This window comes from Scandinavium sp. UTDF21-P1B (assembly GCF_040750395.1).
Classification (GTDB): Bacteria; Pseudomonadota; Gammaproteobacteria; order Enterobacterales; family Enterobacteriaceae; genus Scandinavium.
Window position 1 is genome coordinate 111,315 of record NZ_JBFLVD010000014.1, and the last position, 57,671, is coordinate 168,985.

At 56.2% G+C, this 57,671-nt stretch carries 52 protein-coding genes and 1 other RNA gene (1 of these 53 only partly in view); 22 read left to right on the top strand and 31 right to left on the bottom strand.

Annotated features, from left to right (window positions below):
* The 3 genes in view from diaA to AB1287_RS11325 are tightly spaced (at most 26 nt apart) and all read right to left on the bottom strand, a layout consistent with a single transcriptional unit that may run on beyond the window.
* On the bottom strand, window positions 1–538 hold the 5' portion of the coding sequence (gene diaA, locus AB1287_RS11315; RefSeq protein ID WP_312625459.1) for a DnaA initiator-associating protein DiaA. Its footprint begins 53 nt before the window's first position; the window shows 538 of its 591 coding nt (coding positions 1–538); it begins with the start codon at window positions 536–538; its stop codon lies off the left edge, out of view.
* Between the two features lie 26 nt (window positions 539–564).
* Window positions 565–954 carry a YraN family protein gene (locus tag AB1287_RS11320; protein WP_312625461.1) on the bottom strand — a complete coding sequence of 130 codons (390 nt, stop codon included), beginning with the start codon at window positions 952–954 and terminating at the stop codon, window positions 565–567.
* Complete coding sequence (locus tag AB1287_RS11325; protein ID WP_435617813.1) at window positions 912–3,083, bottom strand: penicillin-binding protein activator; 2,172 nt, start codon at window positions 3,081–3,083, stop codon at window positions 912–914. The genes AB1287_RS11320 and AB1287_RS11325 overlap by 43 nt, the downstream gene beginning before the upstream one ends.
* A 63-nt stretch (window positions 3,084–3,146) precedes the next feature.
* On the opposite strand from AB1287_RS11325, the gene rsmI reads away from it, so the two are divergent.
* Both rsmI and AB1287_RS11335 read left to right on the top strand, forming a co-directional pair.
* Complete coding sequence (gene rsmI / locus AB1287_RS11330; RefSeq protein WP_312625465.1) at window positions 3,147–4,013, top strand: 16S rRNA (cytidine(1402)-2'-O)-methyltransferase; 867 nt, start codon at window positions 3,147–3,149, stop codon at window positions 4,011–4,013.
* Window positions 4,014–4,017: 4 nt separating this feature from the next.
* Window positions 4,018–4,995, top strand: coding sequence for a Fic family protein (locus AB1287_RS11335; protein WP_435617926.1), 978 nt, complete (start codon window positions 4,018–4,020; stop codon window positions 4,993–4,995).
* Window positions 4,996–5,026: 31 nt separating this feature from the next.
* Here the strand turns inward: AB1287_RS11335 and AB1287_RS11340 are convergent, their stop codons facing one another.
* The 8 genes from AB1287_RS11340 to kbaZ all read right to left on the bottom strand — a co-directional run bounded on the left by AB1287_RS11340 (window position 5,027) and on the right by kbaZ (window position 13,209).
* Complete coding sequence (locus AB1287_RS11340) at window positions 5,027–6,916, bottom strand: enterotoxin (RefSeq protein ID WP_435617814.1); 1,890 nt, start codon at window positions 6,914–6,916, stop codon at window positions 5,027–5,029.
* A 22-nt stretch (window positions 6,917–6,938) separates the two neighbouring features.
* The gene (gene kbaY, locus AB1287_RS11345) at window positions 6,939–7,811 is read right to left on the bottom strand and encodes a tagatose-bisphosphate aldolase subunit KbaY (protein ID WP_312625469.1); all 873 of its coding nucleotides are present in this window, start codon (window positions 7,809–7,811) and stop codon (window positions 6,939–6,941) included.
* 12 nt (window positions 7,812–7,823) lie between these two features.
* Complete coding sequence (locus tag AB1287_RS11350) at window positions 7,824–8,969, bottom strand: SIS domain-containing protein (RefSeq protein ID WP_435617815.1); 1,146 nt, start codon at window positions 8,967–8,969, stop codon at window positions 7,824–7,826.
* Window positions 8,970–9,310: 341 nt separating this feature from the next.
* On the bottom strand, window positions 9,311–9,745 hold the full coding sequence (gene agaF / locus AB1287_RS11355; protein WP_435617816.1) for a PTS galactosamine/N-acetylgalactosamine transporter subunit IIA: 435 nt from the start codon (window positions 9,743–9,745) through the stop codon (window positions 9,311–9,313).
* 17 nt (window positions 9,746–9,762) lie between these two features.
* Window positions 9,763–10,641, bottom strand: a complete 879-nt coding sequence (gene agaE, locus AB1287_RS11360) for a PTS N-acetylgalactosamine transporter subunit IID (protein WP_435617817.1) — start codon at window positions 10,639–10,641, stop codon at window positions 9,763–9,765.
* Window positions 10,631–11,410 (bottom strand): PTS N-acetylgalactosamine transporter subunit IIC, encoded by a 780-nt coding sequence (agaW, locus tag AB1287_RS11365; protein ID WP_435617818.1) that lies wholly within the window; start codon window positions 11,408–11,410, stop codon window positions 10,631–10,633. The genes agaE and agaW overlap by 11 nt, the downstream gene beginning before the upstream one ends.
* Window positions 11,411–11,420: 10 nt before the next feature.
* Window positions 11,421–11,894, bottom strand: a complete 474-nt coding sequence (gene agaV, locus AB1287_RS11370; protein ID WP_435617819.1) for a PTS N-acetylgalactosamine transporter subunit IIB — start codon at window positions 11,892–11,894, stop codon at window positions 11,421–11,423.
* Window positions 11,895–11,913: 19 nt separating this feature from the next.
* Entirely contained in the window at window positions 11,914–13,209 is a 1,296-nt protein-coding gene (kbaZ, locus tag AB1287_RS11375; RefSeq protein ID WP_435617820.1) for a tagatose-bisphosphate aldolase subunit KbaZ, read from the bottom strand.
* 250 nt (window positions 13,210–13,459) lie between these two features.
* Between kbaZ and AB1287_RS11380 the strand changes: the two genes are divergently transcribed.
* Window positions 13,460–14,269: a DeoR family transcriptional regulator gene (locus tag AB1287_RS11380; RefSeq protein ID WP_312625476.1), complete on the top strand. Its 810-nt coding sequence runs from the start codon at window positions 13,460–13,462 to the stop codon at window positions 14,267–14,269.
* 69 nt (window positions 14,270–14,338) lie between these two features.
* Here AB1287_RS11380 and garD read toward each other — a convergent pair whose 3' ends face one another.
* A complete protein-coding gene (gene garD, locus AB1287_RS11385; protein ID WP_435617821.1) occupies window positions 14,339–15,910 on the bottom strand; it encodes a galactarate dehydratase in 1,572 nt (523 codons plus the stop codon).
* A 352-nt stretch (window positions 15,911–16,262) separates the two neighbouring features.
* On the opposite strand from garD, the gene garL reads away from it, so the two are divergent.
* The 4 genes from garL to AB1287_RS11405 all read left to right on the top strand — a co-directional run bounded on the left by garL (window position 16,263) and on the right by AB1287_RS11405 (window position 19,484).
* Window positions 16,263–17,033 (top strand): 2-dehydro-3-deoxyglucarate aldolase, encoded by a 771-nt coding sequence (garL, locus tag AB1287_RS11390; protein WP_435617822.1) that lies wholly within the window; start codon window positions 16,263–16,265, stop codon window positions 17,031–17,033.
* Between the two features lie 29 nt (window positions 17,034–17,062).
* Window positions 17,063–17,953 (top strand): 2-hydroxy-3-oxopropionate reductase, encoded by an 891-nt coding sequence (garR, locus tag AB1287_RS11395; RefSeq protein ID WP_435617823.1) that lies wholly within the window; start codon window positions 17,063–17,065, stop codon window positions 17,951–17,953.
* 78 nt (window positions 17,954–18,031) lie between these two features.
* An RNA gene (rnpB, locus tag AB1287_RS11400) (RNase P RNA component class A) lies at window positions 18,032–18,410 on the top strand.
* A gap of 684 nt (window positions 18,411–19,094) precedes the next feature.
* Window positions 19,095–19,484, top strand: coding sequence for a hypothetical protein (locus tag AB1287_RS11405; RefSeq protein ID WP_435617824.1), 390 nt, complete (start codon window positions 19,095–19,097; stop codon window positions 19,482–19,484).
* A gap of 355 nt (window positions 19,485–19,839) precedes the next feature.
* On the opposite strand, the gene AB1287_RS11410 is transcribed toward AB1287_RS11405, so the two are convergent.
* Window positions 19,840–20,595, bottom strand: a complete 756-nt coding sequence (locus AB1287_RS11410; protein ID WP_435617825.1) for a helix-turn-helix transcriptional regulator — start codon at window positions 20,593–20,595, stop codon at window positions 19,840–19,842.
* Window positions 20,596–20,808: 213 nt separating this feature from the next.
* On the opposite strand from AB1287_RS11410, the gene AB1287_RS11415 reads away from it, so the two are divergent.
* The 11 genes from AB1287_RS11415 (at window position 20,809) to tdcG (ending at window position 36,873) form a co-directional block, all read left to right on the top strand.
* On the top strand, window positions 20,809–22,908 hold the full coding sequence (locus AB1287_RS11415; protein ID WP_435617826.1) for a TonB-dependent siderophore receptor: 2,100 nt from the start codon (window positions 20,809–20,811) through the stop codon (window positions 22,906–22,908).
* A 20-nt stretch (window positions 22,909–22,928) separates the two neighbouring features.
* Window positions 22,929–23,768: an ABC transporter substrate-binding protein gene (locus AB1287_RS11420; RefSeq protein ID WP_435617827.1), complete on the top strand. Its 840-nt coding sequence runs from the start codon at window positions 22,929–22,931 to the stop codon at window positions 23,766–23,768.
* Window positions 23,761–25,746, top strand: a complete 1,986-nt coding sequence (fhuB, locus tag AB1287_RS11425; protein ID WP_435617828.1) for a Fe(3+)-hydroxamate ABC transporter permease FhuB — start codon at window positions 23,761–23,763, stop codon at window positions 25,744–25,746. Before AB1287_RS11420 ends, fhuB begins: the two co-directional genes overlap by 8 nt.
* A gap of 31 nt (window positions 25,747–25,777) precedes the next feature.
* Window positions 25,778–27,370 (top strand): cyclic peptide export ABC transporter, encoded by a 1,593-nt coding sequence (locus AB1287_RS11430; protein WP_435617829.1) that lies wholly within the window; start codon window positions 25,778–25,780, stop codon window positions 27,368–27,370.
* 228 nt (window positions 27,371–27,598) lie between these two features.
* The gene (locus tag AB1287_RS11435; RefSeq protein WP_312625490.1) at window positions 27,599–27,874 is read left to right on the top strand and encodes a DUF1471 domain-containing protein; all 276 of its coding nucleotides are present in this window, start codon (window positions 27,599–27,601) and stop codon (window positions 27,872–27,874) included.
* 550 nt (window positions 27,875–28,424) lie between these two features.
* Window positions 28,425–29,363, top strand: coding sequence for a transcriptional regulator TdcA (tdcA, locus tag AB1287_RS11440; RefSeq protein ID WP_435617830.1), 939 nt, complete (start codon window positions 28,425–28,427; stop codon window positions 29,361–29,363).
* Window positions 29,364–29,457: 94 nt separating this feature from the next.
* Window positions 29,458–30,447 (top strand): bifunctional threonine ammonia-lyase/L-serine ammonia-lyase TdcB, encoded by a 990-nt coding sequence (tdcB, locus tag AB1287_RS11445; protein WP_435617831.1) that lies wholly within the window; start codon window positions 29,458–29,460, stop codon window positions 30,445–30,447.
* A gap of 46 nt (window positions 30,448–30,493) precedes the next feature.
* Window positions 30,494–31,825, top strand: coding sequence for a threonine/serine transporter TdcC (tdcC, locus tag AB1287_RS11450; protein WP_435617832.1), 1,332 nt, complete (start codon window positions 30,494–30,496; stop codon window positions 31,823–31,825).
* A gap of 80 nt (window positions 31,826–31,905) precedes the next feature.
* Window positions 31,906–33,114, top strand: coding sequence for a propionate kinase (tdcD, locus tag AB1287_RS11455; protein ID WP_435617833.1), 1,209 nt, complete (start codon window positions 31,906–31,908; stop codon window positions 33,112–33,114).
* Window positions 33,115–33,134: 20 nt separating this feature from the next.
* Window positions 33,135–35,429 (top strand): formate C-acetyltransferase, encoded by a 2,295-nt coding sequence (gene pflB, locus AB1287_RS11460; RefSeq protein ID WP_435617834.1) that lies wholly within the window; start codon window positions 33,135–33,137, stop codon window positions 35,427–35,429.
* A gap of 79 nt (window positions 35,430–35,508) precedes the next feature.
* A complete protein-coding gene (tdcG, locus tag AB1287_RS11465; RefSeq protein ID WP_435617835.1) occupies window positions 35,509–36,873 on the top strand; it encodes an L-serine ammonia-lyase in 1,365 nt (454 codons plus the stop codon).
* A 155-nt stretch (window positions 36,874–37,028) separates the two neighbouring features.
* On the opposite strand, the gene AB1287_RS11470 is transcribed toward tdcG, so the two are convergent.
* Together AB1287_RS11470 and AB1287_RS11475 are read right to left on the bottom strand one after the other, a co-directional pair.
* On the bottom strand, window positions 37,029–37,211 hold the full coding sequence (locus tag AB1287_RS11470; protein ID WP_312625497.1) for a hypothetical protein: 183 nt from the start codon (window positions 37,209–37,211) through the stop codon (window positions 37,029–37,031).
* Window positions 37,212–37,232: 21 nt separating this feature from the next.
* Window positions 37,233–37,934, bottom strand: a complete 702-nt coding sequence (locus tag AB1287_RS11475) for a pirin family protein (RefSeq protein ID WP_435617836.1) — start codon at window positions 37,932–37,934, stop codon at window positions 37,233–37,235.
* 104 nt (window positions 37,935–38,038) lie between these two features.
* On the opposite strand from AB1287_RS11475, the gene yhaJ reads away from it, so the two are divergent.
* Window positions 38,039–38,938 (top strand): DNA-binding transcriptional regulator YhaJ, encoded by a 900-nt coding sequence (yhaJ, locus tag AB1287_RS11480; protein WP_312625501.1) that lies wholly within the window; start codon window positions 38,039–38,041, stop codon window positions 38,936–38,938.
* Window positions 38,939–38,999: 61 nt separating this feature from the next.
* Here yhaJ and AB1287_RS11485 read toward each other — a convergent pair whose 3' ends face one another.
* The 11 genes from AB1287_RS11485 to AB1287_RS11535 all read right to left on the bottom strand — a co-directional run bounded on the left by AB1287_RS11485 (window position 39,000) and on the right by AB1287_RS11535 (window position 46,360).
* Complete coding sequence (locus AB1287_RS11485) at window positions 39,000–39,386, bottom strand: DUF805 domain-containing protein (protein WP_312625502.1); 387 nt, start codon at window positions 39,384–39,386, stop codon at window positions 39,000–39,002.
* Window positions 39,387–39,492: 106 nt separating this feature from the next.
* The gene (locus tag AB1287_RS11490; RefSeq protein WP_435617837.1) at window positions 39,493–40,479 is read right to left on the bottom strand and encodes a glutathione S-transferase family protein; all 987 of its coding nucleotides are present in this window, start codon (window positions 40,477–40,479) and stop codon (window positions 39,493–39,495) included.
* 71 nt (window positions 40,480–40,550) lie between these two features.
* Complete coding sequence (locus tag AB1287_RS11495) at window positions 40,551–40,943, bottom strand: DoxX family protein (RefSeq protein WP_435617838.1); 393 nt, start codon at window positions 40,941–40,943, stop codon at window positions 40,551–40,553.
* Window positions 40,944–41,244: 301 nt separating this feature from the next.
* Window positions 41,245–41,544, bottom strand: a complete 300-nt coding sequence (locus AB1287_RS11500) for a YqjK-like family protein (RefSeq protein ID WP_312625505.1) — start codon at window positions 41,542–41,544, stop codon at window positions 41,245–41,247.
* The gene (locus AB1287_RS11505) at window positions 41,537–41,938 is read right to left on the bottom strand and encodes a phage holin family protein (protein ID WP_312625507.1); all 402 of its coding nucleotides are present in this window, start codon (window positions 41,936–41,938) and stop codon (window positions 41,537–41,539) included. Before AB1287_RS11505 ends, AB1287_RS11500 begins: the two co-directional genes overlap by 8 nt.
* Window positions 41,939–41,940: 2 nt before the next feature.
* Entirely contained in the window at window positions 41,941–42,246 is a 306-nt protein-coding gene (locus AB1287_RS11510; protein WP_312625510.1) for a DUF883 family protein, read from the bottom strand.
* A gap of 37 nt (window positions 42,247–42,283) precedes the next feature.
* Complete coding sequence (locus AB1287_RS11515) at window positions 42,284–42,652, bottom strand: DUF1090 domain-containing protein (protein WP_312625512.1); 369 nt, start codon at window positions 42,650–42,652, stop codon at window positions 42,284–42,286.
* 149 nt (window positions 42,653–42,801) lie between these two features.
* Complete coding sequence (gene mzrA / locus AB1287_RS11520; protein ID WP_312625513.1) at window positions 42,802–43,188, bottom strand: EnvZ/OmpR regulon moderator MzrA; 387 nt, start codon at window positions 43,186–43,188, stop codon at window positions 42,802–42,804.
* Between the two features lie 2 nt (window positions 43,189–43,190).
* A complete protein-coding gene (gene yqjA, locus AB1287_RS11525; protein WP_312625515.1) occupies window positions 43,191–43,853 on the bottom strand; it encodes a DedA family general envelope maintenance protein YqjA in 663 nt (220 codons plus the stop codon).
* Window positions 43,854–44,167: 314 nt separating this feature from the next.
* Complete coding sequence (gene exuR / locus AB1287_RS11530) at window positions 44,168–44,944, bottom strand: transcriptional regulator ExuR (protein WP_312625516.1); 777 nt, start codon at window positions 44,942–44,944, stop codon at window positions 44,168–44,170.
* A 120-nt stretch (window positions 44,945–45,064) separates the two neighbouring features.
* A complete protein-coding gene (locus AB1287_RS11535) occupies window positions 45,065–46,360 on the bottom strand; it encodes an MFS transporter (protein ID WP_435617839.1) in 1,296 nt (431 codons plus the stop codon).
* Window positions 46,361–46,827: 467 nt separating this feature from the next.
* Here AB1287_RS11535 and uxaC point away from each other — a divergent pair, with 467 nt between their 5' ends.
* Entirely contained in the window at window positions 46,828–48,240 is a 1,413-nt protein-coding gene (gene uxaC, locus AB1287_RS11540) for a glucuronate isomerase (protein WP_435617840.1), read from the top strand.
* 33 nt (window positions 48,241–48,273) lie between these two features.
* Window positions 48,274–49,761 (top strand): UxaA family hydrolase, encoded by a 1,488-nt coding sequence (locus tag AB1287_RS11545; RefSeq protein ID WP_435617841.1) that lies wholly within the window; start codon window positions 48,274–48,276, stop codon window positions 49,759–49,761.
* A gap of 98 nt (window positions 49,762–49,859) precedes the next feature.
* Here the strand turns inward: AB1287_RS11545 and sstT are convergent, their stop codons facing one another.
* From sstT to AB1287_RS11565, 4 genes are all read right to left on the bottom strand, one after another.
* Complete coding sequence (gene sstT, locus AB1287_RS11550; protein ID WP_435617842.1) at window positions 49,860–51,101, bottom strand: serine/threonine transporter SstT; 1,242 nt, start codon at window positions 51,099–51,101, stop codon at window positions 49,860–49,862.
* 253 nt (window positions 51,102–51,354) lie between these two features.
* Window positions 51,355–52,317, bottom strand: coding sequence for a TerC family protein (locus AB1287_RS11555; RefSeq protein ID WP_435617843.1), 963 nt, complete (start codon window positions 52,315–52,317; stop codon window positions 51,355–51,357).
* 266 nt (window positions 52,318–52,583) lie between these two features.
* Window positions 52,584–53,570, bottom strand: coding sequence for a Gfo/Idh/MocA family protein (locus AB1287_RS11560; RefSeq protein WP_435617844.1), 987 nt, complete (start codon window positions 53,568–53,570; stop codon window positions 52,584–52,586).
* Window positions 53,571–53,642: 72 nt separating this feature from the next.
* Window positions 53,643–54,143: a M48 metallopeptidase family protein gene (locus AB1287_RS11565; RefSeq protein ID WP_312625535.1), complete on the bottom strand. Its 501-nt coding sequence runs from the start codon at window positions 54,141–54,143 to the stop codon at window positions 53,643–53,645.
* Between the two features lie 242 nt (window positions 54,144–54,385).
* On the opposite strand from AB1287_RS11565, the gene rlmG reads away from it, so the two are divergent.
* Window positions 54,386–55,522, top strand: coding sequence for a 23S rRNA (guanine(1835)-N(2))-methyltransferase RlmG (rlmG, locus tag AB1287_RS11570; RefSeq protein WP_435617845.1), 1,137 nt, complete (start codon window positions 54,386–54,388; stop codon window positions 55,520–55,522).
* Between the two features lie 82 nt (window positions 55,523–55,604).
* Here the strand turns inward: rlmG and AB1287_RS11575 are convergent, their stop codons facing one another.
* On the bottom strand, window positions 55,605–57,626 hold the full coding sequence (locus tag AB1287_RS11575) for an FAD-dependent oxidoreductase (protein ID WP_435617846.1): 2,022 nt from the start codon (window positions 57,624–57,626) through the stop codon (window positions 55,605–55,607).
* Window positions 57,627–57,671: the final 45 nt, after the last annotated feature.

Sequence of the window (57,671 nt, forward strand, 5' to 3'; positions counted from 1 at the left end):
TTACCGTCAGCATGTGCATCTCCTGAATGCGTGCGCCACGGTGCGAGGGAATGCGGATTTCCACATCCTGAGGGCCGAGCAGCCCGGCGAGCTCACCGCCGTCATAGCCGGTGAGTGCCACAATGGTCATGTCGCGCGTCACGGCAGCCTCCACGGCTTTCACGATGTCGCGGCTGTTGCCTTTGGTGGAAATTGCCAGCAGCACGTCCCCCGCGTGGCCGAGCGCACGAACCTGTTTGGCATACACTTCGTCGTGCAGACGGTCGTTTGCAATCGCCGTTAAGACCACATTATCGGTATTAAGTGCAATCGCAGGTAAACCAGGGCGCTCTGTCTCAAAACGGTTGATCATACAGGCAGCAAAATGCTGTGCGTTGGCGGCGGAGGTGCCATTGCCACAACAGAGGATTTTGTTGCCGTTAAGCAGGGACTGCACCAGCGTCATAGCGGCCCGCGAAATAGCGTCCGGAAGCGCTTCTGCGGCGGCGATTTGGGTCTGAATGCTTTCGGTAAAGCAGGCTTTAATTCTGTCGAGCACGATATCCCTTACATTCTTAATTGATGCTATTCGCCAAAGGCGTTTTTCAACCATTCGATCTGACTGCCGGTGAAGGCTACCACATCGAAACGACAATCCGTAGTTTCAAAACTCCCATTGTGGCGGGCAAGCCACAAGCGAGCGGTCTGTAATAATTTTGATTGTTTGCTGCGTGTCACGCTGGCGGCCGCGCCGCCAAAGCGGGCGGAAGTGCGATAACGGACTTCCACAAATACCGTTACTGCTCCGTCTTTCATTATCAGATCGATCTCGCCGCCGCGCGCATGCACGTTGGCGGCGATAAAGCGCAGTCCTTTGCTTTCCAGATAGCGACGCGCCTGCTGTTCCCACGCCTCGCCGGTCTGTTTACGGCTTAGTTTGCCGGCACCATCTGTCCCTGCTGGTATTTGAGCCATGACAACTTCCTGTTGATCACACAATCCTGATCGGCGGTCAGATCGCCGGTGTTACCGTTGACTTCGAAACCCGGCATCTGGCGCATCTGCGAGAAGTGATTCGCTAACGTCCAGGCGTCTGCGCCCATGGCGTACAGGCGGGCCAGCGAGTAGTCGTTACGTACGGCGCTCAGCGCCTGCTGCATCAGCGCCGGGTTGCTGCCTGCCAGCATCGGAATTTCGCTGAACTGCAGGCCATCCATCTCCAGACGGAAATCCGGGCCAGCGGTGCCCTGTGCGCTGCGGGAGCTGGCATAAAGCGTTGCGCCGCTCTGGCTGCCGTTGCGCATCGCAATCATCGGCTTGATGTAGGCAATTTCTTCCGGCGTGGCCACGATATATACCGCATCCACTTTACCACCGCCGGTGATTTGCGCGTCGCTCGGTGGGGCCGGGATCGTCAGGCCGCCGATGGTTACGCTCTGCTGCTGAGGCAGGCTGGCGCTCACCGGGCTACCGGTCAGGGCGATACCGCCGCCGCCGTTCACGTTGCCGCGCAGTTCATTGGCCGAACCAAATTTCTGCTGCAGGACAACGCCGCCGCCGTTTTTCTGCCACACCTGAGCGAACGCTGTGGCGACACGATCGCCAAAGGCGCTGCGCGGGATCAGGATCAGCGGAGACTGCTTGCCCTGATCGTGGATATGGCGCGCGGCATCGCGGGCTTCATCTTCCGGCGAGAGCGCAAAATAGCAGACGTTCGCTTTATTCTGCACGCTTTCCGGCTGGTTCAGCGCCAGGACGTTCAGGCTGGTATTGCTCTTCACCAACGAGTCAACGTCGGGCTTCAGCAGCGGACCGACCACGAGGGAAACGCCATCCTGTTGAGCCTGATTTAAAATCTGGTCCAGAGGGGCGGTGGTGGTGTCATAGACTTTTAGCTCAGCGGAGGGTGCGGCTGGTGCCGTTGCCACGGCTGGCTGAGCGGTTGGCTCTACGGATGATTGCACCGCAGGCTGCGCGGTGGGCGAAGTATTCATCGGTGCTGCGGGCTGTGCAGCAGGAGTTGCGTTTGCTGGCTGTTGCTCAGGTGCTGTTGTTTGCTGAGGAGCCGGCGCCGCAGAGGTGGGGGCCTGAACGGGATTTGCCTGAGTACCGACGGCTGGCTGGCTAGTGGTCAAATCGGTCACTTCAGCCTGAGAAGGGCTGACTACGGTGTTGTCCTGCACATTAGCCGCCTGAGCCGTTTGTTCCGGCACGGCATTACCGCTTACGGAACCCGCGCTGCCATTTTTTGCTGCTTCAAAACCTTGCCGAATGGTGCGACCGAAGACCGCCGCCTGGCCGTTCAGCGGCAACAGTAGGGCGATTTTTGCGGTGGAAGCCGGTTTGAAGTTCTGGACGTTAACCAGCTGCGTCGGCAGCATTTTCGCGCCAGGGTTATGCGGGTAACGGGTTTTCCAGTCCTGGATGCCAGCTTTCATCATGTCCGGATCGTTGCGGTTATCAAACCAGACGCGCTGGAGGTCGAGCCAGCCCTGCAGCACGTTATCATTGGCGTTGATGACCAGCGAATTGGCCTGATCTTTGGTCATCGATGAGAGCGCCTGCCAGGTGGCATCAATATTTTTCTGCTTATCCTGAGGAGACGTCAGCAGCTGCTCCTGCGCTATGAGTGCCCCCAGCAAAATCAGAGACGGCTGGCCTTGCTGGGCGACAATCACGTCCTGCCAGTAGCGCGTCTGCTGATTTTTTTCCAGGCTGGCGACATCGATTTTTGCCAGCAACGCCTGCGCCCCGGCAAAATCTTTCTGTGCGAGCTTAATCTCCGCGCCAAGCAGCGCCTGCTCACGAGACTGAGTATTGTTCAGTTTCTGCGGCAGCTGGCCGTAAAGCTCCAGCGCCTGCTGGCTCTTGCCCTCTTTCAGCAGTGCACGAATGGCGAGTAATTGCCAGTTGGTCTTGCTATCATCTGAACTTTGCTGCATCTGCTGCAAATAGTAGCCGGAATCAGCCTGTGCGCTGCCTTCAAGGTGCGCGGTGCTCTGATCGGCGCTTTGCTGAGTGCCACAGCCGGCGAAAAGTAACGCTGCCAGCATAACAGGCAGGCAGCGCGCGGCTTTAGAACGAAGAAATGTTGACGGTACCATAAGTATCCAGTGATATTTTTTTAGCTCAATGCTCAATATTAAATCGGCAATACGGACTAAACAATGAAACAACGCGAAACAGCGGACAATTCTCAGGGCAAACTCTACATTGTGCCCACGCCAATCGGTAATCTTGGCGACATCACCCAACGTGCGCTGGACGTGTTGCAGGCTGTTGATCTTATTGCCGCAGAAGACACCCGTCATACCGGTTTACTGCTACAACATTTTGCTATTAACGCCCGCTTATTTGCGCTGCACGATCATAACGAACAGCAAAAGGCAGAAACGCTGCTGGCGAAGCTGAAAGAGGGGCAAAATATCGCCCTCGTCTCTGATGCCGGCACGCCGCTGATCAACGATCCTGGCTACCATCTTGTACGCACCTGCCGTGAAGCCGGGATCCGCGTTGTGCCGCTGCCTGGGCCTTGTGCAGCCATTGCTGCCATGAGCGCTGCCGGGCTGCCTTCCGATAAATTCTGCTACGAAGGTTTTCTGCCCGCTAAATCCAAAGGCCGCCGCGATGCGCTGCGAGCGCTGGAAAACGAGCCGCGTACGATGATTTTCTATGAATCCACGCACCGCCTGCTGGAAAGCCTGGAAGATATCACGGCGGTACTCGGCGAATCCCGTTACGTGGTGCTGGCTCGCGAGCTGACCAAAACCTGGGAAACCATTACTGGCGCACCGGTGGGTGAACTGCTGACCTGGGTGAAGGAAGACGAAAACCGCCGTAAAGGCGAAATGGTGCTGATTATTGAAGGCTTCAAAGTGCAAAGCGACGATGCGTTGCCTGCCGAAGCGCTGCGTACCCTGGCGCTGTTGCAGAAGGAACTCCCGCTGAAGAAAGCTGCGGCTCTCGCTGCCGAAATCCACGGCGTGAAGAAGAATGCGCTTTATAAGCATGCGCTGGAGCAGCAAGGGGAGTGATGCATTGAGCCGCTATCAGCCTCCTTTTACGATAACGCCGATAATGCTCAACAAGATGGTTGAGATCGGTGAGCTTCTGGGGCACTGGGCGGCTCAGTCCGGACGTACTTCACCGTTGCTGCGTAAAGAAAATCGTATTCGAACCATTCAGGCGTCGCTGGCGATAGAGCACAATTCATTAACCACGGAGCAGGTGACGGCGATTATGGACGGTAAACGCGTCCTGGCCCCTGCCAAAGAGATTCAGGAAGTACGTAATGCTATTCAGGCTTACGAGAAAATGACTTCCTGGAAAGCGTGGTCTTTGAAGGATTTGCAGAACGCACATCGGATACTGATGACTGGGCTCGTCGATGTACCCGGGGCGCTGAGAACCGGTGATGTGGGGATCTATCGCGGTAAAAAATTGATCCATATGGCACCGCCTGCTTCACAGTTACCGCGCCTGATTGGCGACCTGCTGGCGTGGCTGAAAACAACCGACCTGCATCCGTTGATCGCCAGCTCTGTTTTCCATTACGAATTTGAATTTATCCATCCTTTCTCCGACGGAAATGGCCGAATGGGTCGGTTATGGCAGACGTTGATCCTTAGTCAGTGGCGTAATGAGCTGGCCTGGTTGCCTGTTGAAACGCTGATTCACTTCCAGCAGACGCGTTATTACCAGATCCTTGGTCAGTGCGATAAAGCCAGTGACTGCACGCTCTTTGTCGAATTTATGTCGGAAAACATGGCAGGTGCGTTGCGTGAGGGGCTCGGTCAGCCGACGATAATGTCGGAAGAAATGCCGCCACCGCTTTCTGAGATGGAACAAAAAATATGGTTTTTGTTAAAAGACAATCCTTCACTGACTACAGTCAGCCTGGCCGTACGGCTGGATGTATCATCAAAAACAATAGAGCGTCACCTTAAATCGTTACAGCTTAAAGAGAGGCTTCGGCGAGTAGGCCCTAATAAAGGGGGCCACTGGCAGGTGGTTTGAAATACGGCCCGGAACGCCGGGCCTTTCTTGTTTATTTCACCGGCGTGGCTTCAAAGACCAGCGTTTCAAACGGTTTAAGCGTGACTACGATTGCATCTTTGTAGTCAGCAGGCACCGTTGTGTTATCACCATATACCGCTTTCAGCGATAATTGTGTCGCCTCACCCCGCGGGATTTCGAAGTCTTTCACCAGATTCAGATAGTAAGTCTGTGGCTTATCGGACGGGTTGCGCAGGCCCAGAATGGCTTTCTGTTTGCTCCACGATGCCCAGCCATAAGCTTCAAGTTTCGTTGGGTCGCCGCCAATCCAGTGGGTATCCACCAACACTTTAGCGTTATCCCTTGACCACCTGGCCGCCTGCGCCAGCGTGTCCCACTTGGTTTTATTCAGCATCGACGGAGTGATGTAAAGCTCCTGGAGCTGCGTACCGGTGGCGAAATAGCTCCAGACCTGATCGGCAAAGTCGCTGTCGGTCTGTACTTTTTCGAGCCCGTAATAGGCATGTTCGGCGCTGACGATGCCGTGATACATCAGTGAGTTAAGCGGGAACAGTGGGCCTTTACGCACGATAGAGCGATACGTTTCCGCATCACGATAGGTCATCCACTGCTGCACGGGTGTTCCCGGGCCATAAAGATTGATGTCATCACCCTGACGCCAGATGGAATCGGCGTACAGCAGCCAGGACGGGCTGGCGTCGGTGCCGGTGGTCAGGTTGATAAACAGATTTGGGTTGGCCTGTCGCATGTTGTGCAGCAGCGCAATGGAGGCATCAAAGTCGGAGGCAAACTTGCTGCCTTTGATGTGCGAATTGGCGTTACCCATGCCGTCGAGCTTGAACGAGGTAATATGCTCGTCCTTAATCAGCTTGATGATTTGCTCGTTGAAGTTGTCAAAATAGCGCGGGCCGGAAAGGGCAAATTTCCCGTCAACGGTTTCGAAACCATACTCTTTTGCGTGCGAGACGCGAATATCCCGCGGCTTGTTATACCCACCCCACGGTGAAAGCCAGAGCCCGACCGAACTGTGCAGGCTGTCTGCTTTTTCCCGCACTTTGCCAAATCCGTGGCTGAACGCTGGGCCAAACAGCCAGCGGCCAGTGCGATCGTCCCATCCGTCATCCAGCAGGAAGGCATCAAGCGGCACGCTGCGCCCGGTGATGAGCGCTTTGTTCCACTCATCCATCCGCCCTAAAACGTCCTGTTCGCTGTAGGTAGTGAAGAAGCCGATATCCATCCAGCTGTTGTAGTGAAGGTAGGGCTTGTAAGGGCGAGGGCGAACGGCCTCAATGAACTCATTCACGCTACGGCGCAGCTGGCTGGTTTCCGGGAAGGTGCCAAAGTAAGTGGTATAGCTGACCGGCGTATCCGTCTGAATCGGCGTTTTCAGCTCGACGCTAAGGTTGGTGGTCGCCTCGTAGGCATAGGTATTAATAATGGGTTTGCCCGGCAGCATAAAGAACGAATCCGCCACGATGGGCGAACTGTTGATCGCGCCGTCAACAAACGGCGCCTGAGCCTGCTTTTTGGTCGGGAAGAAGGTGATTTTTGCCACTTCACGCGCTTTGCCTACGGCAGAAAGCGTGTAATCGAGACTCGCATATTTACCCTTGATCAGATTTACGCTCACGGTGACGTTGAAATCAGGATGCGAGTAATCAATCACAATCGCATTGTCCTGTTTCTCAACGTGTTTCACCTTGAAATCGGCAGTGTGGATAACCGTCTCATCCGGCAGCGTCAGGAAAAACAGCTCCTGCGGTGAAAGCGGGTGGCTGGAATGTACATCTTTCACCACCAGCGCCGAGTTCGCGTCGTCAAAGGAGACGCTGAGGTTGTCATTATTGAGGGTAAATCTTGCGGCAAAAGCGCCGTTTGTAACCAGTAAAGCCAACAGCGAAAGCGTGGATACTTTTTTCATCAGGTATGTCCTTACGGGCAGATCAGGCTTCTGCGGGAAGACGCAGGCGATGGGCGGACCCGCAAACGGCGACTTTTTGTCTGACGATCTCTTTCATGGCGTTCATGCCGACGCGCATGTAATACCTTGGATCGTTGCCTTCCGGGTTCTCGGCAAACCACTCTTTAACCGCGGTGGCAAAGGCGATTTTCAGCTCGGTCGCCACGTTCACTTTGCATACGCCAAGCTCAATGGTGCGGCGTACAAACTCATCCGGTACGTCGCTCGCGCCGTGGAGCACCAACGGAATGTCGACCACTTCACGGATTTCCGCCAGCCGCTGAAAATCGATTTTCGGGCGCTTCGTGTAGAGTCCATGCGCGGTGCCAATCGCCACTGCCAGGCTGTCGACGCCGGTCAGCTCAACAAAGCGCTTCGCCTCCTGTGGGTCGGTCAGGAAAGCGCTTTCTGCATCAACGCTCATATCATCCTCCATGCCACCCAGACGTCCAAGCTCCGCTTCAACGCTGCAATCGTTCTGATGGCAGAAATCGACCACTGATTTCACCAGCTTTACGTTTTGCTCAAACGGGTAATGGCTACCGTCGATCATTGCGCTGCGCACCCCGGCATGGACCTTGCGACGGATATCCTCCAGCGATTCATGGTGATCGAGATGCAGCGCCAGCGGCATGCTGTAGCTGGTGGAGTAGGCACTGCACAGCGCGAAGATCTCTTCGAGGGCGATGTGTTTGAAGGTGCCCGGCGTCCCGGCGAGGATCACTGGCGATTGCAGTTCGCTACACACTTCGAGGATCGCCTGGATCGTCTCGGCGTTGTGAATATTAAAGGCCGGAACCGCGTAGCCGTTGGCCTGCGCGTCCTGAAGCAGATATTTGGTAGAGATGATGCTCATTGTCTTCTCCTCTTATGCCTTCCACGGGTGGATGACAACGCCCTGAACCACACGATTGACCGTGCCGTTGGCGGAAGGCGTATCCGGTGTGTTGCCGATGCTCAGAGACTGCGTCAGGGCAAAAACTTGTGCGTAAATCAGGAAGCAGAACACCTGCTCCATATCGATGAAGGGCCGCGCTGGCGGCAGCAGGATATGCGGGCCTGCTGCTATCAGTTCGTCCGTTTCGGCGGCGACGGCCACTACCCGCATCGCTTCTCCATCGCGGCGCAGCTCTGCCAGAAGATCGAGATCGTACTGGCGGGTATACGGGTGGCTGGAAACAAACACCACCACCAGCGTTTGTGCATTGATCAACGATTTTGGCCCGTGACGGAAACCTGTCGGTGAGTCATAAAACGCCGCCAGCTTACCGGCCGTCAGCTCCAGCACTTTCAGTGCGGATTCACGAGCAGCGCCCTGCAAGCCGCCGCTGCCGAGATAGACGATGCGTTCCCATGGCTCGTAACCGAACACGCCGCTGCGAAAATCGCCAAGAGAATCGAGAATCGCCCGGCAGCGGTCTGCTACATCGCGGAAGGTCTGGCTGTTGATGGTGTCTGGTGCGAAGACGGCAAGGCAGCTCGCCATCATGGTGGTGATACTGCTGGTCATCGCGAAGCCGCGATCGTGCGTTTCGGCGGGCATCAGCAGAGCGAACGCGTTATCGCTGTCCAGAGCGTTCTGGTAAAGGCTGCCGGCTTCGTTGCAGGTAATGGGCAGGTGATAGCACTCCGGCACAAGCTGATTGGCAAGGTTAACGGCGGCCAGGCTTTCCGGGCTGTTGCCTGAGCGGGCGAAAGAGACCAGCAGCAGCGGGTGCGCCGCGTTCAGGTAGTCCATCGGGTTGGTGACCAGGTCCGTGGTTGGCACCGCGCTGATGTTGAGCCCGGTATGGCGTGAGAGCCACGGTGCAATAATATCGCCGATAAACGCCGAGGTGCCCGCGCCGGTCAGAACAATTCGCAGATCTTTTTTGCTGAGCAGCGGGGTAAGAAAACCGTCCAGCGCAGGGCGGAGCTTATCGAGGTTAGTCAGGGAGCGGATCCAGCTGGCGGGCTGTTGGCGGATCTCGGTTTCGGTCCAGGTACCGGTGACGGAGGTGATCGTTTCGGGCATAGCTCATTCCTTAGTCGCGTGAGTTCCACAGTGGACGCGGGTACGTGTCGCTGTCTTTCGTTTCGTTTCACTTGCTTATCTGTTTCGTTAAACAAAATCTATAGAAAAGAAATTGAAACATCAATGAAAGAAAGCGAAATATGATGAAATTTGTGACCGCCAACGGGTGTTCTTGTTTAACTTTATGAAAAGTAAATGATTTATTTAACGAGGTGAAATAGAGAAAGATTTCGTGAAAGGAAAAGAAAGGCCTGCCACTACCTTCATGCAGGCCAATATGATGCAAAATGAAAGGTCTACAGGGGGAGAGCCAGACCTGAATTATTAACCCTGAAGCGAGCTCAGATCCCTTCCTCAACGGGCTTTGCCTCACGGCAGCGCCCCAGTTCATCGACCAGGCTGGTCAGCCCGCGGTGTCCGCATTCCAGCGCCTGTACGCGGAAGGTTTCGCTGTTTAATCCGTCTCGCTCAAGCACCATTTCCAGCAGCAGTTGCAGATTGGTTCCGGCGATCACCTCTCGCCCAGGCTTTTGCATCGCCAGCATAGAGGCTACGCGAAAAGGTGTGCCACCGAGCAAGTCGGTCAGAAAGACTATTTCGTGCTGGGGATCCCACGCATTCACCGCCTGCGTTAGCTGCTCGGTAAGCAGTGCCGTGGTGGAGGTTTCAGGAAAGTCGATGGCGATAAAGTGCGACTGCTCGCCTAAGATTTGCTTCATCGCCTTTTCCATCCCGCTGGCAAACCCGCCGTGGCCGGTCAAAATAATGCCTAACATCGCGTACCTCTTTGTTTTTACAGGAAGTGACAGAATTTACCGACCACGCCGAGCAGCACGGTGATACCAATCAGGCGCAGCGGACTCCAGCCCCGACGCACCAGCCAGAACATGCACAGGGTATAGACCAGCGGCAGGAAGGCGGGCATCAGCTTATCGATCACATCGGTTTGCAGCTTCACTACCGCATCACCGGCGGTAATTTCGAGCGTGGTATTCAGGCGCACGTAGGTCGCGACCAGCGCGCCAATCACCGTCATCCCGACAATCGAGGCGGCATGACCGACTTTTTTCGTATTGGCCTTAATCAGCGGGATTGCCGCCACGCCCATGCGGTAGGTGTAATGCGCCAGCCCAAAACGCAGGCCGAGATGCACCACGTTAAACAGCACCAGGAACACCACAGCGCCGAGAATCGAGCCCTGAAGCGCCAGGCTCGCGCCGATGCCGCCGCAAATGGGTAGCAGCGTCAGCCAGAACATCGCATCACCGATGCCGCCGAGCGGTGCGCCAACCGCAATTTTGGTGCTCTGAATGCTGTTCACATCCTGCTTGGAACGCTCCATCGCGAGAATAATGCCGATGACGAACGTCACCAGGAACGGATGGGTGTTGAAGAAACCCATGTGGCCCTTCATGGCGCGCGCCAGGTCGCGGGGGTTGGTGTGGATCTTTTTCAGCGCGGGCAGCAGGCCATACAGCCACCCCGAAGCCTGCATACGCTCGTAGTTAAAGGAAGCCTGCAACAGCATCGAACGCCAGGCCACGCGGTTAATGTCTTTACGGGTGAGCTCCGCACCGAGCTTCTGATCTTCATAGATATTTTCATTCACGTCTGTCAGCAGCGTCTGCTCACCGTCGACGACGCCCGGCAGGGTGGTATGTTCAGATGCCATCTTCGAATTCCTCTTTCTGTGCTGCCGGGGCAGCCGGTTCTGGAGATTTACGCAGCAGATCGATAAGCGCCATTGCCAGCGCCGCGGCAGCAATCGCCAGCACCGGTAATTTCAACCAGGCGGCGGCGACAAAGCCGATGATGAAATAAGGGATGTAGACGTTTTTCATCATGATTTTCAGCAGTACGGCGAAACCGATGGCGGGCATGATGCCGCCCGCTACGCCAAGACCGTCGATCAGGCGAGCGGGCAGGACGTCGATGGCGGTTTTCGCGTGTTCAGCGCCGAAGTAAATCGGCAGGAAAGCGCAGAGAAAATAGAACACGCCGAGTGCCAGCAGCGCCAGATAGTTCACCCGCTCGATGCCTTTCACATCGGCGTTTGCCGCCATGCGGTCGCAGCGGGACATCACGCCGGACATCACCGAGAAGAGGAACGTAATGCCCATTTGTACCGCCACGGCGAACGGTACAGCCACGCCGACCGCCACTTCAGGTTTGACGCCAGTCGAGATAGCAAACGTGGTACCGACAATGGTGCCGATAATGACGTTCGGTGGCTGCGCTCCGGCCAGCGGCGCCAGGCCCATCCATACCAGCTCCAGCGTTCCGCCGGTCAGGATCCCGGTGTGCAGGTCGCCCAGAATCAGGCCAACCAGCGGCCCCAATACGACCGGCCGGTGCATATGGGTTAACCCGTTGAACATATCGAGGCCAGCAACAAAGGCGAGAAGGCCCAGCGCAACAGCCTGCAACAGACTGATTTCCATTATGAATCCTTCAGAGTAGTTTAAAGAGATCTAAAGCGGGCTCGGTCGGCACGCCCTGCACGAAGCAGGCAACCCCAGCGTCTTTCAGCCCGTTGAATGCGGCAATATCGCTGGCGTCGACAGAAACCGTTTTGGCAATTTGCTGTTTGCCGTTGGCGTAATGCATGTTTCCTACGTTGATGCGCGTCACCGGCACGCCGCCCTCAACCAGCTTCATAAAGTCAGTGGGGGATTTACAAACCAGCAGGATTTTCTGCCGATCCGCCGCCCGGTGAATGCTGTCGATCACCTTTTGCAGCGGCCAGAAACGCACGGCGATCCCTTCCGCCAGCACCATCTCCATCAGGTTTTGCTGAACCGGATCGTCAGCCACTTCATCGTTGGCCACCAGTACCAGATTCGCCCCGGCGAAGCCGACCCACTGCACGCCAACCTGACCGTGGATCAGGCGCTCATCAATCCGACTTAACACAATGTTTGGCATACTGTTTTCCTCTTCGTTGTTATGCGTTAGGGGACGTTTCGCCCTGACAGGCCGCGTGGTACTGGCGAAGTATGTCCTGGATATGGTCGAGGATGAGGTCCCGCGGTGCCGCATTGAGATCGCCCTCGCGGACTTTTACGTACTGCAGCGGCAGGTACTGGCTGATCAGCGGCAGCGGAATGGGGTCGTCGGCCAGATTGCGCACCAGTCGCTCAAACGCATCATCAATTTGGCTGTCCGGCCAGTAGTAGCGCACGCGGTCAGAGTAGCTGTAGCCTCGGGCCAGACGACGGGTATTGCCATCTCCGTGATAGTGGCTTTGCCAGTATTCCGGCCGATCCAGCATGACGGTTTCCAGCACATGGCGCAGGCCGGAACCGGCTTTGGCGGGCAGCAGCTCTTCTTCGATGGCAGCCAGAGAGAACAAAGCTTCGCGCAGCGCAAAGGTGAGCGCCGGGCCGACCTTGAGGATGGCGAAATGATCTTTCACCAGCCGGCGCAGCGCCTGCGGCGTCTGATAATCGGTGGAGTGCGCTTCAAAAACGAGGGTGTCGAACGCGTTGACCATCTCGCTCAGCGCTACGGCTTTCTGCGGCTGATAGTCAATCACGTGGGTATGATCGAATTCGACGCCGGGCTGGACGACCAGCGCAATAATGCGCGGCCAGATAGCATTGAGCCCCTGCTTTTCAAAGGCGTGGCGATGGGCTTCAAGCGTCGCACGGGCCGCATCCGGCGTCGTGACCTCAAGTTCGGTTAGCGCTTCATGTGCACCGCCCGGCACCGGCACTTCTGTGCCAATCACGTACACCAGATCGGCGCTGCCGAAATGCTCACGACAGGTTTGCTCGGCGATGTTTGCAAGCCTTGCGGCGCGTTCAGCCACGATTTCGTCGGTGAGCGGCACCGGGTCGCCCGCGCAGGACATGCTGCAATCGAGGTGGATTTTTTTGAAACCCGCAGCGACATAGCATTCGATTAAGCTGTCGGCGTTAGCCATGGCTTCTTCAGCAGGTAAATTCTGCCAGCGATTTGGGCCCAGATGATCGCCGCCGAAAATGAGGCGTGATTCAGGGAAACTAAGTCTGCCGGCGAGCTGACAAACAAATCGGCGAAAATCAGCAGGGGTCATGCCGGTGTAGCCGCCGAACTGATCGACCTGGTTCGAGGTGGCTTCAATCAGCAGCGGGGTCTGCCGGGCATGGGCATAGCGGAGTGCGGCTTCGAGCACCAGCGGATGTGCGGAACAGACGGCATAAATGCCGTTGCCGTTTCCTTGCTTATGCTGCGCGACGCTATCAATAAGATGTTTCACTTTCCTCTCCGTTTCGGATGGTTATGGCATTAATCTTTCGTTTTGTTTCAATTAATCCTGCATTATGCTGCTTTAAAAATAAAACGAAAGATAATGGTTTTCCGATCTGTTTCACAAAAGAAACATAATGAAAGGTTTCAGCGGAAAGATAAGCGCGTAAGGCGAGGCGGGCAGCGCTTGCATTTCGGCAAAAGAAAGGCGTTAATAGCTAAAACGAAATGAAACGAAAGTTTTTCTTAAAGGAGCTCTTATGAGCAACAGCGAATTGTCCGCAGAAAAGCGCATTAGCGGCACCAGCGAAAGGCGTGAGCAGATTATCCAGCGGTTGCGGCAGCAGGGAAGCGTGCAGGTTAACGATCTTTCTGCCGCCTTTGGCGTCTCCACGGTGACCATCCGCAATGACCTGGCTTTCCTGGAAAAACAGGGGATTGCGGTGCGCGCCTACGGCGGAGCGCTAATTTGCGAGGGCAATACGCCCGTGCACGAGCCGTCGGTGGAGGACAAAAGCGCCCTCAACACCGGGGTGAAGCGCAATATTGCCCGTGCTGCTGCCGACCTTATCAAAGCGGGCCATCGCATCATTCTGGATTCCGGGACCACCACCTGTGAGATTGCCAGAATGCTCCGCCAGCACACGGAGGTCATCGTCATGACCAACGGCATGAACGTCGCCAACGCGCTGCTGGAGGCCGATGGGGTTGAGCTGCTGATGACCGGCGGGCATCTGCGTCGTCAGTCGCAGTCGTTCTATGGCGACCAGGCCGAACAGTCGTTGCAGAACTACCACTTCGACATGCTGTTTCTCGGGGTGGATGCCATCGACACCGATCGCGGCGTCAGCACGCATAATGAAGATGAAGCTCGTCTCAACCGCCGGATGTGCGAGGTGGCCGAGCGCATCATCGTGGTGACCGACTCCAGTAAGTTCAATCGCTCCAGCCTGCATAAAATTATCGATACCCCGCGTATCGACATGATCATCACCGACGAAGGTATTCCGGCAGAAAGCCTGAAAGAGCTGCAGCGTGTGGGGATTGAGGTGTTGCAGGTGAAGGCGTAATTGCGGGATTTGGAAAAGGAAGAGCCGGGTAGCGCTGGCGCATACCCGGCCTGGAAGCCTGCAAGACAATCAGGTCACCGGCGCCGGGTTAAACACCGCCAGCTGATTGTGCAGCCCCCACTGGTCGGAAAACGTCTTTTTGCGCCCGCTCGCTACATCCAGAATAAAGTGGAACAGCCTCCAGCCGACATCCTCAATAGTTTCTTCCCCGGTGGCTATCGTGCCTGCATTGATGTCCATAAGGTCATACCAGCGGTTGGCGAGCGCCGTGCGCGTTGCCATCTTGATGACTGGCACCGCCATCAGGCCGTAAGGCGTGCCTCGCCCGGTGGTAAACACCTGAACCGTTATCCCGGAGGCGACCTGCTGCGTGCCGCAGACGAAGTCGCTGGCGGGCGTGGCGGCGTATATCAGGCCACGCTTCGTCGGGCGCTGCCCCGGAGAGAGCACTTCGACAATCGCGCTTTGCCCGGATTTGGCAATCGATCCCAATGCTTTTTCTACCACGTTCGCCAGCCCGCCTTTTTTATTGCCGGGCGAAGGGTTGGCGCTGCGGTCCGTTTTGCCCATATCGAGATAGTTATCGTACCAGGCCATCTCCTCCAGCAGGCGTTTGCCGACCTCTTCGTTAATGGCGCGCGGCGTGAGCAGGTGAATCGCGTCGCGCACTTCAGTCACCTCCGAGAACATCACCGTGGCGCCACAGCGGACCAACAGATCTGAGGCGTAGCCGACAGCCGGGTTGGCGGTGACGCCGGAGAAGGCATCGCTGCCGCCGCACTGCATGCCGACCACCAGGTCAGATGCCGGGCAGGTTTCGCGCTGGCGCTGGTTGAGCTTAGCCAGATGTCGTTCGGCGACCTGCAAAATATCGTCGACCATTGAGCGAAAACCGACGTGCTGCTCATCCTGCAAACGCACAACGCTGGCGCCGTCCACCGGAATGGCCTGTACATCTTCACTCCCCTGTAGCAGCCGCTCCGGCTGAAGCTTTTCACAGCCAAGCCCGACGACCATCACTTCGCCACCGAAATTAGGGTTCAGGGCGATATTGTGGATGGTGCGAATCGGCACGATGGCGGCGGGCGCATTGATAGCCACGCCGCAGCCGTAGAGGTGATTGAGGCCAACCACGCCGTCGACGTTAGGGTATTTAGGCAGTAAGTCGCGCTCGATAATTTTCACCACAAAATCCACAACGCCCGCCACGCAGTGGACGCTGGTGGAAATACCAAGCAGATTTTTAGTGCCGACGCTGCCGTCTGCATTGCGATAACCTTCGAAGGTATAGCCTTCCAGGGCAGGCAATGGCTCTGGCACCCGCGTGGCTAATGGCAGGGTTGCCAGCGGCGGCGCTTCCGGCAGAGCGACGGTAGATTCATCAATCCAGCTGCCTTGTGCGATATCCCGCACCGCATAGCCAATGACTTCGCCGTAGCGGACAATTTCGCCGTGGCATGGAATAGCCTCCAGCGCGACCTTATGGCCCTGAGGAATATGCTCCACCAGCGTCAGGCCGTCGGCAAAACAGGTTCCTGCCTTTAGCCCATTATCGTTAACAATAATGGCGACGTTATCAGCGGCATGCACTTTGATATAAATTGCCTGCGGTGCCTTATCCCGGATTTCGATATCAGCCATTGTTCCGTTTTCTCCAGTATGAAAAGAGACAGCGAAATAAAGAAAATGAAGAGCCGCCAATATGCCGGGGGAATGCACGGGAAAATGTGATCGCTATCACTCAATAAGCCGCCGGAAACCTAGCCGGGCCAGCAATATCACGTTCTGTGGCGCAGCGCGTATCAGGGTGTGCAGATGCACAGGACAATGAAAGAAACGGGTAAAGATATTGGTTTCCTGCACAATGCGCGACTCTTCAGGGCTGCTTATACTGAACAGGTTTTTATTTCAGAGCCTGCGCATTGGGCGGCAGATAAATAAGAAGGGCGTGGGGTTCACTGACTGACGAATAAAATAACCAAAGGCTGAAATCATGACGAACGGATTATTTCCGAACACCTTCAAGGCTGCGCTGGCGGCACATCAGATTCAGATTGGCTGCTGGTCAGCATTGGCGAACCCAATCAGCACTGAAGTACTGGGGCTGGCTGGCTTCGACTGGCTGGTGCTGGACGGAGAGCATGCCCCCAACGATATCTCGACTTTTATTCCACAGCTGATGGCGCTGAAGGGAAGCTCAAGCGCCCCGGTGGTGAGGGTGCCAACTAACGAACCGGTCATTATTAAGCGCCTGCTGGATATCGGCTTCCATAACTTCCTGATCCCGTTTGTCGAAACGCAAGAAGAAGCCATTCTTGCGGTAGCCTCCACGCGTTATCCGCCTGAAGGGATCCGCGGCGTGTCGGTATCACACCGCGCCAATATGTTTGGCACCGTGCCGGACTATTTCACTCAGTCGAACAACAACATTTCCGTTCTGGTGCAGATCGAAAGCCAGACAGGGGTGGACAACGTCGATGCTATCGCGGCTACTGACGGCGTGGACGGCATATTTGTCGGTCCGAGCGATCTGGCCGCGGCCTTCGGCCATCTTGGCAACGCGTCGCATCCTGAGGTGCAGAAATGCATTCAGCACATCTTCGCGCGCGCCAAAGCGCATGGTAAACCGAGCGGTATTCTGGCGCCCGTTGAGGCCGACGCCCGTCGCTATCTGGAGTGGGGAGCAACCTTCGTTGCCGTCGGCAGCGATCTCGGCGTATTCCGCTCCGCCACGCAAAAGCTGGCTGACGCCTTTAAAAAATAACCACCACCGTAATTGAGAAGGAACAGAAGATGACGATGAAAGTGGGCTTTATTGGCCTGGGCATTATGGGTAAACCGATGAGTAAAAACCTGCTGAAGGCGGGATACTCGCTGGTGGTGTCGGACCGCAATCCTGAAGCGGTGGCTGAAGTGATTGCCGCGGGCGCGGAAGCCGCCAGCACGGCCAAAGATATTGCTGAGCAGTGCGACGTCATTATCACCATGCTGCCGAATTCGCCGCACGTGAAGGAGGTGGCGCTCGGTGAGAACGGCATTATTGACGGCGCGAAGCCGGGCACGGTGCTGATTGATATGAGCTCCATTGCGCCGCTGGCGAGCCGTGAAATCAGCGAGGCGCTGAAGGCCAAAGGCGTGGCGATGCTGGATGCGCCGGTCAGCGGCGGTGAGCCAAAAGCCATCGACGGCACGCTCTCCGTGATGGTGGGCGGCGATAAAGTGATTTTCGACCGCTATTACGATTTGCTGAAATCGATGGCAGGTTCCGTCGTGCATACCGGTGAAATCGGTGCGGGTAACGTCACCAAGCTCGCCAATCAGGTGATTGTGGCGCTGAATATTGCGGCCATGTCGGAGGCGCTGACGCTGGCGACTAAAGCGGGTGTGAATCCGGACTTAGTGTATCAGGCTATTCGCGGTGGTCTGGCGGGAAGCACCGTGCTGGATGCCAAAGCGCCAATGGTGATGGACAGAAACTTCAGGCCGGGCTTCCGAATCGACCTGCACATCAAAGATTTAGCCAATGCGCTGGATACTTCTCACGGCGTGGGCGCACAGCTGCCGCTGACCGCAGCGGTCATGGAGATGATGCAGGCGCTGCGTGCCGACGGGCTGGGAACCGCCGATCATAGCGCGCTGGCCTGCTATTACGAAAAACTGGCGAAGGTGGAAGTCACCCGCTAACAGCGTTGCTGCTGCGCTGCGAGTCGGGATGCAGCCCGAAGGGTGACAAAGCTATGCGAACCCTCTATACTGCGCGCCGAAGCTGACCAGACAGTCGCCGCTTTGTCGTCGTCCTCCTTCGGGGGGAGACGGGCGAAGGGGAGGAAAGTCCGGGCTCCACAGGGCAGGGTGCCAGGTAACGCCTGGGGGGGAAACCCACGACCAGTGCAACAGAGAGCAAACCGCCGATGGCCCGCGTAAGCGGGATCAGGTAAGGGTGAAAGGGTGCGGTAAGAGCGCACCGCGCGGCTGGTAACAGTCCGTGGCACGGTAAACTCCACCCGGAGCAAGGCCAAATAGGGGTTCACATGGTACGGCCCGTACTGAACCCGGGTAGGCTGCTTGAGCCAGTGAGCGATTGCTGGCCTAGATGAATGACTGTCCACGACAGAACCCGGCTTATCGGTCAGCTTCAACTTCTTTCAGAACCCCGCTTCGGCGGGGTTCTTGCTTTATGCGCGAGTGAGATGAATGACTGTCCACGACGCTATGCCCAAAAGAAAGCGGCTTATCGGCCGGCTTCAACTTTTATAAAGACGCCCGCAGATGAAAATCTGTGGGCGTTTTGCTTTGTGGCAGCAAGTGATGAATGGCTGTCCCTTCCTCTGTCTCAATAAAAAGAAAGCGACTTAGTGGTCAGCTTCGCTAACCTTGCTTTGTCTCCTCTTTAATTCTAAATAGCCCTGAATTACTGTGAGTAAAGCACTAAAAGAGTTCGATGCGATAAATATAAGATACATCATCAAGAAGCTATATTTACATAAACTTACATTGTTGTTAAGTGATTCACTATTTAAATAAGTTTTTGCATGTGTAACAGTTAAATGGCGGAAAGCAAGCGACTAACCAATAAAAGGAATCTTTATGACAAAAATAAAAGAATTAAGTTTAGATGAGATGGCGTTAGTCAGCGGCGGTGAGAGCATGATGAGTGCAGCAAATCGTGGAACGACAAAAGGTAGCACTTCCTATGGAGGGCAGGCAAACGGGTTTCAACCGAATTATGCTGCGGCTGGAGGAACGGGAAGTTGTGGCGCAGGTGTTGCTGGAGGTTTGGTTGGTGGTATAACTGCTGCGGCTATTGCTACAGGTGTTATTACCGGTGGAATTGGTTTTGTGGGCACTCTCGCGGCAGGAGCTATTGCGGGGGGATGTTTCTCTGGCGGGGCGAGCAGCGGCAACGGAGGGAAAGTGGGTTCAAATAACTGTTCTGGCGGTGGAGCGGGGGCGACTTGCAGTAGATAATTTTGGAATTAAGGTATTAATAATGATTTTTAATATGAAAAGAGTGATGACAATATTTTTAACTGTATTCACATTGTACTTTGTTTTTACTAATTCACCTATCCTTGAATTGAAAAGGGAAACAATATTACAACAGTTGGCTTTTTTTGTAATAATAACAAGTATTCCGTCAGGGTTGGTTTTTTTATATGAAAAACTTATTGCTATTGCGGAATGGTTTCTGCTAAACATAATAAATGGTAAGTAAAGGCATAAAGCAGGAATTGCGTTTACATAAGCCTGTGTTGTTGTTGGTTAATTCACTATTTCAATGGGTTTTGTTATTTTAAAACATGTTCCGAAAGTGCATGGTAAATAACAAGAGCAACGAAGATTACTATCGCATGAGTGTTGGAGCCGGGTGCGTTTTCATTATGACCTATGGCAGATATGAACTGCTCTGCTCAATTATGACGCCGTGTTTCCTTTGCCGTGCTCCGACATATTTTCACCAGAACAACGAGCTGGCTTTGCACGAGTCCTGGATCGGCTGACTGAACGGTCAGCGTACAGCTATATTCGCTGAAGAGTAAGGATTACGGCCAGCCAATGCCTGTCCGGAGTCAGGCAGCAATATCACCCGCAGTCTGAATATAGCGCAACGGCGAGACGCCGAGCTTCTTGCGGAACATCGCGATAAAGGCGCTGGCGCTGGCATAACCCAATTCATGCGCCAGTTTGCCGATCGCTGCCCCCCGGGCAAGATTACACACTGCTTCCAGCAGGCGAATCTGCTGGCGCCACTCGGAGAAACTGAGGTTGGTCTCCTCGCGAAACAGTCTTGCCAGCGTGCGTTCACTGGCCCCGACCTTTTGCCCCCACCACGACAGGGTAGCCGTATGGTCCAGTTCGCGGCATAACGTATCGCACACCTGCCGCACGCGCCGATCGCGAGGAAGGATCACATGGCAAAGCATGCTGGTTGGTAAACGGGAGAGTTCATCGTTTAATAGCGCGGAAATCAGCGCCTGGCGTTCCGCCGGGATCCCCTCATCCAGGCCAGCCGTAATCAGCGTATGCAGGAGCGGCGTTGCTGCCAGGCCACGACAATGAGAGCCAAACTGGCGCGAAGCCTGAGGCGTTAAGTAGATATTTTGCGTTACCACGTGGTCAATCGCCTGCAGACCATGTGATAAACCTCCGGGCAGCCAGATGGCGCGTCCGGGCGAAAGTAACCAGATATGCTGCGGAGTGACGATTTTTGCCACCCCACGTAACATATAAATCATCTGCCCTTGTTCATGCTGATGAACCGGCTCTTCGCTGCCCGGGGTATATTTCAGCTGACGCAGCCCTTCAATAGCCTGCTGGATTGTCATCTTCACCTGCCTTTGTCCGATTCTCACCATTTATGAGCACTGCTGCGTATAGAGACAACTTTTGTCTTAATGGCGACATCCAGGTGGCCAGTTGCGCCATTCTGCCATGGACGGGCTTCTCTTTTAAAGTTGAATAATTATCATTTCCACCTAACTCTAATAACAGTCGGAAATAATATGAAAGAGATTGGCAAGTTTTTCAGGGATAAGCCGTTGAAAGTACTGGCATGTACGATCATCGCAGGATACAGCGGGCAAGCGTTTACTGCGGATAACGGGCAGGATAGCACAAAAGAACAGACGATGGTGGTCACCGCCGTTGCTGGCTCACAGGGCCAGGAAGACGAAAGTAATATCGTTGCACATAGCGCAACGGCAGGCAGTAAATCGAGCCAGCTTATCAGCCGGACCGCACAAAGTATTGCGGTGGTTACCCAGGCACAAATTGAAGCTCAGGCGGCGAAGACCATTCCGGAAGCATTGCGCTACGTTTCCGGCGTGTCGTCGGAAAGCTCCGGCCCGGATACCCGCTTCGATACCATCATGGTGCGCGGATTCGAGGCCGACGAGTACCTTGACGGCCTGCGTCTGCCGCGAGAAGCCTGGTGGAGTCGACCAGCATGGGACCCGTTCCTGCTGTCCCGTATCGAAGTCGTAAAAGGCCCCGCCTCGGTGCTCTACGGGCAGGCTAACCCCGGCGGGATCGTCAATATGGTGAGCAAAACCCCGCAGGCTGAACCTGGTGGTCAGGTGTATGTGACCACGGGCAATAACAACCTGTTTGGTACCGGCGTTGACGCGACCGGGGCGCTGAACGAGGACAAAACGCTGCTCGGCCGCGTCGCTGGCACCTTTTTCGATACGGAAACCCAGGTCGATCATACCCGCTATCAGCACTATGCTATCGCGCCTTCGTTGACCTGGCAGCCGAGCGATCGCACCAGCCTGACGCTCCTGGCGCAGCTGCGTAAAGACCCGGACAGCGGCTTCTACAACCAGATGCCCCTTTCCGGCACGCTGACCCACAACCCGAACGGGCAGATCTCCACCCACTTCTACGGCGGGCAGCCCGGCTTTGACAAGTACGAACGTGAACAGGGCAGTATCGGCTATCAGTTCCGCCATGACTTTAACGATACGGTAACCTTCCGTCAGAACCTGCGCTATATCAGCAGCACCGGCGACTACCTGATGGTGTATCCGTGGGGCGAACACGCCGACGCGCCGCTGATTGACCGCTATTCGATGAACCTGAAAGAGACGATGGTCAACTTCGCCGTGGATAACCAGGCGGAGTTCCATCTGCAAAGCGGGCCGATCGCCCACACGCTGCTGGTAGGTATCGATCGCATGCACAGCTCGGTGCGCAGCCAGTCAGGCTATGGCGATGCCAGCCCGATCAACTATCGCGATCCTGACTACAGCACGCCGGTCGAAAAACCGCCCTTTGACAGCAGTACTCACTCGACGATGGATCAAACCGGGTTCTATTTACAGGATCAGCTGGAGTGGAACCGGTGGATCATGAACCTCGCCGGGCGCTATGACGCGGCAAAAACCAAAAGCACGGACCTGATCGCCGACACCCGCAGCGAACGTAACGATTACGCCACCACCGGTCGCGCCGGGCTGCTCTACCATTTCGACAGTGGCCTGTCGCCTTATGTCAGCTACTCGACGTCGTTTGTGCCAACCAGCAACACCGACTTCTACGGCCACGCCTTTAAGCCAACGGAAGGTAAGCAGACGGAGATCGGCCTGAAATACGATCCTGTCGGTCTTGATGCGCTGTTTACCCTCGCGCTGTTTAACCTGCGCGAAACCAACGTGGCCACGCCAGATCCGGATCATGCCAACTTCAGCGTGCAGACGGGTGAGATCCGCTCCCGCGGGGTTGAAGTGGACGGCAAAATCAACATCACACCTGCCTGGTCGGTCATGGCTTCCTATGCGTTAACCGATCCGGAAGTCACCAGCGCTAACGACGGCAGCGAAGGCAAGCATCCGGTAGGTATTGCGCGTAACAGCGCCAAACTGTGGACCGAGTACGCACTCAGCGGCCCGCTGGACGGCGTTTCATTGGGCGGCGGCGTGCGTTATGTCGGCAGCAGCTATGCCACGACGGACAACAGCCTGAAAGTGCCTGCTGCAACGGTTTACGATGCGCGGATTGGCTACCAGTGGCGCGAATGGGGCGTGGCGCTTAACGCGGCTAACCTGACCGACAAGACCTATCTCTCCACCTGCCAGGATAACGGCTGCGAATATGCGATGAAACGGCAGCTGGTCGCCACCGTGAACTACAAGTGGTAACCATGCTTTCACGACGCAGGTTGTTAACTGCCGCTCTGCTGGCCCCCGCGTTGTCGTGGGCTGGCAGTACGCCAGTGCCGCAGCGGCTGGCGGTGCTGGACTGGGGGCTGACGGAGATGATCCTTGCCCTCGGCATCACGCCAGCCGGCGTTTCGGCGCCGGACTGGTATCGCAAACTGATCCCCACGCCCGTTCTGCCGCCGACGGTGCAGGATCTGGGTCTGCTGTTTCAGCCCAATCTGGAAACGCTCTTTGCGTTGAAACCTGACGCGATTGTGATCACTCCGCAACACGTTCTGCTAAAAATGGCTCTGGCGCAGGTGGCTCCTCTTCTGACCTTACCTGCCCATGGGCTCAGCGACTTCATCAGCGCTACGCAGCAGCTGGGTGTTGCACTGAACCGTGAAGCACGGGCGGCAGCGCTGCTCGCGCGCTTGCACCAGCAAATCGCTCGCGCCCGCGATCATGCGCGTAGCCTGCACCAGCCGGTGATTATTGCCGCCCCGGTAGACGCCCTGCACCTGCGGTTATACACGGACGGCAGCCTGCCGGGAGATGTGCTGACGGCCTGCGGGATGCGCAACGCCTGGCACGGCGGCGGCGGGGCAGAAGGCAATGTTCTGGTGGAACTGACACGCATCGCGGGCGTTGATGCCCGGTTGATCCTGCTGGTTGCGGCGGATCAACAGGACGCGGTTTCCCACTGGCAGCAAAGTCCACTGTGGCGACGCTTGCCGTTAACCTCTCGCTATCCGATCGCGCGGATTGATCAGCAAATCAGCGATGCCGGAGCGCTGATCACCGCCGGACGTTTTGCCGATATCTTCAGCCAGCTGATGGCGGGGTGGCGCGATGCATGAACCTTTTTCCCGCCGCCTCTCCTGGAGCGTTATCGGCGTACTGTGGCTGGTTTCGCTGCTGCTGGCGGTCAGCGATGTGCTGCACCAGGGCGGGTTTGCCGCGCTGTTCAATGCCCACAACATTCAGCCGATGGCGATTATCCTGCACAGCATGTGGCTGCCGCGGCAGGGGATGGCCATCGTTGGCGGGGCCACGCTCGGGCTGTGCGGCTGGCTGATGCAACGCGCGCTGCGCAACCCGCTGGCGGAGCCGATCACCCTCGGGATGACCTCCGGTGCGACGCTGGCGATGGGGCTGGCTTCGCTATGGCTACCGGCCCTGAGCGGCGGCATGCGGATGGGATTCATCATAGGCGGTGAACTGGCGGCGCTGCTGCTGGTGTTGCTGCTTAGCTGGCGTCAGCGCCTCTCGCCGCTGGTGATGATTCAGGCCGGGATGATGATCAACTTATGGTGCGGCGCGCTGACGATGCTGATCGCCATCATTAACGATCGTTTCCTGCTGACCGTCCTGATGTGGGGCGGCGGTTCGCTGGCCCAGGAAGACGGTCATCTGCTGCTGTCGCTGCTGCCGTGGCTGGCGCTGTGTCTGGGGCTACTGGCGCTAATGTTGCGTCCGCTGGAACTGCTACAGCTGCCGGAAACGATGGTTAACAGCCTCGGTGCTTCAGCGCTGCGGATCCGCACGGCTGCGGTATTGCTGGCGCTGGTGATGAGTGCGCTCATCATAAACGCCGTCGGGGTGATTGGCTTTATCGGTCTCGCCTCGCCGCATCTCGCCCGTTTTGGCGGCGCGCGCACCTCGCGCCAGCTGCTGCTGCACAGCGCCCTGAGCGGCGCGGGTCTGCTGTGGTTTACCGACCTGTGCGTCTCCCGGGTTTCTCTGCTCAACGGCCAGCTACTGCCGACAGGAATGTTGACCGCGCTGATTGGCGGACCGCTGCTGATCCTGCTGGCGCGCCATGCCCGCCAGCACACGCTTGATACGGCGCCACCCCCGCTGGCGGTGGAGCATTCTGCCAGTCGCCGGGTGCCGTGGGCTGTGGCGCTGGCTCTGCTGCTATCGGTCGCGATCTCGCTGTTTTTCGGCCGTGGGCTGAGCCACTGGCACTGGGCCCATTCGGCGGAGCTGGCGCAATTGCTGCCCCTGCGGCTACCGCGGCTACTGGCGGCGATGAGCGCCGGTGCTCTGCTGGCCGGGGCTGGCGTACTGATGCAAAGGGTAAGCGGCAATCCCCTCGCCAGTCCTGAAGTGCTGGGTATTGGCGGCGGCGCGGCGATGGGGGTGACCGTTTATATTCTGCTTTTTCCCACTCACGGCAGCGCTTTTTTACTGCTCAGCAGCCTCTGTGGCGCGCTCATCAGCCTGCTGCTGACGATGTGGAACAGCCGCAGCAGCGCCTTTAATCCGCAGCGGGTGCTGCTCAATGGCGTCGCTCTCAACGCTCTGTGCCAGGCGGCGGTGAGCATTGTCATGCTTAATAACCTCGCTGCCAGCTCGATACTGCTGCCGTTGATGACCGGAAGCACCTATTACATCAGCGCGCCGCTGGCGCAGGCGCTGTTTGTCTCCACCCTGGTTCTGCTGGCGCTGACGCCGCTGCTGCGCCGCTGGCTGACGCTCCTGCCGCTCGGCGGCGTGGCCGGTTCGTTGGGGCTCTCCCTGCCGCGCGCCCGTTTCGGGGTGCTGGCGCTGGCGGCACTGATGACCGGGCTTGCCACGCTGCTGGTCGGCCCGGTGTCGTTTATCGGCCTGCTCGGGCCACATCTGGCTCGTAAAGTCGGCGTCAAAGGTGCGCTGGCGCAGCTTTACACCGCTGCGCTGCTGTCCGCCTGCATCATGACCTTCGCCGACTGGCTGGGGCGTAATGCGCTCTATCCACGTCAGCTGCCGGTCGGGCTGGTGGCGTCACTGATCGGCGTTCCGCTGCTGGTCTGGCCGTTGATGCGCGCGAAGCGCCAGCCCGGCGGCGACTAACAAAGAATAAGCAATGAAAAAGGAATGATGCATGTCGGTTTTGTTGATTTTGTTTCGTATGGTCGGCGGCTGGCTGCTGCTGGCGGTCGTCGCCGGGATAATCAGCGGCTTTAGCAATGCATCGCTGCTGGCGATGATTAACCACAGCCTGACGCTGCCGCAGGCGAAAAGCGGGTTAGGGCCGGGGGTGCAGTTCACGCTGCTGGCCCTGCTGATGCTGGCCACCCGGGTACTATCCCAGACCACCTTTATGTATCTCGGGCAGAAGGTGAAAGCGCGGCTGCGCGGCGAACTGACCCGGCACGTCAGCGAGACCCGCTGGCTCCAGCTGGAGAGCGCCGGCATGGCAAAAACGATCTCGGTACTGACCCAGGATCTCGATACCCTGGTGGTGTTTTTCGTCAGCCTGCCGAATCTGTTTATCTATGGTGCGGTGATCGTCGGTTGCCTGGTTTACCTTTCAACTCTCTCGATCGGCGTCCTTGCGCTGGCGCTGGCCGCCATTATTCTTGGCACCCTCGGCTATCACGCTGCCCACGGCAGGGCCATTGGCCTGCTGCGCCAGTCGCGGCAGCGGGAAGACACCCTGATTCAGCAGTGCAAAAAGCTGTTTGATGGTGGGCGTGAGTACCGGCTGAATGCCTCCCGCCGCCGCCAGTTCGTCTATGGCGAGCTGGCTGACAATATTGAGGCTGTCCGCCGGGAGCGCACCCGCGGCTATGTCCTGTACGGGCTGGCCACCAGCTGGGGCAGCATTCTGTTTTTTGCCTTTATCGGCCTGGTGCTCTTTGGCCTGCGCGAGTCGCTGACGCTCTCACCGGCGGCGATTACCGGCTACGTCATGATCTTTCTCTACATGATTGTGCCGGTAGAAGGGGTGCTGTCGTCGCTGCCGACCATTGCCAGCGCCCGGGTAGCGCTGCAGCGGGTACAGCACCTGCGTGATGAGCTGCCGCCGGAGCAGCCGCAGCGCCCGCTGGCGGCGGAACCTTTTCGCTCCCTGGCGCTCAGCGAGGTGTGCTATCAATATCAGGGGGAAGACGGGGAACGCTTTACTCTCGGGCCGCTGAATCTACAGTTTATCCCGGGAGAGCTGGTGTTTGTGGTCGGCGGCAACGGCAGCGGCAAAACCACCCTTGCCAGTTTGCTGGCAGGGCTTTATCCGCCTGATAGCGGGGCCATTTTGCTTAACGGCCACACCGTCGCGGCCGACCAGCAGGAGGCATATCGCCAGCTGTTCTCGGCGGTATTCAGCGATTTTTTCCTTTTTGACGACGTGGCGTTTGTGCATGAACGCACGCCAGAGCAGGTTGACCGGCTGCTGCAGTTGCTCAAGCTCAGCCATAAAGTACGCTTTCAGGACGGCCGTTTCTCCACGACCGCCCTCTCGCAGGGGCAGCGAAAACGGCTGGCGCTCCTGCAGGCGTGGCTGGAGGAACGGCCGCTGTATCTGTTCGATGAGTGGGCTGCCGATCAGGACCCGGAGTTCAAAGCGGTGTTTTACCTTGAGCTGCTGCCGATGCTGAAGGCTGAGGGTAAAACCATCATCGCCATCACCCACGACGACCGCTATTTTCACCTGGCGGATCGGCTGATTAAGCTGGAGTCGGGGCAGGTCGTGTAGTCTGCAATAACGGTACTAACCCCTCCAGACGGGGTTAGTCGCTGCCATGTCTGCCGCTTCGCTCAATGATGACGAGGTGTTTCCTTCGCCATACCCCGACATGCTTTCTCCACAATCCTGCCACAATGATTAACTGACTTTGCACTTGTCCTGGATTGGCTGACTGAGCGGGCGACATACTTAAACCTGTAAACGCTTCTACATCCACGATTCTGCGAGGGTTTAAAAATGAAAACGACTTCTCTGCTGACAGGTGCAGTTTTTATGCTGATTTCCGGTGCGGCGCTGGCCGCGGGTCCAAAACAGGTTGATGCCGATCGGGCCAGCGGGCTACAGGAAATGGGTACCGTTCAGGTATCCGGGATTGCTGGCTCATCAGATGATGCGGTGCGTGCGCTGAAAGCGAAAGCCGCGCAAGATAATGCGGGCCATTACCAGATTGTTGCGATGGGCAACGGAGGGGACTCCAGCCTGTGGGACGGCACGGCAATTCTCTATAAATAACCGTTTTACCTCCAGTAGCCAGACCCTCGACAAAGCCTCATGTGCCCACATGAGGCTTTTTTGTGAGCAGCGCCCGCTTGTTGTAAAAGTGTGGTAGTTGTTTCTTATTGGTTGCTAAATATTCATCGGGTTGATGATTTAAAGATTGAGAAATGTGCTTCTGTAACAATACGCGTGATCGCTATCGTATTTTATAGCCACCTTTATGGTCCTCTTTAAATTATTTTTATTTATTAAAATAAAGATAGATAATAAAGTGATGAAAATATATACCGAAAATGCGATGAATATAGCCGGTTAAACAAATTGTGAATAATTAGTGTGACGCGATTTATCGCCATAAAATAAAGTTATGCGCTTGATGTTTATTGACTCTGGTCAGGCTATTGTTGAATTGATAATTCATTAACACATTGTATATAAAGAGTAATCCTAAATAATGTGAGCTGATGCAGGCAACCCTTCCGGTGAATTGTGAGTGATCGCACATACGCCGCTATATTTAATTTACTAGAATTCAGCCCGAAGAAAGGAATATGGACTGAGTACTATGGATAATATTCTTCTGCCAAAAACGCAGCACCTTGTCGTGTTTCAGGAAGTGATCCGCTGTGGCTCGATTGGCTCAGCGGCAAAACAGCTCAGGCTCACGCAACCGGCGGTCAGTAAAATTATCAATGACGTTGAGTATTATTTCGGCACTGAATTGATGATTCGAAAAAACACCGGGGTAACGCTAACCAGCGCCGGGCAGGTGCTGCTGGCCTATGCGGAATCCATCACCCGTGAAATGAAGAATATGGTCAGTGAGATCAACAGCCTCAGCGCAGGCGGCGTGGTTGATGTTTCCTTTGGCTTTCCGTCGCTTATCGGCTTTACGTTTTTGCCGGGCATGATGAAAACGTTCAAGGAGCTGTTTCCGACGGCGCAGGTTTCCATGTTCGAAGCGCAGCTTTCCTCCTTCCTGCCCGCGCTGCGCGATGGTCGTCTCGACTTCGCGATTGGCACGCTGGACGATGACATGCAGCTCCAGGACCTGCACGTGGAACCGTTGTTTGAAACGGAATTTGTGGTGGTGGCAAGCCGGTCCCGAACATGCGGGGGAGCGATCCGACTTGATTCGTTGCAGAACGAACAGTGGGTCCTCCCGCACACGGAAATGGGGTACTACAAGCAACTGCTCGCCATTCTTCAGCGACACCACATCAACCCAGACCATATTGTTAAAACCGACTCGGTCGTGACGATTTATAACCTCGTGATGAACGCCGATTTCCTGACCGTCATTCCCTGTGATATGACGACGCCTTTCGGCTCAGAACAGTTTATTACGCTGCCGCTGAAGGATGTGTTACCGATGGCCCGCTACGCCGCCATTTGGTCGAAAAATTACAGTATTAAAAAATCGGCTTCAGTATTAGTGGGGCTGGCAAAGCATTACTCAGAACAAAACTTTACCCGGCGAAGGTCGGTGACAGAAATAAATTAAATAAGCATTAAACCCTATGCGGAGTGCTCAGGTTTGAGCCTCTAATGACCTGATATTGCCTGAAATTCAGATGAGTTTCTGAAAAGAGGATGTTATGCATATTACTTACGATCTTCCGGTTACCCTCGATGATATTCAGCAGGCAAAGCACCGCCTTGCCGGTAAAATATATAAGACAGGCATGCCCCGCTCAAATTATCTGAGTGAACGCTGTAAAGGTGAAATTTACCTGAAGTTTGAAAACATGCAGCGCACCGGCTCATTTAAAATTCGCGGGGCGTTTAATAAGCTGAGTTCGTTAACGATGGAAGAGCGCCGTAAAGGCGTGGTCGCCTGTTCCGCCGGGAACCACGCGCAGGGCGTATCGCTCTCCTGTGCGATGCTCGGGATTGACGGCAAAGTCGTGATGCCGCGCGGTGCGCCGAAATCCAAAGTGGCTGCCACCCAGGATTATTCGGCAGAAGTGATCCTGCACGGCGACAACTTCAACGACACGATTGCCAAAGTGAGTGAAATCGTCGAGATGGAAGGGCGGATTTTCATCCCACCGTACGATGACCGACACGTGATTGCAGGCCAGGGCACCATTGGCCTCGAAATCCTTCAGGACCTCTATGACGTTGACAACGTGATTGTGCCGATTGGCGGCGGCGGCCTGATTGCCGGGATTGCCACGGCGATCAAATCCATTAACCCGACCATTAAAATCATCGGTGTGCAGTCCGAGAACGTGCACGGCATGGCCGCTTCCTGGCGTGCAGGCACTATCACTAATCATCGTCTGAATCCGACGCTTGCCGACGGCTGCGACGTGGCGCGTCCGGGCAATCTGACCTTTGAAATTGTTCGTGAGCTGGTGGATGACATCGTGCTGGTCACCGAAGACGAAATCCGCGACAGCATGATTGCGCTTATCCAGCGCAACAAAGTGATTACCGAAGGCGCCGGTGCCCTGGCTTCCGCCGCGCTGCTCAGCGGTAAGCTGGATGACTACATTCAGCACCGTAAAACCGTCAGCATTATTTCTGGCGGCAATATCGATCTTTCCCGCGTTTCACAAATTACCGGATTAGTTGGGGCATAATGCCCCGCTTTGACAGGTTTCGGAACATTTTCGCTAAGGACACGATATGAGTACCACAGAAACCCTGGTTGCCGGCCAGCAAAAATCCTCGGCATGGCGCAAATCGGATACGACCTGGACGCTCGGCCTGTTCGGCACGGCGATCGGGGCCGGTGTGCTGTTCTTCCCTATCCGTGCCGGTTACGGCGGTCTGATCCCGATTCTGATCATGCTGGTGCTGGCCTATCCCATTGCCTTCTACTGCCACCGCGCGCTGGCGCGCCTGTGCCTGTCCGGGAAAAACCCTTCCGGCAACATCACGGAAACGGTGGAGGAGCACTTCGGCAAGACCGGCGGCGTGGTGATCACCTTCCTTTACTTCTTCGCCATCTGTCCGCTGCTGTGGATTTACGGCGTGACCATCACCAACACCTTTATGACCTTCTGGGAAAATCAGCTTGGCTACGCGGCGCTAAACCGCGGCATGGTCGCGCTGTTCCTGCTGCTGCTGATGGCCTTCGTCATCTGGTTTGGTAAGGATCTGATGGTAAAAGTGATGAGCTGGCTGGTCTTCCCGTTCATCGCAAGCCTGGTGCTGATTTCGCTCTCGCTCATCCCTTACTGGAACTCAGCGGTAATCGATCAGGTAAGCCTCAGCGACATTGCGCTCACCGGCCATGACGGCATTCTGGTCACCGTGTGGCTCGGCATTTCTATCATGGTGTTCTCCTTTAACTTCTCGCCGATTGTCTCTTCGTTTGTGGTATCCAAGCGCGAAGAGTACGAAAAGGATTTCGGCAATCAGTACACCGAGCAGAAATGTTCGCAGATTATCTCTCGCGCCAGCATGCTGATGGTAGCCGTGGTCATGTTCTTCGCCTTCAGCTGCCTGTTCACGCTTTCCCCGCAGAACATGGCGGAAGCGAAAGCGCAGAATATCCCGGTGCTTTCCTACCTGGCGAACCACTTTGCGACCATGACCGGCACCAAATCTACGTTTGCTACCGTGCTTGAATTTGGGGCTTCTATCATCGCGCTGGTGGCGATTTTCAAATCCTTCTTTGGCCACTATCTGGGCACGCTGGAAGGGCTGAATGGCCTGGTGCTGAAGTTTGGCTACAAGGGCGATAAAACCAAAGTCTCGATGGGCAAACTGAACACCATCAGCATGGTGTTCATCATGGGCTCCACCTGGGTTGTGGCTTACGCCAACCCCAACATTCTGGACCTGATTGAAGCAATGGGCGCGCCAATTATTGCCTCGCTGCTGTGCCTGCTGCCGATGTTCGCTATTAGTAGAGTCCCGGCGCTGGCGAAATATAAAGGCAGAACCGAGAATATTTTTGTCACCGTTATTGGCCTGCTGACTATTCTGAATATTGTCTACAAACTGTTTTAATTCCTGATACCCCAATAAACTCAGGCTGCATTCGCAGTCTGAGTCTTTCATCACGAAACAAGGACGAGCGGAGAATTCAAATGATTGAGTTTCCTGTGGTGCTGGTCATTAATTGCGGATCGTCTTCCATTAAATTTTCTGTAATGGATGCTGATTCTCAGGATGTATTACTGACGGGCATTGTCGAAGGCGTTAATACTGACGTTGCCACTTTACGTATTAATGAAAATGACCCTGTTGAATTGAATCACCAGGATTACGAATGTGCGCTGGGTGCGATTACCGACGAATTAGATAAACGTCAATTACTGAACAGAGTCACGTTAATTGGCCATCGGATTGCCCACGGCGGCAGCATATTCAGTGAATCGGTAGTCATTACCGATGAAGTTATTGAACTTATTCGCCAGGTATCGCCGCTGGCTCCGCTGCACAATTTCGCCAACTTAAGCGGCGTGGAGTGTGCCAGACGCCTTTTTCCTGGCGTGCAGCAGGTGGCGGTATTTGACACCAGCTTCCACCAGACGCTGGAGCCGGAAGCTTATCTCTACGGTCTGCCGTGGCGCTATTTCGAAGAGTATGGCGTGCGTCGCTACGGCTTTCACGGCACCTCACACCGCTATGTGTCGCAGCGCGCCTGTGACCTGCTGGGTCTTGAAGAACAAAACTCAGGCCTGGTGATTGCTCACCTGGGTAACGGCGCCTCGATTTGCGCGGTACGCGACGGCAAAAGCGTCGACACCTCGATGGGTATGACGCCGCTCGAAGGGCTGATGATGGGCACCCGCTGCGGCGACGTGGACTTCGGTGCAATGGCCTGGATTGCTGGCCAGACCGGGCAATCCCTGAGCGACCTTGAGCGCGTGGTGAATAAAGAATCCGGCCTGCTTGGCATATCCGGGCTTTCCTCGGATCTACGGGTGCTGGAAAAGGCCTGGCATGACGGCCATTACCACGCGCGCCTGGCGATCAAAACATTCGTCCACCGAATTGCCCGCCACATTGGCGGCCACGCGATGGCGCTTAAGCGCCTCGACGGCCTCATTTTCACCGGCGGAATTGGCGAAAACTCAACGCTCATTCGCCAGCTGGTCGTGGAACATCTGGAGGTGCTGGGCATTCAGCTCGATCCCATGAAAAACCGGCTGTCGGGGAAAGAAGGTGAGCGAATTATCTCGCGGCCAGAATCCCGGGCTGCCTGCGCGGTGATCCCAACCAACGAAGAACAGATGATCGCGATGGATGCGATCGCGCTTGGACATATTCACGCTCCGGCCGAATACGCCTGACGTTAAGAGAGAGCTATTTCATGAAGGTTAATATCGATATCAACGACATGCAGTATGTCGCTGCCTGGCAGGGATTTCACGGCGCCGACTGGAAACTCGGCATCAACGTGCGTGATTTCATTCAGGCGAACTACACCCCTTACAGCGGTGATGAATCTTTTTTAGCGGCGGCAACGCCTGCGACCACCGCGCTGTGGGAAAAGGTAATGGAAGGGATTCGCACGGAGAACGCCACTCATGCACCGGTGGATTTTGACTCCAGTGTCGCCACCACGATCACCGCCCATGCGCCGGGCTACATCGAGCAAAGCCTGGAAACCATCGTTGGCCTGCAAACCGACAAACCCCTGAAGCGCGCGCTGCATCCGTACGGCGGCATCAATATGATCAAGAGCTCATTTGATGCCTACGGGCGCGAAATGGACCCGCAGTTTGAGTACCTGTTTACCCATCTGCGCAAGACCCACAACCAGGGCGTATTCGACGTTTATTCGCCGGACATGCTGCGCTGCCGTAAGTCCGGCGTGCTGACCGGGCTGCCGGACGGCTACGGGCGAGGACGCATTATTGGCGACTACCGCCGCGTGGCGCTGTACGGTATTACGTATCTGGTGCGGGAGCGCGAACAGCAGTTCGCCGAGCTGCAATCCGCGCTTGAGCGCGGCGAGAATCTTGAAGCGACCATTCGCCTGCGTGAAGAGCTGGCCGAGCATCGCCGTGCGCTGCTGGAGATCCAGCAGATGGCTGCGAGCTACGGCTACGATATTTCCCGCCCCGCGCATACCGCACAGGAAGCGATTCAGTGGCTCTATTTTGCTTATCTTGCCGCGGTGAAATCGCAGAACGGCGGGGCGATGTCGCTTGGGCGCACCGCGTCCTTCCTCGATATTTACATTGAACGTGACATGCGTGCGGGCCGCCTGACGGAAACTCAGGCCCAGGAGCTGGTCGATCACTTCATCATGAAGATCCGCATGGTGCGCTTCCTGCGCACGCCGGAGTTTGATTCGCTGTTCTCCGGCGATCCGATTTGGGCGACGGAAGTGATTGGCGGGATGGGGCTGGATGGCCGTACGCTGGTGACCAAAAGCTCATTCCGCTACCTGCATACGCTGCACACGATGGGGCCAGCGCCAGAGCCGAACCTGACGATCCTTTGGTCGGAAGCGCTGCCGATTGCCTTTAAAAAATACGCCGCGCAGATGTCGATCGAGACCTCGTCATTGCAGTACGAAAACGACGATCTGATGCGCACCGATTTCAACAGCGACGATTACGCCATTGCCTGCTGCGTCAGCCCGATGGTGATCGGCAAACAGATGCAGTTCTTCGGCGCCCGCGCCAACCTTGCCAAAACGCTGCTGTATGCGATCAACGGCGGCATGGATGAGAAGCTCAAAATCCAGGTCGGCCCGAAAACCGCGCCGTTGATGGACGAGGTGCTGGATTACGCCACGGTAATGGAGAGCCTCGATCACTTTATGGACTGGCTGGCGGTGCAGTACATCAGCGCGCTGAACCTGATCCACTACATGCATGACAAATACAGCTACGAAGCCTCGCTGATGGCGCTGCACGATCGCGACGTGCATCGCACGATGGCGTGCGGGATTGCCGGGCTGTCGGTGGCGGTGGACTCCCTCTCCGCCATCAAATATGCGCAGGTGAAGCCGGTGCGCGACCACACCGGGCTGGCGGTCGATTTTGTTATCGACGGTGACTACCCGCAGTACGGCAATAACGACGAACGCGTGGACAGCATCGCCTGCGATCTGGTTGAACGCTTTATGCGCAAAATCAGCGCGTTGCCGACTTATCGCAATGCAGTACCGACGCAGTCCATTCTGACCATTACCTCCAACGTGGTTTATGGCCAGAAAACCGGGAACACGCCGGATGGTCGTCGTGCAGGTATGCCGTTTGCGCCAGGGGCAAACCCGATGCATGGCCGCGATCGGAAAGGCGCGGTGGCTTCACTGACGTCGGTTGCGAAGCTGCCGTTTGCCTATGCCAAAGACGGTATTTCCTACACGTTCTCCATCGTGCCAGCGGCGCTCGGTAAAGAGGACGGCACGCGGAAAACGAACCTGGTGGGCCTGCTCGACGGCTACTTCCATCACGAAGAAGCCATTGAGGGCGGGCAGCACCTGAACGTTAACGTGATGAATCGCGACATGCTGCTGGATGCTATTGAGCATCCGGAGCAGTACCCGAATCTGACCATTCGCGTATCAGGCTACGCGGTGCGCTTCAATGCACTGACCCGCGAACAGCAGCAGGACGTGATTTCCCGAACCTTTACGCACGCGCTGTAATTTGCGCTCACGGCGAGGCGTGCTCTTGGCGCCTCGCCCGGCCACCGCTCTTCACCGACAGGTTTTCAGGAGTGTGGATATGATTAGCACCTTCGACATTTTCAAAATTGGCATTGGTCCTTCGAGCTCGCACACCGTCGGGCCGATGAACGCTGGTAAAAGCTTTATCGATCTTCTGGTGGCATCGGGTGCGTTAGCTTCCGTTACCCGGATTAGCATCGATCTCTACGGCTCGCTGTCACTCACCGGCAAAGGCCACGCCACCGACACGGCCATCATCATGGGACTTGCCGGAAACACGCCGCAGAGCGTAGCAATTGATGGCATCCCCGCCTTCATTGAGCGGGTCGCCTCCAACGGGAAACTGCCGGTGGCAGGCGGTGCGCATCAGGTGGCTTTTGCTATGAATGAGGACATTGTTTTTCATGATGAAACGCTGCCGCGGCATGAAAACGGCATGCGGATCGTCGCCTGGCGCGGGCAGGAGCGGCTGCTCAGCAAAACGTACTACTCCATCGGCGGCGGGTTTATCGTTGATGAAGAGCATTTCGGCCAGGCGCATGAGGTGGAAACGCCGGTGCCGTACGCTTTCCGCTCCGCAGGTGAATTGCTGAAGCTGTGCGAGCGCAACGGGCTTTCCGTCTCCGGGCTGATGATGCAGAACGAACTCGCGCTGCGCAGCAAAGAGGAGATTGATACCGGGATCGCTCAGCTGTGGCAGGTGATGCACGACGGCATTGAGCGTGGCATGAATATCGAAGGCGTGCTGCCGGGGCCGCTCAAGGTGCCGCGTCGTGCCGTCGCGCTGCGAAGAATGCTGGTGGCGAGCGACAGCCTGTCGAGCGATCCGATGAACGTGATCGACTGGATCAATATGTTTGCCCTGGCGGTCAGCGAAGAGAACGCGGCGGGTGGGCGCGTGGTGACCGCTCCGACCAACGGCGCCTGCGGCATCATTCCGGCAGTGCTCGCCTATTACGATAAATTCCGACGCCCGGTTAACCCCAACTCCATTGCCCGCTATTTGCTGGCCGCCAGCGCCATTGGCGCGCTGTACAAAATGAATGCGTCGATTTCCGGGGCGGAAGTGGGTTGTCAGGGGGAGATTGGCGTTGCCGCATCGATGGCTGCGGCGGGGCTTACCGAGCTGCTGGGCGGCAGTCCGGCGCAGGTCTGCATCGCCGCCGAAATCGCCATGGAGCATAACCTGGGGCTGACCTGCGATCCGGTTGCCGGACAGGTGCAAATCCCCTGCATCGAGCGTAATGCCATCAATGCGGTGAAGGCGGTTAATGCGGCCCGGATGGCGCTGCGTCGTACGTCCGAACCCCGGGTTTCACTCGATAAGGTGATCGAAACCATGTACGAAACGGGCAAGGACATGAACGACAAATACCGTGAAACCTCACGCGGTGGGCTGGCGATAAAAGTTGTCTGCGCGTAATCCTGCACGCACGAGCAGAAACGGCGCGCGCTGCAACGGCTATTAAGACCAGATGCCCGGTGGCGCTACGCTTACCGGGCCTACAACTTCAGCGTAATGATTTGATTTTGTAGGCCTGATAAGCGAAGCGCCATCAGGCAGAACAGGGAGAATTTCTACGCCAGACGAGCTTCCTGTTCCAGCCTGGTTTCGGCTTCCGAGACAATAGCCTCCAGTTCCCCCAACATTTCATCAAAACCAAACGCTATCGGCGAGGCGTTGACGCTGGCGACCGTTTCCAGGTTTTCTTGCGGAGCGGCCGTCTGAACCGCGCCTTTTTTCTGCTGTTTTTTGCTCACGATGACCGCCAGAATTCAGGGCTATACCGGTAAATCTATCAGCAAAGCGCGCAGCGGCGTATCAGCAACCAGTGTTATGTTAGCCTCGTCACGAATAAAAGCGCCGTCGCCGCAGGTCAGGCCTTCCCGTTCGGCTTTTGGCGTTAGCGCATGAACGGTGCCGTGAATCGACTGTAAGTACGCACGAGGCCCATGAAGCTGGAAGCTGAGCTGCTCGCCTTTCTCTAACTGAATGTGATGGATCCATACCTGCTGACGCAACTGCACGCTCTGCTGGCTGCCGTCCGGAGAGGCAATCAGCTGCTGCGCGGTATTGCTGAGCGCCAGCTTCTGCACCGGCTGGTTTTCCCTTTCCGGGCAGGCATCGAGCCACAGCTGCATGCGGGTCAGTGATTTGTCTTTGCTGAGGTTGTGCTCGCTGTAGCTGATACCCGGTTGGGTGGCAATCAGCAGCGCTTCGCCTGCTTTGGCCTGAACGTGATTCCCTTCACTGTCGCGATACTCGGCTTCCCCTTCCAGAATGAGGTTAAGGATATCGACTTTCGGGTACGTTCTTGGCTGGAATGCGCTGCCTGGGCCGAGCACTTCCTGATTCAGAACGCGCAGCGAGGCGTAGCCCAGCAGTTTTGGGTCGAAGTAGTGTCCAAAGGAGAAAGTGTATCGGGCCTGCAGCCAGCCGAAATCGGCTTGTCCACACTGTTTGGCTGTTCGGGTAGTAATCATATTCTTGACCTCTCTTTACACTAAAACAATGGTAAAGCTATGGACGCTGCATTGTTAGCCAGATATTCTGCCCGGTATGTTCAAATTTCCTGAATGAGAACGCCATGGCTAAAGAGAGAGCATTGACGCTGGAAGCGTTAAGAGTAATGGATGCCATCGACAGGCGGGGCAGTTTTGCCGCCGCTGCCGATGAGCTGGGGCGCGTTCCGTCGGCGCTGAGCTACACCATGCAGAAGCTGGAAGAAGAGCTGGATGTGGTGCTGTTTGACCGATCAGGACATCGTACAAAATTCACCAACGTGGGGCGCATGCTGCTGGAGCGTGGGCGCGTTTTGCTGGAAGCGGCGGACAAGCTCACCACCGATGCCGAAGCGCTGGCTCGCGGCTGGGAAACGCACCTGACGCTGGTCACAGAGGCGCTGGTGCCAACGCCTGAGCTGTTCCCGCTGGTGGAAAAGCTGGCGGTGAAAGCCAACACGCAGCTGTCGATCATTACCGAAGTGCTGGCGGGCGCATGGGAAAGGCTGGAGCAGGGGCGGGCGGATATTGTGATCGCTCCGGATATGCATTTTCGTTCGTCTTCCGAGATTAACTCCCGCAAGCTTTATTCCATTATGAGCGTGTATGTTGCGGCACCGGATCACCCGATCCACCAGGAGCCGGAACCGTTATCCGAAGTGACGCGCGTGAAATACCGTGGCGTGGCGGTGGCTGATACTGCCCGGGAACGGCCAGTGTTAACCGTGCAGCTGCTCGATAAGCAGCCGCGCCTGACCGTCAGCACCATTGAAGATAAGCGTCAGGCGCTGCTTGCCGGGCTTGGCGTGGCGACGATGCCGTATCCGCTGGTAGAGCAGGACATCGCCGAAGGGCGCCTGCGGGTTGTCAGCCCGGAATACACCAACGAAATCGATATCATTATGGCCTGGCGGCGTGACAGCATGGGCGAAGCGAAAGCCTGGTGCCTGCGCGAAATACCAAAGTTGTTTGCACACCATAAATAGCGAACGCAGAAACGAAAACGCTCCTCAGACGGGAGCGTTTTTTGGTTATACGCAGAAGGCGTTATGACACAATCCGCTGCGTTGCATCTGATGCTTTCGGGTCCGGCCCGAAGCGGTTGTCGCCTGGCGTGCCGCTCTGGCAGTTAAAGACCAGGATCACCAGCCAGCCGATCACCGGGATCAGCCAGATAAGCAGCCACCACGCGGAACGATCGGTGTCGTGCAGACGGCGGAACTGTACCGCCAGCCCCGGCAGCAGCACCAGCAGACCATAAATGCTTGCCAGCACACCTTCACCTCCGGCGCGCTCCCAGCCGAGGATCTTATCGATAATGCTTAGTACCCCGGCCAGAACGAAGCTTATCAGCACGAACATCCAGTATTCTTTCCGGCGTGCGCGGCCACCAAATCCGATGTAATTCTTCAGTACTTTTAGATACCAGTCCATTTTCCTTGCCTCGATTATCAGTCAATCACTTGTTTTCTAAGCGATCGAGGTAAGGATAGATGCAAAAGATGAATTAAAAAAGGGCATCCAGAGATGCCCTTGATAATTAGCGGAAGCGGACGTCGCGCCCGTGCGGTTCGTCGAGATCCTGCCAGGGGCCGATGGAGATGATCCCTGTCGGGTTAATGGTTTTGTGGCTGCGGTAATAGTGGTTACGAATGTGGTCAAAATTGACCGTCTCCGCCACGCCCGGCAGCTGATAAATATCGCGCAGGAAAGCGTACAGGTTCGGATAATCGCTGATGCGGTGCTTGTCGCATTTGAAGTGGGTGACGTACACCGGGTCGAAGCGTACCAGCGTTGTCCACAGACGGAGGTCGGCTTCGGTTAGCTGGTTACCCGTCAGATAGCGGTGCTGATTGAGGATCTGTTCGACGCGCGCGAGGGATTCAAAGACTTTATTCACCGCTTCGTCGTAGGCCTCCTGGCTGGTAGCAAACCCGGCCTTGTAGACGCCGTTATTGATGGTGTCGTAGATCCAGCCGTTCAGCTCGTCTATTTTCCCACGCAGCGCTTCCGGGTAGTAGTCTCCCGCGCGTGCGCCGAGGCCGTCAAACGCCGTGTTCAGCATACGGATGATTTCAGCGGATTCGTTGCTGACGATGGTGTGGTTCTTTTTATCCCACAGCACCGGAACGGTGACGCGCCCGCTGTAGTGCGGATCGGCGTGGAGGTAGAGCTGATAGAGAAATTCGTTTTGGTACAGGCTGTCGCCGGTTGCGCCGGGGAAGCTGTCGTCGAAGGTCCAGCCGTTTTCGAACATCAGCGGGTTGACCACCGAGACGTCGATAAACGCTTCCAGGCCTTTCAGCGCGCGCATAATCAGCGTGCGGTGTGCCCACGGGCAGGCGAGGGAAACGTATAAATGATAGCGATCTTTCTCGGCGGCAAACCCGCCTTCTCCGGAGGGGCCGGGCGCGCCATCGGCGGTCAGCCAGTTACGAAACGCCGAAACGGAACGTTTGAAACGCCCCCCGGTTGATTTTGTGTCATACCAGGTGTCATACCAGACGCCGTCAATCAGTTGTCCCATGTTCTCTCTCCTTCAAATGGCAAAAGCGAGGAAGACGCTCCTCGCTTTTTGATGCATTCAGTATAGATGCCTTACCACTTTTTGTTCAGCACGCGGTCCAGACTCAGGGCACCAGGGCCGGTGATAGCCAGTACCAGGAAGCCGCCTGCGATGGTCATGTTCTTCATGAACATCAGGGAGTTCACGCCTTCCGCAAAGTTGCTGTGGAAGATGAACGCGGTCAGCAGCGTAAAGACGGCGGTAATAATCGCGGTGGTACGGGTCAGCAGACCGAACAGAATGGCCAGGCCGCCGCCAAACTCGAGCAGAATGGTCAGAGGCAGCAGCGCACCCGGAACGCCCATGGCTTCCATGTATTGTTGGGTGCCAGCGTAGCCGGTGATCTTGCCCCAGCCTGCGGTGATAAACAGGATTGGCATCAGAATACGTGCTACCAGGAAACCAACATCTTCTAATTTTTTCATTCTACTCTCCATCAAACCTTTTGGGCGTCTGTATTGATTTGTTGTGCAATTTCGCAGAGATACCGCGTGCTTGCTGTCGATGGAAAGGAGTGTAAACGTGACGGTGCGGGATTGTTAGCAAGGAAAACTGTCAGTCTTCTTCAAATATATTGAGTGTGTGCGGGGTTGCCTGATGGCGCGGATTGCCTGGTGGCGGCTAATGCCTTACCTGGCCTACAAATCAGGTCCGGGGAGAGGCAAAGAGAGGGAAAGGAGGCCGGGTAAGCGGTAGCGCCACCCGGCATTCAGCCATTTGGCAACATCAACGGAACTGCTGCTGGCGAAGCGTATTTTTTACCAGGCGGTATGCGCTCCAGGCACCAAAGCCCCGGCGGGCCCAGCGCACCAGGAAGCGGGGATGACGAACGCTCCAGATGGCCATCACGCTGCTGCCAACCAGCGCCCAGGAACGCAGGTTAAGCAGCGTGTTCCAGCCACGATCGTAGACGCCCGTGGCCTCGTGCCAGTCGCGGCGGCTGGCAGAAAGATCCAGCCGCTGCTGCTGAATCTGGCTCAGCAAATACGCTTTGCGTTTTTGCAGCTCCAGTTTGCTCTTACTCACGATCGTCGTCCTCAAGCAGCGCCCGGTCGTTCGCCAGCTCGTTGCGGGTGTGGCGCAGGAAGGTGGAGCGCCGCGCCTTACGCAGCGTCCAGAGGCCGCCAATAAGCGCCAGCGCAAGCAGCACCACGGTGGTGGCAATCATGGCGTTCAGGCGGTACTGCGGATCGATGGCCCAGATAATCAGCACCATCAGGCTCATTAACCCAAAGGCGGCGAACAGCATGGTCAGGCCAAGCATCAGCAACATCTGGAAGAGGTTGGCTTTCTCCTCTTCCAGCTCGACCACCGCCAGTCGCAGACGGGTTTCGACCATCTCGACCATGATGGTGACGATCCGCTGACCGATACCAAAGACGCTTTTGCCCGGCCCGTGTGTGCGATGTGAATCAGCCATAATCAGCGACGCGTCAGCAGCACACCCAGCACCAGCCCGACGGCTGCACCGATACCTACGCCAGTCCATGGGTTATCACGTACGTACTCATCTGCGCGCGCGGCCGCTTCACGGGTTTGTTTGGCAATAACGTCGCTGGTTTCGCCCAGACGATTGCGGCTATCCTTCAGTGCGCGTTCTGCTTTGCTGCGCAGTTTGCCCAACTCTTCTTTTGATTTATCGGTGGAGGAGTTCAGCACCTCTTCCAGGGTATCCGCCAGGGATTTCAGTTCGGCACGAAGATGTTCTGAGGTGTTCTCTTTTGACATGGTGTTCTCCAGTTGACGAGATTAGACTTCCATTGACTCAATAATCACGAGACTCCAGCGCTTTCAGCTGCTCCTGCGCTTCTGCGAGCTTGTGTTCACGTTTACTGATTTTGTCCGCATCACCTTTGGCTTTCGCTTCGTCCAGGTCGTGGCGACGCTCGGTGACTTCCTCTTTTTGTCTGGCAATTTTCTGCTGGTGGTCGGCGCGAAGTTTTGTGTCGCTACAGCTGTTTTTCACTTCGCGTAACGCTTTGTTCAGACCGTCAATCCGGCTCTGGTTGTGGTGCTTTTCGGCGTAGTGAATTTCGCGCTGAATGTCCTGCTCTTTCTCCTGGCACGGCGTGGTGGCAAACGCGGCTGTGCTCAGCGTGACAAGGCCCAAAGTCAGAAAAATGCGGTATTTCATAGGTGAAACCTTCCATTGTGTCGTGGGCAACGCTGGACATTGCCCCACCCAGTCGATGAGATGAGGATGGTGACTTCCGCTTACTCAATGATAGTTAGTAAACGCGAAATCACCAAAGCCTGTGAAAAGATTCAGAATCCTGGAAGGGATTAACCGAAACGGTGTGGGTTATCACGGAAGCGGGAAAGCCAGTGCGGGGTCAGCGAGTCGTCGTCGTCCTGCTGGGCGATGATGTAACCGTGGGGCAGCGTTCTGTCCAGCACCTCTTTGGCGGCGGCGCTCTGATCGCTGGATTCAAATTTGATCACTAAGGCATCTTTCTGTGGGGTGATGCTTTTAAAGGGGATACCGTTGGCATCCAGGTGATGCCAGACGGAGAAGCCGTCCGGCATGCTGACGCTTGCGCTCACCGGGCGAATGGCCAGCGATGATTCCCGCTGTTGCACCGCGCTTCCAAACCAGATGAGGGCGCACAGCATGAGCAGTGCACCGAAACAGAGGCTGAGCCGGCGCAGGGTGACGTTACGCAATTCCATGCTTAACTCCGGTTACCGTATTTTTTCTTCCACAGCACGACCAGCGAACCGATAAGGCCAAATACCAGCAATACCACAGGCAGCAGCATCAGACAGGACATTAACGCATCTTCGTATTTCTGGAATACCGGCGTTTTACCCAGCGCGTAGCCGAGCGTGGTGAGGATAACCACCCACAGCAGGCCGCTCATCCAGTTAAAGAACTGAAAACGGGTGTTGCTCAGGCCGGACAACCCGGCGATGGTCGGGAGCAGGGTACGTACGAAAGCGATAAAGCGGCCAACCAGCAGCGCGGATAAACCATGCTTATGGAACAGATGATGCGCGCGCTGGTGGTAATGTGCAGGCAGATGCGACATCCAGGTTTGTACGAGGCGCGTATTGCCGAGCCAGCGCCCCTGAATGTAGCTGACCCAGGAACCGAGACTTGCGGCAACGGTGAGCAGCAGCAGCGTCTGTGGGAGGCCCATCACGCCTTTGGCAATCAGTACGCCGACCAGGATCAGCAGGCTGTCGCCGGGCAGAAACGCCGCAGGGAGGATCCCATTCTCAAGAAACAGAATCATAAATAATACGAGGTAAAGCATGCCGATGAGGGAAGGATTCGCGAGGGTTTCGAAATCCTGACTCCATAAGGCATCAAGTAATTGGGTTAACAGTTCCATTCACGATTCCTGGTACATCGATTAATGTCACGCCTGAACGCGTTGTCTGCCGGACGTCAGTTGTTATTGATTGATTATGGACGCTGGCGTGGCGTTCCGAACTTATCCATGTTTATACGAAACGGGGCAGCCCGTTTCGCGAACGACAAATTGCATCTAAGTGTAACAAAGCCTCTGGTTCTGCGTCACAGAAATTACAGATTGTTGAGCAGTGATTTTGCTTTCTGAAAGAGGGCGAGGCGAGGGATTTTACACAGGCTGACACTATAGTGGCTTAACTTACCCTCGATAAGGCATCGAGGGTAAAGAAACGCTTATTTTACGCCGTTAGCGGCCGTATCGAGATGAACGACCGGATTCTCCGCAAACAGATAGCGATCGGCGTTGAATTCAAAGTCATCGCTGGTTTCGTTAAACAGCATTTGTTTGGTGTTTTCAAGGTGCTGCCACATTGCCAGCTTCGCCGCATGGGGATCTTTACGGATCAGCGCTTTCAGGATCTGATCGTGATCGTCGCACCAGTTATCAACGGTTCGAGAGTCGATGTGATCGTGCAGTTTTTTCCAGTACGGGTTGTGTACGCGCTGCGTCCACATTTTTTCGACGATGGCCGCAAGCGCGGTATTTTGCGTTGCCATTGCCACCTGCACGTGGAACTGCAAATCCCATTCTGAATCGCGGAAGCACTTCTCTTTGCGCGCCTTTTCCTGAATCTCCATCAGCTTCATGATGTCCTGCTTGGTGACCTGAGTCGCCGCAAATTCAGCAATGTTGCTTTCAATCAGCTGACGAGCCTGAAGCAGCTCAAAGGGGCCATAATTCGCAAACTCAAGGGATTCATCCGGGGTCTGGTAGTGTTTAGCCGTGCTGGAAATAACATGAATACCGGAGCCTTTACGCACTTCAACGTAGCCTTCAACCTCCAGCATAATGATGGCTTCACGGACAACCGTACGGCTGACGTTCTTCTCGTCGGCAATAAAACGTTCTGCAGGCAGCTTGTCGCCCACAAGATAAACGCCTTGCTCGATGCGATCTTTCAGCTCAGCGGCAAGCTGTTGATATAAACGGCGTGATTCCGTGATTTCCATATTCGCTCCAGGCAGGGTACAGCATAATGAATTTGTTATACCACTTTTACCCAATCCTCACCACCCTGAAACAGCAAAAAGCCGCTCGGTGAGCGGCTTTAATGTCAGTCGTGATAAGGCTTAGCTCTGCGTAGCCGGGCCGCCAATGGTCTGGATATTTTCCGCCGCAGGTTTGTTCTGCAGGACGGTCCAGATCACTACCGCACCTATCAGGTCAAACAGCGCCAGCACCGCGAACAGCGGGCTGAAGCCAAGCGTATCCGCCAGGGCACCAACCACAAGCGCAAACAGGGTGCTTGCTGTCCAGGCCGCCATACCGGTCAGGCCGTTTGCCGTTGCCACTTCGTTACGGCCAAACACATCAGAAGAGAGCGTGATCAGCGCGCCGGACAGAGCCTGGTGAGCGAAGCCGCCGACGCACAGCAGTGCAATCGCTATATACGGGCTGGTGAACAGGCCAATCATGCCCGGGCCAATCATCAGTACCGCGCCCATGGTCACCACCAGCTTACGGGAGACAATCAGGTTCACGCCAAAGACGCGCTGGAACAGCGGCGGCAGATAGCCGCCAACGACGCAGCCGAGGTCGGCAAACAGCATTGGCATCCAGGCGAACATCGCGATGTGCTTCAGGTCGAAGCCGTAAACTTTGAACATAAACAGCGGGATCCAGGCGTTGAACGTTCCCCATGCCGGTTCTGCCAGGAAGCGCGGCAGCGCAATGCCCCAGAACTGACGGTTGCGGACGATCTGCCAGGCAGACATTTTCTTCGCGTTGTTGGTTTGATGCTGGGCTTCCTGACCGCCGATGATGTACTCGCGCTCTTCATCGCTTAATTTTTTCTGATCGCGCGGATGCTTATAGAAGATAAGCCAGGCCATTGCCCAGGCGAAGCTCAGGACGCCGGAAATAATGAACGCCATCTGCCAGCTGTGCATCACAATCGCCCAGACGACCAGCGGCGGAGCAATCATCGCGCCAATCGATGAGCCCACGTTGAAGTAGCCAACTGCCACGGAACGTTCCTTCGCCGGGAACCACTCGGAGCTCGCTTTCAGACCCGCAGGGATCATCGCGGCTTCCGCAGCACCCACAGCACCACGTGCCAGCGCCAGGCCTCCCCAGCTGCCTGCCAGCGCGGTTGCGCCGCAGAAACAGGCCCAGAGTACGGCAAACATAGCGTAGCCAATTTTGGTGCCGAGCAGGTCGAGTACGTAGCCTGCTACAGGCTGCATCACGGTATAAGCCGCGGAGTAGGCGGCGATAATGTAGGAGTATTGCTGGGTGGAAATATGCAGTTCTTGCATCAACGTCGGTGCGGCGGCGGCCACGGTGTTACGGGTCAGATAACCCAGCACGGTGCCAAGCGTCACCAGTGCGATCATGTACCAACGTAACCCTTTAATTTTACGCATCTAAAACCTCGTCATTTGTTTTATCCGCGCACCGCGCGGTCATCTTCCTGGGAGGAAGGAGGATGTTTAAGTAACGGGGGCGTAACAGACAAACTGTAACGGCCCGAACCTTGCCATGAGTAATCCTGCGAATTCGGTATCCGTACCGGGTAATTCCGACGACGCTGTCATCGGTAATGCATTCCGTCGGCTGATAGGTTGCGACGGGGCAAACGATAACTTGTCATACAACTTTAAAAGGTGAGAACCGTCACAAATGCTGGAATAACCGTAGGGTCTTTATTGCTGATGAATAAAGCCAGTGTCTGCGCGGCCTGGCACGTTGTTTACTTCTTATTGAGTACTTTTTTTGTCGGTGTTTATTGATCTGACTCACGAAAAATTCTTCGGTGGCTGGAAATTGGTGTGATAACTTTGTCACCATTGCAGTTAAGCATCTGACGCACTCTATAATGAGGAAGACGATAATGACGCCGTTTATGACCGAAGATTTCCTGCTCGATACCGAATTTGCCCGCCGTCTGTACCATGACTACGCCAAAGACCAGCCGATTTTCGACTACCACTGCCATTTGCCGCCGCAGCAGGTTGCCGAAAATTACCGTTTTAAAAACCTGTATGACATCTGGCTGAAAGGCGATCACTATAAATGGCGTGCGATGCGCACCAACGGCGTAGCGGAAAGGCTGTGTACCGGGGATGCGTCCGATCGTGAAAAATTCGATGCGTGGGCCGCGACAGTGCCGCACACCATTGGCAACCCGCTGTATCACTGGACGCACCTCGAGCTGCGTCGTCCGTTCGGCATCACTGGCAAGCTGCTTTCTCCGGCAACGGCCGATGAGATCTGGAACCAGTGCAACGATCTGCTGGCGCAGGACAACTTCTCTGCGCGTGGGATCATGAAGCAGATGAACGTGAAGATGGTCGGCACCACCGACGATCCGATCGATTCCCTTGAACATCATGCCGCCGTGGCGAAAGACACAAGCTTTGACGTGAAAGTGCTGCCAAGCTGGCGCCCGGATAAAGCGTTCAATATTGAACAGGCTACCTTCAACGACTATATGGCGAAGCTCAGCGAAGTGTCTGACACCAACATCCGTCGCTTCAGCGATCTGCAAACCGCGCTGGGCCGCCGCCTGGATCACTTTGCGGCGCACGGCTGTAAGGTTTCGGATCACGCGCTGGACGTGGTGTTGTTTGCGGAAGCAAGCGAAGCGGAACTGGATGCGATTCTGGCGCGTCGTCTGTCAGGCGAAACCCTGAGCGAGCACGAAGTGGCGCAGTTCAAAACGGCTGTTCTGGTGTGGCTCGGTGGTGAATACGCCCGTCGCGGCTGGGTGCAGCAGTACCATATCGGCGCGCTGCGCAACAACAACCAGCGCCAGTTTAAGCTGCTGGGGGCGGACGTCGGCTTCGACTCCATCAATGACCGTCCGATGGCGGAAGAGCTGTCGAAGCTGCTGAGCAAGCAGAATGAAGAAAACCTGCTGCCGAAGACCATTCTGTACTGCCTGAACCCGCGCGATAACGAAGTGCTGGGCACCATGATCGGTAACTTCCAGGGCGAAGGGATGCCGGGCAAGATGCAGTTCGGTTCCGGCTGGTGGTTCAACGATCAGAAAGACGGTATGGAGCGTCAGATGACGCAGCTGGCGCAGCTTGGCCTGTTGAGTCGCTTTGTCGGGATGCTGACCGACAGCCGCAGCTTCCTCTCTTATACGCGTCATGAATATTTCCGCCGCATTCTGTGCCAGATGATTGGCCGCTGGGTCGCCGCAGGCGAAGCGCCAGCCGACATTCAACTGCTGGGCGAAATGGTCAGAAATATCTGCTTTAACAATGCGCGCGACTACTTCGCCATTGAACTGAACTGATTCGCTACCGCATCGGCATTAAGGTTGGTTGATATGCAATACATCAAAATCCATTCGCTGGACAACGTGGTTGTCGCGCTGGCGGATATCGCAGCGGGACAGGAAGTGACCGTGGAAGGTCAGACGGTACGCCTGCTGGCGGACGTCGTGCGCGGGCACAAGTTTGCCCTGTACGCCATCGCGAAGGGTGAAAACGTCATCAAATATGGACTGCCTATTGGTCATGCGCTGACGGACATTGCGCCCGGGGAACATATTCATTCCCACAACACACGAACCAATCTCAGCGATTTGGATGAGTACAGCTATCAACCGGATCTGCACAGCGAACTCGCTCAGGCAAGTGATCGTGACGTGCAGATCTACCGCCGGGCGAACGGTGAAGTGGGCGTTCGCAACGAACTGTGGATCCTGCCGACCGTTGGCTGCGTGAACGGTATCGCGCGTCAGATTCAGAACCGTTTTCTGAAAGAGACAAACAACGCAGAAGGCACCGACGGGGTGTTCCTGTTTAGTCACACTTACGGCTGTTCGCAACTTGGTGACGATCACGTTAACACCCGTACCATGCTGCAGAATATGGTGCGCCACCCGAACGCCGGGGCAGTGCTGGTGATTGGCCTCGGCTGTGAAAACAACCAGGTCGATGTGTTCCGCGAAACGCTGGGCGAATTTGACGCTGACCGCGTGCATTTCATGATTTGCCAGAAGCAGGACGATGAAGTGGAGGCGGGTCTTGAGCTGCTGCATCAGCTGTATGACGTTATGCGCCACGACAAGCGCGAGCCGGGCAAGCTGAGCGAGCTGAAGTTTGGCCTTGAATGCGGCGGCTCCGATGGCCTCTCCGGCATCACCGCTAACCCGATGCTCGGGCGCTTCTCAGATTATGTGATTGGCAACGGCGGCACGACCGTACTGACAGAAGTACCGGAGATGTTTGGTGCCGAGCAGATCCTGATGAGCCACTGCCGCGACGAAGCGACGTTTGAAAAGACCGTCACCATGGTCAACGACTTCAAGCAATACTTTATCGCGCACAATCAGCCGATCTACGAGAACCCGTCGCCGGGCAATAAGGCTGGCGGGATCACCACGCTGGAAGAGAAATCCCTGGGCTGTACGCAGAAGGCGGGCTCAAGCCAGGTGGTGGACGTGCTTCGCTACGGAGAACGCCTGAAAACCCACGGGCTGAATCTGCTGAGCGCACCGGGTAACGATGCGGTGGCGACCAGCGCACTCGCCGGAGCGGGCTGCCACATGGTGCTGTTCAGCACCGGGCGCGGCACGCCGTACGGCGGCTTTGTGCCGACGGTGAAAATCGCCACCAACAGCGAGCTGGCGGCGAAGAAAAAGCACTGGATCGACTTCGATGCGGGGCAGTTGATTCACGGCAAAGCGATGCCGGAGCTGCTGACGGAGTTCGTGGATGCAATTGTGGAATTTGCTAACGGCAAACAGACCTGCAACGAGAAGAATGATTTCCGCGAGCTGGCGCTGTTTAAGTCGGGCGTAACGCTCTGAAGATAACGCGCCGGATGGCGACGACCCGCCTTATCCGGCCTACAAAACCTTGCCTATCCTGTAGGCCGGATAAGCGCTAGCGCTATCCGGCTTTATTTTTATCCGCGCAGCGCGTCCTTCGCCAGACGTGCATCTTCTGCCTGACAAACCGCAGCGGTGAACATCACGTCAGTAGAGGAGTTGATGGCGGTTTCGCACGAGTCCTGAAGCACGCCGATGATAAAGCCCACGGCGACCACCTGCATGGCAATCTCGTTCGGGATGCCGAACATGTTGCAGGCCAACGGGATCAGCAACAGTGAACCGCCCGCCACGCCGGATGCGCCGCAGGCGCAGAGTGCCGCCACCACGCTTAACAGCAGCGCCGTTGGCAGATCGACCGGAATACCCAGCGTATTTACCGCTGCCAGCGTCAGCACCGTGATGGTAATCGCCGCGCCCGCCATATTAACGGTTGCGCCCAGCGGGATAGAGACGGAGTAAGTATCGCGGTCCAGGTTCAGCTTCTCACACAGCGACATATTGACCGGAATATTCGCCGCCGAGCTGCGGGTGAAGAAGGCGGTCACACCGCTTTCGCGCAGGCACATCAGCACCAGCGGATACGGGTTACGGCGCGTCTGAAAGAAGACCAACAGCGGGTTGATGACCAGGGCGACTACCGCCATACAGCCAATCAGCACCAGCAACAGCTGCGCGTAACCCCACAGAGCACCGAAACCGGTGGTAGCGAGCGTCGAGGAGACCAGGCCAAAAATACCAATCGGCGCAAAGCGAATAACCAGCGTCACGATAAAGGTCACGGCGTCAGAGACGTCGTTAATCAGGTTTTTGGTGGTGTCATTACCGTGGCGCAGGGCAAAGCCCAGGCCCACCGCCCACACCAGAATGCCGATATAGTTGGCATTGATCAGCGCGTGGATGGGGTTGGCAACAATGCTCATCAGCAGGCCATGCAACACTTCAACAATACCCGCTGGCGGGGTAATGTCGGTGGCGCCCGACGTCAGCTGCAGCGTGGAAGGGAAGATAAAGCTGACAATGACCGCTGTCAGGGCGGCCGAGAAGGTACCCAGCAGGTACATCCACAGGATCGGACGAATATTGGTTTTTTGCCCCTGCTGGTGGTTGGCGATAGAGGCCATCACCAGAGTCAGAACCAGTACCGGCGCTACGGCCTTCAGGGCACCGACGAACAGCGTACCCAGCAGCCCGGTCGCTACCGCGGCAGGTTTTGAGATCAGTGCCAGCGCGACGCCGAGCACCAGGCCAACCAGTATTTGCTTAACAAGGCTGCCGCGCGACAGGCGCGTAAACAGACCCGATGATGATTTGGTCATGGGTATTCCTTAAGTGAAATTGCGTTCCATCCCGGATGTGCTCTGAGTCACATTTATGTCCGGATGTAAGTAAATGTTTGCCTGGTCGAGTATAGGGAAAGTGGTGGGGGAGGGAAGCGTAAAATGCTGGATTTTACGTGTTGCGTCATGTTTTTTAACTGTTGTTTTACAATGTTGCCGGGTGGCGCTTCGCTTATTCGGCTAACTGGGGGCTTGTAGGCCCGGCAAGCGTAGCGCCGCCGGGCAAAGCCAGTTAAGCCTGTTTCTTATCCTGCTGGTAATTAACCCATGCATTGATAAGCAGCGTCACAACCAGAATGCCGAACACCACGCCCAGTGAAATTGCGATAGGGATATGGTAGAAATCGACGATCAGCATCTTGATACCGATAAACACCAGAATCACCGACAGGCCGTATTTGAGCATTGAGAAGCGTTCTGCCACGCCCGCCAGCAGGAAGTACATGGCACGCAGGCCGAGGATCGCAAACAGGTTCGACGTCAGCACGATGAACGGATCGGTGGTCACCGCGAAGATAGCCGGAATGCTGTCTACCGCGAAAATCACGTCGCTCAGCTCCACCAGTATCAGCACCAGCAGCAGCGGCGTGGCGTACAGCAGGCCGTTTTGGCGCACGAAGAAGCGTTCGTTTTCGATTTTATCGGTCATGCGCAGATGCCCGCGGATCCAGCGCACCAGCGGCTTATCGCCGATACCCCCTTCATCTTCTTTTGCCAGCGCCATCTTCACGCCGGTAAACAGCAGGAACGCGCCGAACACATACAGCAGCCATTCGAACTGGGAAATCAGCCAGCTTCCGGTGAAGATCATGATCGTACGCAGCACAATCGCGCCCAGAACGCCGTACACCAGTACCCGACGCTGCAGCGCTGCCGGCACCGCAAAGTAGCTGAACAGCATCAGCCAGACGAAGACGTTATCTACCGCCAGCGCTTTCTCAATCAGGTAACCCGTGAGGAACGCCATGGCCTGCGGATCGGCAACGGCACGGCCCTGGGTTTGGGCGAGATACCACCAGAAGGCAAGGTTGAAAAGCAGCGATAAAGTGACCCAGACCAGCGACCAGCTTGCCGCCTGCTTCATGGTCATGGCATGTGCGCCGCGCCGTCCCTGTAACAGCAGATCGATCGCCAGCATAATGACGACCACAACAACAAATCCGCCCCAAAGTAACGGTGTGCCGACAGTATTCATAATCTTTCCTTTAAGCAAAAAAAACGGCTAACGTCCAAAAGACGATAGCCGTTATGGGATTTTTTGCCCGGACCTCGCCTTTCGGCAAGGTCTCACTTACAGCAGGAAAGAAATTATGCTGCATCTCTTTCCTGTTGCCCGGCGACCGGATGCTTTCGCATCGTCATGACGATCCACCGGCTAACAAGTTACTCCCCTTTGCGTGTGACAAAATATTACAGAGCATTGAGGGGGTCAATGCCCTGTAACATCGGTTTTACATTGTTTTACGCAGCCGCGCCGTCAGCCGGGAAGACTACGCCGGTCTGACGGCGGATTTCGGTCGACAGCTTCGCCGTGATGCGGCTGACCTCGAGACCCGGATGGTTCACCTCACCGGCTTCCACCAGGCGGGCGAACGTTTCCGCTTCATACAACATGGTGTTGATGTGCTGTGGTTGGGTCAGGTCCTGGGCTTTACCGCCGCGCGGCACGAAGGACACTTTCTGGCACTCGGAGATTTTCTCGATCACCAGCGAGCCGTCTTCGCCCTGAATTTCGCTTGGCAGAACGGAATCGCTCACCTTGGAGTGCTGTAGCGTCACGCTGAAATCGCCGTAGTCCAGCACCGCCACGCCGTGCGCGTCAACGCCGCTTGCCAGCAGCGAAGCTGTAGCCTTCACGCTCTGCGGCTCGCCCCAAAGCGCGACAGCGGAGGCCAGGCAGTAGAAGCCGATGTCCATAATCGAACCATTGGAAAACGCCGGGTTAAAGGTGTTCGGGTTTTCGCCGTCGAGATAGCGCTGATAGCGTGACGAGTACTGGCAGTAGTTGATAAACGCCTTGCGCAGGTTGCCCACTTTGTCGAGCGACTGCTGCAACGCTATGAAGTTCGGCAAGCTGGCGGTCTTGAATGCTTCAAACAGCACCACCTCGTTTGCCCGGGCGATGGCGATAGCCTCTTCTGCTTCAGCAATATTGGAGGCAAAAGGCTTCTCGCAGATAACATGCTTTTTGTTACCCAGGAACAGCTTCGTCTGCGGGAAGTGCAGGGAGTTTGGGCTGGCAATATATACCGCGTCGATAACGTCGCTTTGCGCCATCTCATCGAGCGAAGTGAAGGTGTGCTCCACCATGTAATCGCTGGCGAACGCCTGGGCCTGTTCGGGGCTGCGGGAATAAACGGCGGTTAGCTTATAGCTGCCGGTTTCATGGGCGGCATCGACAAACTGGCGGGTGATCCAGTTGGTACCAATGACTGCGAAACGTATCATGAGAATCAACGTACTCCGTAAAAGTGACCTTTCGCCACTTTAGCACGGCTAAATGACAAAACCAGTGCGCGCTCACGCAGAACCCGGCAGCGAAAGCTGCGTCAGCCAAAGGCGGGTATCAAACTCCAGCTGGTGATACTGCGGCTCCATATGGCAGCAGAGCTGATAGAAGGCTTTGTTGTGATCTTTCTCCTTCAGGTGCGCCAGCTCATGCACCACAATCATTCGCAAAAAAGCTTCCGGCGACTGGCGAAACACGGTGGCGACGCGGATCTCCGCTTTGGCCTTCAGCTTCCCGCCCTGCACGCGCGATACTGCAGTGTGCAGGCCCAGCGCGTTTTTCAGCACGTGAATTTTATTGTCGAACGCCACTTTGTTGATAGGCGGAGCGCTGCGCATATAGCGGTTTTTCAGGTTTTGCGTAAATTCCCACAGCGCCTTATCGTTAGTGATGTCGTGCCTGTCGGGATAGCGCTTCTCCAGCACTTCGCCAAGACGCCGTTCGGCAATCAGGGTGCGAACCTGGGCGAGCAGATGCTCGGGATAACCGCTTAAATACGTCAGTTCGCTCATGCTTGTCTCAGATTCCGGGAAAAAAGGGTATACTCACGCACCCCGAAGGGGCGACGCAGCGCTGAACATCCTGTAAGAGTGCAAGTAAGGATGTCATTACTGTAAAAAAAACAAGGAAAATCAATTCATTGATTTTCGACTGATGACAACAAAAAAGGAAAAACCACGCTTTTTCCTTTTTTGTCAGTAACCTGACGCCCCCTGACGGGGATACCACCGAATTTTACCATCCAGGAGGGCCGATGAGCCAATCAGACAACGGTTTCCGTTCACTGACACTAAAACGTTTCCCGGAAACGGACGACGTTAACCCGCTGCAGGCGTGGGAAGCGGCAGATGAATACCTGCTGCAGCAGTTAGACGGCACCGATATCACCGGCCCGGTCCTCGTTCTGAACGATACCTTCGGCGCGCTGGCCTGTGCGCTGGCGGAACACCAACCTTACAGCATTGGTGATTCCTACTTAAGCGAGCTGGCGACCCGTGAAAACCTGCGCCACAACGACATTCCGGAAAACAGCGTCACCTTCCGCGACAGTACCGGCGAATACCCGGCAGATCCGGCGGTTGTACTGATTAAAATCCCGAAAACGCTGGCGCTGCTGGAACAGCAGCTGCGTGCCCTGCGCGAAGTGGTCACGCCACAAACCCGTATTATCGGCGGTGCGAAGGCTCGCGACGTGCATAACTCCACGCTGGATCTGTTCACGAAAATTCTCGGCACCACGACCACCACGCTTGCGTGGAAAAAAGCCCGTCTCATCAACTGTACTTTCACCGCTCCGGCGCTGAAGGAAGAGTCGCAGATAACCAGCTGGAAGCTGGAAGGAACTGACTGGACTATCCATAATCATGCGAACGTGTTTTCCCGCACCGGGCTGGATATCGGCGCGCGCTTCTTTATGGAGCATCTGCCGAAGGATCTGGAAGGGGAAATAGTCGATCTCGGCTGCGGTAACGGCGTTATCGGCCTGACGTTGCTGGAGCGCAACCCGCAGGCGAACGTGGTGTTCGTGGATGAATCGCCGATGGCGGTCAGCTCCAGCCGCATGAACGTAGAAGAAAACATGCCGGACGTGCTGGATCGCTGCGAGTTCATGATCAACAACGCGCTGTCGGGGGTGGAGCCGTTCCGCTTTAACGCCGTGCTCTGCAACCCGCCGTTCCATCAGCAAAGCGCGCTGACCGATGGCGTGGCTTGGGAAATGTTCCACCACGCGCGCCGCTGCCTGAAAATCAACGGCGAGCTGGTGATTGTGGCGAACCGCCACCTCGACTATTACCACAAGCTGAAGAAGATTTTTGGCAACTGTACGACTATCGCCACCAACAAGAAATTTGTGATCCTGAAAGCGGTCAAGCTCGGCCGTAACCGTTAAGGTTTTTTGCCCGGCGGCGCTTCGCTTGCTCAGGCCTACGGTTTTGTAGGCCCGGTAAGCGAAGCGCCACCGGGCAACATCTTTAAATTTCCAACGCTAATTTCGTGCCCTGAGCAATCGCGCGACGCGCATCTAACTCCATCGCCACATCACATCCGCCAATCAGATGCACCGGTTTACCGGCTGCACGCAGCGGTTCGGCCAGGCTGCGGCGCGGCTCCTGTCCTGCACAGATAATCACGTGATCCACCTCGAGCAGCTGCGGTTCTCCGCCGATCGTTACGTGCAGCCCACGATCGTCAATTTTCTCGTAGCTCACCGACGGGAACATTTTCACCCCACGCGCAAGCAGAGTTGTGCGATGGATCCAGCCGGTGGTTTTGCCTAACCCTTCGCCAGGTTTGCTGGCTTTGCGCTGTAGCATCACAATCTGGCGGGGGCTCTGGTGCAGCTGTGGCCCTTCCGGACGCAGGCCACCGTTCAGTTGCAGGCTGGTATCAATTCCCCATTCCACGCAAAACTCAGCGATATTCTGGCTGGTGGCCTCGCCCGGCTGGCTCAGGTACATCGCGGTATCAAAACCAATGCCGCCGCAGCCGATAATGGCGACGCGCTGGCCAACCGGCGTTTTGTCGCGCAGCACGTCGAGATAATTCAGTACCTTAGAATGATCGATTCCCTCGATGGCAGGCAGTCGCGGCTTAATGCCTGTCGCGAGGACCGTTTCGTCGAATTCGGTCAGATCTTCTGCGCAGACAGTGCGGTTCAGCTCCAGCTTCACGCCGTGGAGCTCGATCATCCGGCGGTAATAGCGCAGCGTCTCGTAAAACTCCTCTTTGCCGGGGATCTGCTTAGCGATATTAAACTGGCCGCCAATTTCGCCTGCGGCATCGAACAGCGTCACCTGATGCCCCCGCGCCGCCGCGTTCACCGCAAACGCAAGGCCAGCCGGGCCCGCGCCGACAACGGCCAGGTTTTTCTTCTGCTGTGCCGGCACGACGGGCATCCGCGTTTCATGGCAGGCGCGTGGGTTAACGAGGCATGAGGTCACTTTGCCGGCGAAAATTTGATCGAGGCAGGCCTGGTTACAGCCGATGCAGGTGTTGATCTCATCCGCCCGCCCGCTTTGCGCCTTGGAGAGCAGCTCCGAATCTGCGAGGAAAGGCCGCGCCATCGATACCATATCGGCGTCGCCGCGCGCGAGGATCTCATCGGCCACCTGCGGATCGTTAATACGGTTAGTGGTCACCAGTGGGATCGTGACTTTGCCTTTCAGCTTACGCGTCACCCAGGTAAACGCGCCGCGCGGCACGGGCGTGGCAATCGTTGGAATGCGGGCTTCGTGCCAGCCAATGCCGGTGTTGATGAGGGTTGCGCCTGCTTTTTCAATGGCCTGCGCCAGCTCTACGGTTTCGTTGAAGTTGCCGCCGCCCTCGACCAGGTCGAGCATCGACAGACGGTAGATAATGATGAAATCCTCACCCACGCGCTCACGCACTGCGCGAACCACTTCGACGGCGAAGCGCATGCGTTTTTCCCAGCTTCCGCCCCATTCGTCTTCACGCTGGTTGGTGCGGGCCGCAAGGAATTCGTTGATCAGATAGCCTTCAGAACCCATCACTTCCACGCCGTCGTAGCCTGCTTCACGCGCCAGTAGAGCGCACTGAGCAAAGTCATCAATCAGCACCAGAATTTCTTCGTGAGTCAGGGCGTGCGGCTTGAAGCGGTTGATCGGGGCCTGAAGGGCTGAAGGCGCGACCGGCCGCGGCTGATAGCTGTAGCGCCCGGTATGCAGGATTTGCAGGGCGATTTTACCGCCTTCTTTATGCACCGCGTCGGTCACCGGGCGATGATGGGCCAGCTGGCTGGCATCGTTGAGCACCGCACCGCCTTCCATTGTGACGCCAGATAAAGTCGGTGCCACGCCGCCGGTTACGATAAGCGCCACGCCGTGCCGGGCACGTTCGGCATAGAACGCCGCCAGCCGTTCGGTACCGTCCGGACGTTCCTCCAGCCCGGTGTGCATCGAGCCCATCAGAACGCGGTTTTTCAGGGTGGTAAAGCCCAGATCGAGCGGGGCAAACAGGGACGGGTAGTGGCTCATAATCGCTTCCAGTGTAAAATTATTGTTATGTGGTCGGATGAGTTG

What these genes read in the sequence shown, in the direction of transcription:
- AB1287_RS11320 (WP_312625461.1), bottom strand. Translation starts at nt 954, where the DNA reads ATGGCTCAAATACCAGCAGGGACAGATGGTGCCGGCAAACTAAGCCGT.
- AB1287_RS11325 (WP_435617813.1), bottom strand. Translation starts at nt 3,083, where the DNA reads ATGGTACCGTCAACATTTCTTCGTTCTAAAGCCGCGCGCTGCCTGCCT.
- rsmI (WP_312625465.1), top strand. Translation starts at nt 3,147, where the DNA reads ATGAAACAACGCGAAACAGCGGACAATTCTCAGGGCAAACTCTACATT.
- AB1287_RS11340 (WP_435617814.1), bottom strand. Translation starts at nt 6,916, where the DNA reads ATGAAAAAAGTATCCACGCTTTCGCTGTTGGCTTTACTGGTTACAAAC.
- kbaY (WP_312625469.1), bottom strand. Translation starts at nt 7,811, where the DNA reads ATGAGCATCATCTCTACCAAATATCTGCTTCAGGACGCGCAGGCCAAC.
- AB1287_RS11350 (WP_435617815.1), bottom strand. Translation starts at nt 8,969, where the DNA reads ATGCCCGAAACGATCACCTCCGTCACCGGTACCTGGACCGAAACCGAG.
- agaF (WP_435617816.1), bottom strand. Translation starts at nt 9,745, where the DNA reads ATGTTAGGCATTATTTTGACCGGCCACGGCGGGTTTGCCAGCGGGATG.
- agaE (WP_435617817.1), bottom strand. Translation starts at nt 10,641, where the DNA reads ATGGCATCTGAACATACCACCCTGCCGGGCGTCGTCGACGGTGAGCAG.
- agaW (WP_435617818.1), bottom strand. Translation starts at nt 11,410, where the DNA reads ATGGAAATCAGTCTGTTGCAGGCTGTTGCGCTGGGCCTTCTCGCCTTT.
- agaV (WP_435617819.1), bottom strand. Translation starts at nt 11,894, where the DNA reads ATGCCAAACATTGTGTTAAGTCGGATTGATGAGCGCCTGATCCACGGT.
- AB1287_RS11380 (WP_312625476.1), top strand. Translation starts at nt 13,460, where the DNA reads ATGAGCAACAGCGAATTGTCCGCAGAAAAGCGCATTAGCGGCACCAGC.
- garD (WP_435617821.1), bottom strand. Translation starts at nt 15,910, where the DNA reads ATGGCTGATATCGAAATCCGGGATAAGGCACCGCAGGCAATTTATATC.
- garL (WP_435617822.1), top strand. Translation starts at nt 16,263, where the DNA reads ATGACGAACGGATTATTTCCGAACACCTTCAAGGCTGCGCTGGCGGCA.
- garR (WP_435617823.1), top strand. Translation starts at nt 17,063, where the DNA reads ATGACGATGAAAGTGGGCTTTATTGGCCTGGGCATTATGGGTAAACCG.
- AB1287_RS11410 (WP_435617825.1), bottom strand. Translation starts at nt 20,595, where the DNA reads ATGACAATCCAGCAGGCTATTGAAGGGCTGCGTCAGCTGAAATATACC.
- fhuB (WP_435617828.1), top strand. Translation starts at nt 23,761, where the DNA reads ATGCATGAACCTTTTTCCCGCCGCCTCTCCTGGAGCGTTATCGGCGTA.
- AB1287_RS11430 (WP_435617829.1), top strand. Translation starts at nt 25,778, where the DNA reads ATGTCGGTTTTGTTGATTTTGTTTCGTATGGTCGGCGGCTGGCTGCTG.
- AB1287_RS11435 (WP_312625490.1), top strand. Translation starts at nt 27,599, where the DNA reads ATGAAAACGACTTCTCTGCTGACAGGTGCAGTTTTTATGCTGATTTCC.
- tdcA (WP_435617830.1), top strand. Translation starts at nt 28,425, where the DNA reads ATGGATAATATTCTTCTGCCAAAAACGCAGCACCTTGTCGTGTTTCAG.
- tdcB (WP_435617831.1), top strand. Translation starts at nt 29,458, where the DNA reads ATGCATATTACTTACGATCTTCCGGTTACCCTCGATGATATTCAGCAG.
- tdcC (WP_435617832.1), top strand. Translation starts at nt 30,494, where the DNA reads ATGAGTACCACAGAAACCCTGGTTGCCGGCCAGCAAAAATCCTCGGCA.
- tdcD (WP_435617833.1), top strand. Translation starts at nt 31,906, where the DNA reads ATGATTGAGTTTCCTGTGGTGCTGGTCATTAATTGCGGATCGTCTTCC.
- pflB (WP_435617834.1), top strand. Translation starts at nt 33,135, where the DNA reads ATGAAGGTTAATATCGATATCAACGACATGCAGTATGTCGCTGCCTGG.
- tdcG (WP_435617835.1), top strand. Translation starts at nt 35,509, where the DNA reads ATGATTAGCACCTTCGACATTTTCAAAATTGGCATTGGTCCTTCGAGC.
- AB1287_RS11475 (WP_435617836.1), bottom strand. Translation starts at nt 37,934, where the DNA reads ATGATTACTACCCGAACAGCCAAACAGTGTGGACAAGCCGATTTCGGC.
- yhaJ (WP_312625501.1), top strand. Translation starts at nt 38,039, where the DNA reads ATGGCTAAAGAGAGAGCATTGACGCTGGAAGCGTTAAGAGTAATGGAT.
- AB1287_RS11485 (WP_312625502.1), bottom strand. Translation starts at nt 39,386, where the DNA reads ATGGACTGGTATCTAAAAGTACTGAAGAATTACATCGGATTTGGTGGC.
- AB1287_RS11490 (WP_435617837.1), bottom strand. Translation starts at nt 40,479, where the DNA reads ATGGGACAACTGATTGACGGCGTCTGGTATGACACCTGGTATGACACA.
- AB1287_RS11495 (WP_435617838.1), bottom strand. Translation starts at nt 40,943, where the DNA reads ATGAAAAAATTAGAAGATGTTGGTTTCCTGGTAGCACGTATTCTGATG.
- AB1287_RS11505 (WP_312625507.1), bottom strand. Translation starts at nt 41,938, where the DNA reads ATGGCTGATTCACATCGCACACACGGGCCGGGCAAAAGCGTCTTTGGT.
- AB1287_RS11510 (WP_312625510.1), bottom strand. Translation starts at nt 42,246, where the DNA reads ATGTCAAAAGAGAACACCTCAGAACATCTTCGTGCCGAACTGAAATCC.
- AB1287_RS11515 (WP_312625512.1), bottom strand. Translation starts at nt 42,652, where the DNA reads ATGAAATACCGCATTTTTCTGACTTTGGGCCTTGTCACGCTGAGCACA.
- mzrA (WP_312625513.1), bottom strand. Translation starts at nt 43,188, where the DNA reads ATGGAATTGCGTAACGTCACCCTGCGCCGGCTCAGCCTCTGTTTCGGT.
- yqjA (WP_312625515.1), bottom strand. Translation starts at nt 43,853, where the DNA reads ATGGAACTGTTAACCCAATTACTTGATGCCTTATGGAGTCAGGATTTC.
- exuR (WP_312625516.1), bottom strand. Translation starts at nt 44,944, where the DNA reads ATGGAAATCACGGAATCACGCCGTTTATATCAACAGCTTGCCGCTGAG.
- AB1287_RS11535 (WP_435617839.1), bottom strand. Translation starts at nt 46,360, where the DNA reads ATGCGTAAAATTAAAGGGTTACGTTGGTACATGATCGCACTGGTGACG.
- uxaC (WP_435617840.1), top strand. Translation starts at nt 46,828, where the DNA reads ATGACGCCGTTTATGACCGAAGATTTCCTGCTCGATACCGAATTTGCC.
- AB1287_RS11545 (WP_435617841.1), top strand. Translation starts at nt 48,274, where the DNA reads ATGCAATACATCAAAATCCATTCGCTGGACAACGTGGTTGTCGCGCTG.
- sstT (WP_435617842.1), bottom strand. Translation starts at nt 51,101, where the DNA reads ATGACCAAATCATCATCGGGTCTGTTTACGCGCCTGTCGCGCGGCAGC.
- AB1287_RS11555 (WP_435617843.1), bottom strand. Translation starts at nt 52,317, where the DNA reads ATGAATACTGTCGGCACACCGTTACTTTGGGGCGGATTTGTTGTTGTG.
- AB1287_RS11560 (WP_435617844.1), bottom strand. Translation starts at nt 53,570, where the DNA reads ATGATACGTTTCGCAGTCATTGGTACCAACTGGATCACCCGCCAGTTT.
- AB1287_RS11565 (WP_312625535.1), bottom strand. Translation starts at nt 54,143, where the DNA reads ATGAGCGAACTGACGTATTTAAGCGGTTATCCCGAGCATCTGCTCGCC.
- rlmG (WP_435617845.1), top strand. Translation starts at nt 54,386, where the DNA reads ATGAGCCAATCAGACAACGGTTTCCGTTCACTGACACTAAAACGTTTC.
- AB1287_RS11575 (WP_435617846.1), bottom strand. Translation starts at nt 57,626, where the DNA reads ATGAGCCACTACCCGTCCCTGTTTGCCCCGCTCGATCTGGGCTTTACC.